We start from the raw sequence: 57671 nt of genomic DNA on the forward strand, positions 1-57671 counted from the left end.
CTGGAGTCCTTTTATCGCGGGGAAAGGCTCGATTTTAGAAAATCCCGCACTTAAAAGCATTGCACAAAAATACAACAAAACACCCGCACAAGTGGTTTTGCGATTTTTGATTGAACAAGGAATCTCTGTCATACCAAAAACTTCTAAAAGAGCAAGAATGCAAGAAAATCTTAATGTCTTTGATTTCTCTTTAAGTGCGCAGGATATGCAGATTCTTAAAGGGTTTGATACAAATAAAAGTGCATTTTCTTGGACGAATAATTAGGGGAAGTTTGGTATAAAGTAAAAATGAATAAATAAGCGTTTGCGGTATTCAAGCTTGAAAAATATCTATTTTAGCAATTTGCGATTCTACTCTTAAGCTTTTATGCAAAGTTTGTATTACGCGTGAAAAATGCGTGTGAAAGTTTGTGTGAATGTTGCGTGTGTCATTTGTTCTCTTTGTGATTTTAAAATACATTTGACATTATAAAGCCTGACACTTGGTGTTTGTCAAGGGGAAATTGCAAAATATGTTATAATGTGATTTACCTATCTGCTAAAATGTGTAAAAAACAAAGGGGGATTAAATGATAAGATTTGCACTAATATATTTAAGTATGTTGTTTGTCTCTGGTTGTGCAATGCTAAAACCTGTGGAAGTTAAGAGGCTTGGCGATGTAAATGCTTATCAATTTGTTTTTATCTCACAAACACAAACTCTAAATTCTGGCACAGGAGGTGGCTATATTGGATATGGTACAAGCGGAGGATTTTCCTATATAACATCTAAAAGTATCAATCCTTCAGATGTCATCTCTGGCATTTTAATGAAAAAAGGATTTGTTATTGTAGAGAGCATTACTAATCCAACTCAAACCCTTATAGTTAAATATGGACAAGGTGATAAAAGAGAGGTATTAGGGGGATTAGGAGGTTATACACTTGAAGTGTCTATTCAAATTTTAAAGGCTAAAACCCAAGAACCATTGTTCCTTTGCACTGCTGAAGGGCAAGGAGATACAGAAGCTGACGACATAAGAGAAGCCATTACAAGATGTTTGCAAGAATTATAAAACAAAAAAGCATTATAGAATCTTGCGTGATTTCATTGCATAATAGGAGTGAGATTTGGATTTTTTAGAACTTGCCAAAGAAAATCAACAAAAAGCCTTTGAAGTGATAGAGCAAACCAAAGTTTTGGAGTGTTGGCAAAGCATAGGTGCGGAGATTAACCTCATTGGCTCACTCAAAATGGGCTTACTTTGCAAACATCTTGATATTGATTTCCATATCTACACGCCCACACTTGAAGTTACCCGAAGCTTTGACGCAATGGCAAAACTCGCAAACAATCCTAAAATTATCCACATAGAGTATCGCAATCTTTTGGAGCAAGAGGATAAGTGTTTGGAGTGGCACGCATTCTATCAAGACGAGCAACTTTGGCAAATAGATATGATTCACATTGTGCAAGGCAGCAAGTATGCGGGGTATTTTGAGAGAGTGGCGGAGCGTATTTTACAAATAATGAGCGAAGCACAAAAAGAGCAGATTCTAAAGCTTAAGTTTGAAACGCCAGATAACCTTAAAATCGCAGGGATAGAATACTACCAAGCCGTGCTACAAGAAGGCATTACGGACTTTACAGAGTTTATGCAATGGCACAAATCTCGCCCGCAAAATGCTATTGTAGAATGGATTCCCTAATGAGCAAGTAGAATCAAAATTTTAAAATTCTTTTGAGTAGCACAAAACTTAAGGCAACACAAAGCAAATCACCTACAAAAGCAGCACACCAAATGCCATTAAGCCCAAAAAGATAAGTTAAAACAAAAAGGCACAAATAGCGAGGGTAAAAGCGTTACAAGATATGCTTTGCACTTAGGAGCGCAGAAAATCAACATTCATCAATCTTTTGGTGAGTTTAGCCCAAGTGCTTCTGCTTCTTGCGTGGGTGCGCTGGATTTTTGTCTTCTTGCAGAGGAGACATAGAACAGATTAAGCAAAATCTGCAAGCAAAGGGAGCAGAGATTTTGCTTGGTGTGGTAGAACGCACAGGCGCACACTCCAAGCTTAACTCAATCTATCTTAAAGACCCTGATGGAAATTTAGTAGAAATTGCAGTAGAAAAGTCCTGAAATATAGATGTATAGGTTTGATTTTCTAATACTGAATTGACTTTTTGAAATTTCTAAAATTTAAATAAGAAAAATCAAGAAGCTAATAGAGGCTTTGAGAGGCAAAAGACATTACCATTTGGCACAATTAGTTAAATTTTGCAATCTCTTTTGCAATGGAATCCTTATTTTTATTAATGCTTGAAGTCTCATCTCGCGGCTTTTCACCATTTTGAGATTCTCCACCAAAACTTAGCCAATTAAAGCTCCCTATAATCATAAATTCCCTATCACAAATGAGAATCTTTGAATGATTATTATCTCGTTTGAGCATAAAAAGTTTAGGATAATTCTTGCTCCATTGTGTGGTAATATTTTTTGAATCCTCATCTATGCCTATCTTATCAAATCGGTTTCTAGGTTTTAAGCCATATTTAATCTGCACTTTAACACCTCTTTTGAGTGCAGATTCTATATCACTTTGATACTCTCTAAGGATATTTACTCTTATCCAAGGGCTTTGGATATATACTGCTTCTTTTGCATTAGCTAAGGTATATTTCAAATATTTTTTATGCTCTTGCGTTTGCAAAGTCTTGCCCTCGCTTAAATCAGTGTTTAGTTGCTCCTCTATAACTTCGGAAGTGGATTCTTCAAATTTTTGTTTATTATCTTGATAGGCTTGATTTTTGCTGGGATTGAAATTGCTAGTATCTATGAGTTTATCAAGAAGCTTGGTCACTTCTTTATCAATTTCTAGCCTTTCATTTAAAGCCAAAAATTTTTCTTCCTCACTTTTGTTTTTATAAAACAGGCAAATGTATTCTTTGAAATATTTTTTAGATTCAGATATGGCACATATTTGCTCTATATCGTAGGATTCGCTTCCCTTTGGTCTTAGAATCTCCCTTAACATTTGCTCTAGGCTTAAAGTCTTATCTTCATCAAATAATTCATCTAAATTTCCAAATCTTAATCTTTTCTCGCCTTTTGGTTTAAGCTCTATAACATCTTCTTTATCTTTTGGTTTTGATAAATGAAAATCTTTACTTTTTTCTGCTTTGTCTAGCATTTCTCCACAAATGCCATCATTTAACACATAATCAAATCTTGTTTCTCTTATCTTCTCTTTTTCTTTCTGCAAGGCTTCTTTGCCACTATCACTAAGCTTTATAGAATCTGCTATCTTAATAAAGCCCTTTGTCTCTAAATCTGCTAAAATACTCCCGAGTATCTCGCTATCAAGCTGTGTGATGTCTCCCAAAGTTTGCCCTATATTTATATCTTGCAAACTCTCTAACTTTTTAATGCTTTTTAAAATACTAAGAATGATAGGGTGAATATCCCGATCTAGCACAATATCGTATGTTACCTTGCTGACATACATAGGATAAAATACCCATTTTGTATCATACCAATAATAGCTCGTGTCTTGTTGCTCTTGCATATCTATTTTTTGCACAAGTGCATTTTCATCATCATTTTGCGCATTTTTAGAATCTTGATAATAATCGCTATATTTATGCGTAATCAACTCTAAATCAATATCTTTTTCTTGTGCTTCTTGTGTATTTTGTGAGCGTAAAGTCTTTTTCTTTGCCATTTTTTATTCCTTAGATTTCACTTCATTAATAATTTCATAGGATTGCTTATGTTCTTGCATATACTCAATGATTTTTACAAAAGGATTCTCCCCCTCTGTTACACTTGCCTGATACAAAAACTCCATATCACCTACAATAAGCAAAAGTTTTTTTGCACGAGAAAGCGAAACATTCAGCCGCTTTTCATCGGCAATAAAATCAATCTTGCCACCTTTTCTTTGCCTTTGGCTTTGTTTGCTATTTTTGCCTTTAGAGGAGCGCACACAATCATAAATGATAATATCCCTATCACTGCCTTGAAAGCTATCCACCGTGCCAATATCTAGTCCAATATTAGAATCCTTAAAATTATTTCTTATGGATTTAAGCTTATTTTTAAGCAAATCAGCTTGTGCCTTATAGGGTGTGATAATGCCTATATCTTGAATGAAATCTGGATTTATTTTTTCTTTAAGTATCTTATTAAGTGTGCATTCTATAATCTTTACGTTGCAGTGATTAATTTTCCCCGTGCCTTGTTGTTTATCTTCTTTATCGCTCCTTTTGCTTGTATCAAGCCAAATTGCATTTTTTGAAAAACAAGTGAGATGATGTTGCTTTAACTCATCTTGCCCCTCTTTTGTTTGCAATTCCCCCTCATAAAAGCTCTGGCTATATAACTCGCAGATACTAGAATGGGCGCGGTAGTTAAAAGTTAAGCGATGCCTGAAATTCTTTAAATGCTCTACTTTGTCTTTTATCGCATTCTCCATTCTCCCATATAATCGCTCAAAAATAGAGGTGGCTACCTCTTGCTTTTTCACATCTCTTGGTAAATGCTCCACTACCTCATCATCTACTACTGGAGCTAATTGTTTGTGGTCACCCACTAAGATAATTTTCCTTGCCTTAATACAAGGCACTAAAAGCTCACTTAGCGTAGCTCTCCCAGCCTCATCAATAATTGCCACATCAAAGACAATCTCTCTAAAATCTTTCCAAGAAGAAATACCAAGCAAAGTGCCAAAAAAGAGGCGAATATTTTTTAAAAATAAATTTGCAGTTTCATAATCGTGGCTTTTGCCCTTATCTGCACCAATCTTTGCACTTAAGGTTTGTAGCTTTTTGTCAAATTCATCTTGCAAATTTTTCAGTTCCTCTTGAATGCTCTCATTTTGGTGCTTAATGGGATTATTTTTGATTCTCTCTCTTGTGTCTTTGATGATTTTATCAAGCACTTTTTGTGGCACAAACTTCTTTGCTTCCTCACTCATTTTCTTTTCGTCATTGCCAATGCGCAAAATCTTATCTTCCTCTTTTGCGATTTTTTCTAGCACATTATCCACAGCTTGATTACTCTGTGAGGAGACAAGAATCTTATAATGCCGATGTCTTTTCGTAAGCTGCCTTACTATCTCTGTAATAGTTGTCGTCTTACCTGTTCCGGGTGGTCCTTGAATAAGTAAGATTTCACTTTCATTATCTAAACTCAAAGCCTTTTGCACAGCTTCTTGTTGATTTTTATCAAGTGAAGAATCTATGAAAGATTTTATCTCTACAAGTTCGTTTGCTTCTAGCTCTTTGGGATTATTAATTTTCCTAAGCAAATTTGGAATGGGAGTATTTCCTTTTTTAAGCTCCTCTAATGCACGATTTTTCTTATTCCATAAAATTTCCTCTATTTGATAATCGTGAGAGATAGAATAAATTTTTGGATTGTTATTTATAGCAACAGAATCATATTTTTTAGGGAGTTTTATTGCAAGTTTTTGCGTAGCAGAATCACAACTTTGCACTTCGCCTTTAATTGGATCTTTTTTACCATTTTCCTTAATGATAACTTCATCTTTAGGTTTAAAGATATTTTGTGTTTTGTTTTCTTGTAATACTTTGGTATCGTTTATACCCTCTTGATTCTGTGAATCTTGTAAGTTTTTGCTATCTTGAGATTCTAGGTTGTCTTGCTCTTTATTGACAATTTCAAAGACAAGCGTATTATCTCCTCTTTTTACCTCCAACATTTTAGCTTTTTGTGTATGTTTCTTTGAAACTAGCCATTTTCTCTCCGCCTCTAACAAATCCTCCTCACTCTTTATAGCTTGCCTATCAATTTCTTGATATTTATTTTGTAGCTCTTGCCGTTTGAAATCTTCTTTTAACTCATCTTTTATATCTTGCACATTATCACAATCATTGCAATGGTTATTCTTAAATGTAATAACAAAGCTATCGTCTCTTGGAATTCCATTTTCTCTAACTCTTTCTAATAGTTGTGGATTATCCAAGATAGAGAAGCAAAATAAATAAAAAGAATCTTTTGTAGAGCAACAAAATATTAAATCTCCACAGGCTATTTTAATCTCCTCCTTGCCCTCCTTGTCTTTACCAAAAGTCCAATGCGATTTCCTGCCTTTTATCTTATCTGTTATGTGCTTTGTTACCTCATATATATTAACCCTATTACGCTCTTTATAGTTGGTCATTACCTTATCACTAAGATTAATCTCAAAATTAAAAGTCTGCTTTATGTTTCTATAAATTTCTCTAAGTTTTTTTCCAAAACCCTCTAAGTTTATACGATTTTGTGGCTCTTCTATTGTCATTTGTTGAATAAGTGCGAAAAGATCCTTTTCTTTATCTTCTAAATCAAATTGTTCTGTAACTGCTTCAAAAATCCCCTTTAGGTCTCTAGGATGGGCATAAAGGTTTTCAAACTTTATATCCTCATCTTGTAAGCTATCTAAAAATATCTTCAGCATACACAGCCCAAACGCATAAATATCACTTTTTGCATCCACATTGCTAACATCTTTAATCTGCTCTGGTGCATAAAATCGTTTATCAATGTTTTGGCTAGAATTGGTTTTTAGAGATTCATAAAAATAGCTTTTTCCAAAATCAAGCAAAAAAGCCTGATTGTTTTCATTAATAAGAATATTGCTAGGATTGATATTACCGTGATAAAAACCTTTATGGTGAATATGGCTTATGGCTTCAAAAATCTGTAAATAACATTCAAGCAACTTTTGGTATTGAAATTCCTCGTCATATTCTTCAAAAATGCTATTATCAATCTCATGAACTTCTTGAAGTATCTCTCTAATAAGATAGAAAGATGTTTCATCTTCATCAAGTTTTAAGTGTGAGATATTAGGATGATAAATATCGCTAAGATTTTGTGCAGTGTGTGAAAGTGTGCTTTGGGTTAATTCATTGATATTATCTTTTGATATGGTGGTGATTTGAAAATCTTTCCCTGCAGATTTCGTCTTAAAAATCCCATTATGCAAAGTATTGCATTCTTCTACAATTTCTATAATAGTGTATTTGCCTAAAATCTTTTCATTATATGTGTGTTGCATTGATTGTTTCCCCAATTTTCTTTTTGTGGAATTGTAGCTTAACAATACAAAATGCAAAATTATAGCGTAGAATCTTAAGCTTTACTTATAAAATTCTACGCTACTTAAAATTAGCTCATCGCCTTAAGCCCAATGACTGAAGTAATGGTGAGTGTGATAAAGAAGAGTTTTTAACATTAATTTTAAGCCCTTTTAAATTATAATGCCCTTACGATAGATTCAAAGGGTTTTTAGCCCACCCTTTGAGCCTAAGGATTAAATGCTATTGTAGAGTGGATTCCTTAGTTTTGGTAGATTGTGCAGGTAAGGATTATCCCTACTTAATATTTAGAATCCTTGAGATATTATCTATCTTTTGCACAAAAACCTATTTAAAAAATATCTTTTTTATCAAATGAAGAATCTGCAACACATCGTAATGATGATTCTTGCTTAAGATACCAAAAATCTTAAAACACTCAAGCACAAATGTCTTATGTCTAGCATCTAATGACAAAATCCCACATTCTTTAGTATTTGCCGCTTTTCCAAGAAAAGTTGTCTTGTTTTTAGGTTCTAATTCTGTGATAGGAAAGCACACATAAAGCATAGGTTGCACTCCTATGGCTCTTTGCTTTTCTTTGATTATGATTTCAACCAACACATCAAAATTGCCAAATTTATGAACTAAAAGCGGATATTTCACTTCGCTTACATAAAATTCTATGTCTAAAATTTGCTTTTGCTTTGGGTGGCTTCTAAAAATCTGCAAATCCTCTCTGCTGTCTATAAAATCCTCATTTTTAAGATTTTGTAAAAATGTGCAAAGATTTTCAATTTCTGTCTTGTTGATAATTCCCCACTGCACAAAATAATATAAATATTCACTTAACTCATAAAGTGCCTTATTTTTCTCATTTGCTCCTACAAAATGTGTCTCTTGCAGAGTGCTTAAAGCAAGTTTTTCTTTATCGCTCTTATCCACATCATAGCCAATTTGCCATTCAATATAATGTTTTTGCGAGAATGGAATTTGTTTTGTCGCCGTTGGGATTCCATATTCATAAAAGCTATTTCTTATCTTTACTCTAATCTTACCGCTTTGTGTTGTAAGCGGAATCTCTACACGAATTTTATTATCTCTTACACTTTCAATCCTCATATAATGCTCCCCTAGCAAATCTTTAAAATACTGCATTATATCCTCACTTAGAATCTTATTTTCACTTGCTTTGATAAATGCAGATTCTAATGCTTGAAATTTCTTAAAATCTATCAAAATATCACAATTTCCTAGATAATACGGAATATGCTTAATGATTTGTTTAAACACATCAACATAACAATAAAGGCTATATTTATCTTGTGTAACATACACCGCGTTTGCAGTATTTTTGCTTATAAATGTTTTAGAGCGGCGGAGGGCATTAATATCGCGCAGAGTATAAAACATTGCCACTTTGTGCCTTGAATCCACCCGCTTTTTATTTGGATATTTATCAATATATTTTGCTACAAAATCAAAATCATTGAGCCTAAAAGATTTGCCCTCACGAGTTTTAAAAGAAAAATTACAAATAAAATCAAAATCCATTCCTTGATTGTCTCTTTCATACAAGGCAATAACAATAGGAAAAAATCCCAAAGATTTAGGGCAAAAGATTTGTGAGCTAATAATTGTAGAATCTAATAAATGATAGTGTTTGATAAAGTTTTTTAGGGATTTAAAGTTTGATTCCTTAATCAAATAAGAAAGCGGGTGAAGCACACAGATATAATCAGCTTTTAATATATCAAATGAGCGCAAAAAGCTAATGCCTATATCTCGCGCTTTAAGTTGAGAATCCACAGGAGTAGAATCAATATTTTTAAGACAATTTTGCACGATAGAGGTTTTATCGTTATAAGGTGGATTACCTACGATAATGAGTTTAGAAGATTCTAAAATATTAAATTTTTCTCTTGAGACATTTTGCAAGGAGTTTGTATGGAGGAATAAAGGTGCAATGGCATAATCTTTAAAAATTTTTTGTGCCTCTTGCAAGGCTTGTTTATCAATATCTGCACCAATATTTTGCTTAAAACCCTCTAAATTTAAAAAACTCCCATAACCACAAGAGCTATCAAGCAAAACATAATCTTTTATATCAATTTTAGCATTTAAAAGCATTTGATACACAAGGCACACGATAGAATCCGGCGTGTAAAAACTCCCTTGATTAATTGTTTGGATTCTATCTAAATGTGCTTGGGCTGTCATTTATTCTGTTCTCGCTTTACTCTCAATGGTTGAATATCGGTTCTTCCTCATCATCAAAATTTGGGTCATAAAAAAACCGCTGCGCGTCATAATATTGTAGAAATTGTTTCAATTTGCTCAAATCATTTGCTTTGATAATCTCCCATAGCTCATTTTGCAAATCATCTTTATCTTTATGGCTAAGACTTTTTATCTCTTCTAATGGCATCATCTTTTAATCTCCGAGTCAAAAGTAACCTCACATTATAGCAAAAAAAGAGTCTATAAATGCTATTGTAGAGTGGATTCCCTAATTTTATACAAAGTGCAATCCTAGCCTTAAAACACAAGCTATTTAAATATATTTTGGTAAAATTTTCTTAAGTTTAAGGAGAGGCGCAATGAAGAGGTTAATGATGTTATGTTTTGTTAGCTTCGGCTTTATAGATGCTGCACAGAGGCTTGATATACAATGTGAAGTGGGATATAGAGAGAAAATATGTGGTGATGATTATTCTTGCGAAGCTTCAAAGTGTTGGATAAACAACACAGATATTCTCACTGCGTTTAGAAATGATTTAAGGTTTTGGATAGAAAGCGCACAAAGAAGAGAAAGGGCTAATGAACCACAAACACAACTTTATCAAAAAGCTTTGTTGCAAGATTTACCAAATATCCAAACTACAAAAAGAGTAGAAATAAAAAACAAGTATGGTCAAACTTGTTTTATGGATATAAAGCGTCCAAATCAAAACACTTTGGAAATAAGGTATAATGACTGCTCTGATGAATCAGATTTTAAGAATACATATCAACAAAATGGACAAAAAGTAGAAATTATAGAAGACGGGGATAACGGAGCTTAGGAGCAAAATCGTTTCATCATTACCTTTGATTATATGTGGAGTTTTAATGATTTATACGCAGCAATTCCACTCACCGCTTGGCACAATCGCACTTGCAAGTGATGAAAGCGCACTACTTGGCTTATGGTTTGAGGGGCAAAAGTATTTTACATTGCCAAAAGATTGTGTGCAGGAGCAAACGCCGATTTTAGCCCAAACGCAACAATGGCTAGAGATTTACTTCAGCGGAGAGATTCCACATTTCACTCCGCCTCTAGCTCCACTTCACACGCAAAGCACACCCTTTAGAGAATCTGTATGGACAATCTTACGCACAATCCCCTATGGACGCACGATAACTTACAAGGAGATTGCGCAAACTCTCGCTTGCCAAAGAGGCATAGCCAAAATGTCCGCTCAAGCTGTGGGCGGTGCAGTAGGAGCAAATCCTATCGCGCTACTTATCCCTTGCCACCGAGTGATTGGAAGTGATAAAAGCCTCACAGGTTATGCAGGAGGTTTGAAACGCAAAGAGTGGTTGTTGAAGTTTGAGAGTGGCGACAGGGCTTAAATATATCCATTGGGCTAGTTCAGTCGCAAATTTCATTAAATTGCATTTCAAAGATTTGCACACTCTGCCCTTACGCAAAAATGGCAAAGCAATATGTGAGGATTTTAAAAAGTTTTAAAGATTAAAAGCCTAGAAAATCCTAGAGATTTTACATTGAGAGATTTAGCTTTTAAACCTTACCCAACCCAAATAAGCTCATTGTCTGCATTTGCAAAAAGAAGATTCTATATTTTATGGGCTTTGGCTTGAGTTTGTATCCATTTGAAATTTTTGATAGAATATAGATTTTGTTGCGGAGAAAATAATGATACAAAGCTTAAGCTTCTATAAGCTCCATAATCAAATCTTTTACAAATCTAGCACCACAATGAACGAATTGCAAGATTGTAGTGTAGATTTAATCATCACTTCCCCGCCTTATTTTAATATCAAAGATTACTCTAAAAATGGCTATCAAAACACACAACATTCAGAATCTAAAAAAGAGGATTTGGGCGCAATCAATGATTATAAAGAATACCTCAATGGTTTATTGCAGGTTTGGAGGGAATGTTATAGGGTATTAAAGCCAAATGGCAAACTCTGTATTAATGTGCCTTTAATGCCTATGCTCAAAAAAGATTTGAACACGCATTACAATCGCCATATCTTTGACTTGCAAAGCGATATTCAACACAGCATTTTACACAATACTCCATTATTCCTGCTTGATTTATATATTTGGAATCGCACTAATACGACAAAATCGTTAATGTTTGGTAGCTATCCTTATCCACGCAATTTTTATGCACAAAACACAAGCGAATTTATAAGTGTTTATGTTAAAAATGGCAAACCAAACAATAAGATTCCACCAGAGATAAAAGAGCAAAGCAAACTTACACAAAAAGAATGGGTGGAATACACAAAGCAAATATGGGATATTCCTATTCCAAATAAAAGCGATAGTGCCTTTGGGAAGCATTCAGCTATTATGCCTGAAGCGATACCTTATCGTCTTATTAAACTTTATTCTTTTGTGGGAGATGTGGTGTTAGACCCTTTTGCAGGGAGTGGCACGACATTGAAAGTAGCTAAACAACTCAAAAGAAATTATGTGGGATATGAACTCTATGCACACTATAAGAGCGTGATAGAGGAAAAGCTACAATGAAAAAAACTTTAAAGTTAAACAAAATTTATATACAAGACTGCTTTAGTTTTTTAGAATCTTTAGAGGATAAGAGCATAGACTTAGCTATCATTGACCCGCCTTATAATCTAAAAGTGGCAGATTGGGACAAGTTTAAGAGTGAGAAAGAATTTTTAAAATTTAGTTTTGCTTGGATTGATTTGATGTTGCAAAAAATGAAGCCAAGTGCAAGTTTTTATATCTTTAATACGCCTTATCATTGCGCTTTGTTTTTGCATTATTTGCAAGGCAGGGCAGTTTTTCAAAATTTCATTACTTGGTATAAAAAAGATGGAATGTGTGCGAATAAAAAGAGATTTAATAACGCACAAGAATCTATTTTATTCTACACAATGGATTCTAAGGGTTATTACTTTGATTGTGATTCTGTGAGAACACCTTATGATTCTACTCAAAGAATAGCTCACGCAAGAGAAAAAGGAATCTTAAAGAATGGTAAGCGTTGGTTTCCTAATGAAAAAGGCAAACTTTGCCCTGATGTGTGGGAGATAGTAAGTGAGAGGCATAAGCAAAAGGTGAATGGCAAGGTGCAAAAGCTCAATCACCCCACACCAAAACCAAGAGAAATGATAGAGCGAATGATTAAGGCAAGTTCTAAAGAGGGAGATTTGGTGCTAGATTTGTTTGCAGGAAGTGGCACAACAAGTCTAGTAGCTAGAGAATTAGGTAGGAATAGTATAGGCTGTGAAGCATTTATAGAATATGTGGATTCTAGTTTGGAGATAAAGGAGAGTGAATGACGCAGATTTTACAAGATATTTTAAAGATAGATGAGAGCAAAGAGTGTATAAAATTTCTAGTCAAAAGAGTGCAGAGCGAGAATTATCGTGGGGTGCAAATTTCACAACACAATCGTTACGAACAAAAGGAAATCCTTATTATTTTGCAAGAAATTTATAATCTTTGTGGAGAGAATTATTTGCAAATTCGCACCACAGATTTAAGTAAGCGACCTCAAAATATCAATGGAGAGGAAATGTATGCAAAACTTACGCATAATATAGCTTCAAAAATTGGACGTTGCACACAAGATTCTTTGCGAAAAAATATTTTTGTAGATATGCACAGAATGGGCTTAATCAATAGATTTAACGCTAAGAAAAAAGCTTTAAGTCCTTTTGAAAATGGAATGAAAAAGTATATTGCTTTAACCCCACTCGCCATAGAACTATTATCGGCTAAAGATATTTTCACGCGAAATATTCTCTATACAAGAGCCTTAGAATCTTTAATGAATGGTTTTGGTGAAGAGATTTTACAAATTGTATTAGAGCTAAATAAGCCTTATCTTACCATCTATGAATTACTCTTTTTTGGCACTTTTGTTTATCAAACATCGGATTCTCATATTTATACGCGTGAAGAAATTATAGAATTTATTAAAGAGTTTCGCGCTTTAAGTAAATTTCCTCAAAAGCTTGTAATAGAAAAAATAAAAGCATATTGCAACCCCTCAAATTTTAGTGGCGATAAAACACACAAGAGAGATTTTCATAATTGGATAAACGAAACACAACAAATCTTAACCCTTTTAGCGCAAATGGCATATTTTGAGTGGAACAAAAAGGAAGAAAAGCTTTATATACGCATAGGCAAAGAAAGCATTTATGAAGATAATGCAAAACTTAAACGCTCTTTAGTGCAAAAACAATGTTATTTTACAGAGCACAAGATTACAAAAATAAAAGGTTTTGAGCTTCACCATATCGTGCCACTCTGCTTTGCAAAAAATCGTTTAGAGTTTCAAATCTTTGATAATTGGCAAAACCTTGTTTATATTGATGCCTACTCTCACGCACAAATCACACAAAATCAAAATGCAAATGTGCTTTTAAGTTTTAAGGATAATGATGCGATTTTTACAGACTTTCACAATAATTGTGTGTGCTGTAAAAATAATACAAATATTAAATATGACATAGACAAACAAAATCTTATGCTTACATACAATCAACAACTTTTATCTACAAAAGAAACCTAAATATTTAAAGGACTACCAATGCCCACAAGTGAGAGCTTTAAGGATTTTGTACTAGAGAATCTTAAAAGCGCATTAGAGGATACGCCTTATCACTTTAGTGCTAAAAAGATGTTTGGCGAATACTGCATTTATGTGATTGAGGCAAAAGAGAGTGTGCCTAAGCCTATTTTCTTGCTCTGTGATGAGATGCTCTATGTCAAGCAATTTGAAATTCTAAAGCCCCTTTTAGAATCCGCCCCGCTTGGATTTCCTTACGCGGGTGCAAAAGAATCTTATATCCTTGATGTGGATTCTTATACGACTTTAAGAGAAGTCGTGCTTACCCTCGCTCCCACTCTGCCTATGCCAAAGCCCAAAAAGCCAAAGAAAAATAAGGCTTAAGAGCAAAAGACAACCAACTTCCACCCCATAAATCAAGCTTTCCTAAACCCGCTCACAAATTGTGTAAGAGTGGCTAGAAGTTTCTTTTCTTGCTTCTTTTTGAAATTCGCACAAAATTGCAATGCTAGCTCATTGAGCGCACCAGAGAGCGCAAATGTCATCAACTGCGTATCTACTTCTTCACACAAATAGCCTTGTGCCTTTAGCTCCTCAATATGCGCTTGCAACACACTCATTGAATGCTTCGCATCAACGCTTCTCCACACTTCCCAACCAAGCACAGCGGGTGCATCAACTAATAATATCTGCCTATTTTCCTTTGCATTTGCTGCTTTGATAAACCCCACACAGCCTAATATCAGCTGCTCCCACGCCTCATCACTTTTCAAAGCCTGCTTTTCTATCTGCGCGGCAACCTCTTCTTGCACACTCTCTAGCACAGCGACAAAAAGCCCTTGCTTGTTTTTGAAATGATGATATACCGCCCCGCGCGTTACATTTGCTTCTTCTACGATTTTTTCTAGTGCGACATCAAAGTAGCCATATTCCGCAAAATGTGCTCTTGCAACGCTTAGCAAGGCGGAGGTAGTTTTGCGCGTAGCTTCTTTGTTTGTCATAATACACCGCTAGAATCATTGTTTAAAAACTCCGCACTTGGCGGCAAAACTTCAATAATATCAATCAACACATTATTTGGGTCTTTTATGATAAAATGTCGCCACCCCCAAACCTCATCTGCCAAATGCGCTACGATAATGCGTTCATCTTTGTTTTTGATAAAATCATACACTTGTGTGGCATTTGCTACCTCAAGATTAACGAGGATTCCATTCGCATTTGCGCGATAGAGTGCGGGTATGCTTTCGTGAGTTACATCAATCAAGGCTAACTCGCCACCATCAGGGTGAGATAAGTTAATATACCAATCACTAGAAAAGTTTTGCGCAAAGCCCAAATAAGTTTTGTAAAATAGGCTACTTTCTTGAAGTCTGTCTGTCATTAGGACGGGATAAATACTCTGTGCCATTTATTTTCCTCTCTTTCTTTTTTGTTGATTTTTATTTTGATTTCTCTCTCCGTGCTTGATAATCCACTCACACGCCTTGCTTGCCCCACTTTGTCGCCATTGTGCGATGAGAGTTTGCGCTTTTAGCGGTGCTTCTTTATACAAATCATTGAGATTATTCCCCACGCTTTTTTGCACAAACTTTTGCGAGTCATCTTTTAAGTTTGTCAAAATCATCGCATACTTTTCAAATTCATCAAGCGCAACAAGGAGCTTTGGCGACCAAGGCAGGTGGATTCTCACGCCCTCACTTGCAAGCCTGCGAATATGCACATTACTATCCTTGCTCCATAAAATGAGTTCGTCCATTACTTCCTTTGGGTGCTCTCTTAGAATCGGACGGATAGCGTATTCACCTGTAAATCGCTTGGTAAGTTCTTTGATAAAGCTTAGAGAAACTTGCCAATTTGTATTGCCATAGCGTTCCACATAGCGTGAAATAGGAAACAACCAATAGCCAAAGCTAAACATTCCCTCCGCTTTTTCTAGCTCCTCGCCAAGTAGATGAAAAAAGCTTTGAATGTTTTGAGTATAATCGCTCCCCATTGTCTTAACCATTGCATCAACGATACAATCTAATCTTGCAAAGAGTTCCTTATCCTCTAAATTACCCTGCAACATTACACAAAACTTTTGCGCTTCAAATTGTGGCATTACACTTAGAATCTTTTGGGATAATTCCACGATGTAGACGTCATTATAATGGTCTTTGTGTTTCACCTTTTCCCCCTAAATTTTATAATACTATAACATACATACATTCTGTATGTCAATATGAAAGCAAAACAAAATCTTATGCCCACATATAATCAACGACTTTTAAAGGACACAAAAGATAAACATCAACCCAAAGAGGCAAAAGCGGATTCTAAGGTTATAAAGTAGGGTTAAACATTATCACATCAAAGGCAGTTTTTGGAGCATATTTTGTAGCTTAATGAGTTCCTTTGGCATTAGCTCGGCGATACTTAAGCCCACGATTTCATAGTGTGCGCTCACAGATTCAATAATGTGTGCGACTTCCTTCATTTTGAGTTTGCCACTATTGCCCACAGCGACATAAATCTCGCTAAAATCTAGCACATCTAAATCAAGGTGTATTACAACCTTAGAGGCTTTAGTGCCTTGTAACCATTGCAAGACCTTTTTGCTGCTTACTTTCTTTGCTTTAAGGGCTTTTAGCCCTAGCTCCTTTTGACGCTTGGCATAAAATTTTGCCTCCTCACTATGCAATCCCACAAGCAGGGTATTTTGAGCTGGTATTTTTGCGGGGAGGACTTTAAGAATCTCTTTATCGCCAAGCCCTAGCAAATGCGTAACCGCCATTGCGTGATAAGCCTTATACTCATCATTTGGCAGCCCAATATCAGGGTGTGTGTCAATCCATAGCATTGCGACATCATCGCCATACTTACTTGCAAGATAGCTAAAAGGCGCGACAGACACGGAGCATTCACCCCCAAGTGTGAGAATCTTATCGGGTTTAGATTCTGTGATGAGTTTCATTGCGGCTTTGGTTTGCTTTAAAATATCGCTTTTATCTAGCACCCCGTCTTTTATCTCTCTTTTAAACTCTTGTGAAACAGGCACTTCAAGGGTTTGGTGAGAGGTGCTATGTGTAAGAAGTTCAAGGAGTTTTGCACCTAAAAAATAGCCTTTGGAAATCTCCTCTTTAGGCAGCCCTTTAAACCAATGCGCAATGTCTCCACCCTGCCATTGCGGATAGATAAGCCGAATGGTTTTTGAAGCATTTGTTTTCATCTTCTTTCCTTTTGCTGTGGTAATCAATTATAACATTCCTTTGATAAAATAGAGACCCTTTAAGCAAAAGCTTGATAGAATCCTTGAAACAATTACAAATAAGTGTAAAAGGATTTCAAATGCGATATTTGATGAAATCACTCTTAGCTAAAGCTTTGCTCTGCTTCGTTTTTACCTCTAGTGTATTAGGTGCAAATCCTTCAACAAAGATTCCAGAAGTAGATGAAAAGCTCATTGATACTATGCTCTCTCGCCTTATTTATGGAGCAAAATGCGATGAAATGGCGATGATTTCGCACTTTGACCCAAGTGTGCTGTGGGTAAAAGATAAAGATAAAATTGATATGCAAAAAATCCCAGCTAAAATCCGCTATCTCCGATTTGCGGGAAGGATTCTATCGGGTGGTATCTCAAGTGGAAATAGCACTTATACTAGTGCGGATAAAGAATTTCTCTACACACTAAATGGGGCTGATTTAGAGGTTATGAGTATTTGCGATAAACAGCAGCTTATCTTAAACAATTATGACAAAGAAAAAGAGGATTATAATCTCAAACTTCGCGCAAAACCAGCCAAAGAAATTGCTATTGTAATCAATGTCGCAAATTCAATGAAAGATTATGTCTTTGCATTTAAGGAAATTGCGCCCCTTATTGCCAAACATATACTTCAAGAAGAAAGCAGAGGTAGCTATGCCAAAATCACGCTTGTGAGCTTTAGTAATTATGATGTTAAGGATTTTGATGATGTGTTTAGCTCTAGCGAATTTGTGGAAAGTGCAAAAAATCTAAAAGTTGTAAATTCGCAAACAAAACTCATCAATTATGCACTCATTAAAGCGATGAGCCATTTTACAAAAGATAATGGGTTGAAGAAAGAAATTTTTCTCATCACTGATGGCAACCCAAATGATAGGGGAAGTGCGGAAAAAATGCTCTATCTTACGAAGAATCTTAATCGCAATATTGTGAAAAATAGCGGTGGCTCTAAGAAAAATTGGGTTACAATCCACACTTTAGCTTTAAATAAAAACCTTGATTCTTTAAAAGAGCTTACCCTTGCCACAGAAGGAAGTTTTTATGAGCCAAGCAGTGCGTATGAGTTTAAAAAGTTGCTTTTAAGGCTAAGCAATAACGGCAAAGATGTAGATCCTAGAGAAATAAATGTGATTGTTCCAAGCAAAACACATAAAATCTATGACCCTGATGATCCTAACCCTCCTAAGAAATAGTATCTAAAGCACTCTTTACTTCCTCAAAATATGCAAATACTCCAAAGTGCAATCTTGCTTTTGGATTCGTTTAGAATCTGCTTTGAAGCGCTGGTGTTTTTGTGTGGCAAAAGAGTATTTGCCATATTTTTCAAAAATAGCTTGAATTTGCTCTAAACTAAGCAATCCCTCATCATTATAGCTTAGAAAAATCCACTCAAAATGCGCATTTTTGATGAGGTTTTCTAGCTCATCTGCGACTTTTGCTTTTCTGCACCAAGGCGATTTTGCATATTCTCTTAATCCTGTCTTGCCCTTTGGGATAAAGTCATCATATAAGGCAATCGTGTTTAAAAGATGATAATTTGCACCATACTCTCGCGCATTATAAGGCGGGTCAAGGTAGAGAATATCTCCCTCAATCTTAGTAATAAGTGTATTTGCGTCCTCATTAAATACCAAATGCTCGTTTTCATTGCATTCAAACTCTGCAGGATTTAGAATAAAACCTTTGAGCGCACTTTTTTTAAGGTGCTTTAAAAACGCTCCATACACTGAAGCAGTGTTTGCAACCTTATCGGCGGATTCTAAAAGGGAGGCAAGGAGAAAATAATATTCTTTGTCCTCAATTAACTTTTCTTTTTTCCATTGCGCAATCTTAGAACGCACAGCATCAATTTTTTGTGCATTTTCATCGCTAAAATACTGCCTCCCACTCCCAGAGCCAAGCGCATAATGAGTGTAGATTTTACCCTTTTGTGGTGGCGTTTGAGTTGTGTCATTAAGAATGTGTAGCAGCTCATTAACGCGTGTTAATTTCTGATGATTGCCGATATAATTTTGCGCCAAAACAAAGCTATAATACTCCCTATCATTGCTAATAATCTGCTTGACTTGTGCCTTAAAAAGCCGCCCCACCGCCGCAGTTCCAGCAAACATATCGCAAAAGATAGAATCTTTTAAAGGCTTTGTGTGGGCTTTTTGAAGTGTAGATTCTATGCTTGTTTGCAAAAAATGAGAGAGTTTAAATTTGGAGCCAATGTAGTTCATATATTATTCTTTTTTGCTAAATTTCAAGCTTATAATTTTGCTATTTGGGTTATCATTTTCATGGATTTTCTCAACTTGATATTTATCACACAAATACCCTATTTTCTTTCCTTTTCGTGTTCTGTCTCTAAGCGGGGAATGTCCATTTCCAGCAGAATACCCCGGAACTTTTTCTTGAATTCCTCGTATTGGAATCTCAAAAGAAGTTCCATACTCATTAAGGTTTTTAAATTTTTTTGGAAATGCTTGTTCAATTTTTTGTCCTATTTTCTTACCAACTATTTTTGGTTTTTCTTGTTTCATACTAATCCTTTTATAACAATTTATTTCTATGCAATTATAGAATTAAAATACCTACTTTATATTCAAAAGCCTTTTCAAAAACTCTAAAAAATATTCCTTTGTATGAGTTGCATATCCTTAAAATCATTCAAAAATTATAGCACAACAGATTACGATTAAATGATTTAAAAACCTTTGTGATTTATCCAAAAATCACAAATTGCAATGACAAGTTAGAGTTAGATTTCACTTTAAAAACACAACCTTTTAACCAAAGCGATAAAAAATCTAGCAATGCCAAAGTCAAAGGAACTGATTAAACTACAAATATACCCCAAAATCCACCTTTGATGTGATAGAGCATTGCACGTTTGAAAATTAAGTCTTAGAATCTTATAATGCCTTGAGATTTGTTCAAAGGACACCTATGCCACGCCCTACCAACAAAAGCGATTTGCTTGCCTTAAGTCAGAAAAATTATGAATCTCTGCTTGCGTTGATAGAGCAAATCCCGCTTGAACAACAAAGCGCACCCTTTGAATATAATGAGCGAGATAAGGCTTTGCGCGATGTGCTTGTGCATTTGTATGAATGGCAGATACTTTTGCTTCGCTTTGTGCGCACAAACCTTGAGAGGACGAGTGATTTTGTGCCTTTTCTCCCTGCGCCTTATAATTTCAAAACCTATCCCGCGATGAATAGGGAGATTTGGCAAAAGCACCAAAGCACGCCATTAGAGAACGCAAAGGCAATGTTAGGAAAAAGCCACATAGAATGTATGGAGCTGATAGAGACTCTCCCACAAAAGGAACTTTTTGTCAAAAAGCATTATAAATGGTGTGGCAACACAAGTCTTGGGAGCTATTGTGTGAGTGCGACTTCAAGCCATTATGATTGGGCAAGTAAATGTATAAAAAAGCGTGTGAGGAGCCTAAAAAAGGTTTAGCTTTTCTTATAAGCCGTAATGATTGTATAGCTTGTGGAATGGATTGTTAACTTACAATGAGGCAAATGCACATAAAGGTTTTTGCCTCTTTTTTCCAAAGTAGCGTCCTTACTTAGAATCTGCTTTTTACACCAAGAGAGAATATCATCGCTTTCAAGTTCTAAATTCCTCTTTATCCGCACTACTCCTCTTTGCGTGGTGTGAAGTTTATCAATATTTTCAACCAAAGATTTCATCTCATACCTCCAATAACCTGCCTTGCAAATTATAGCCTATTGATAATAATCAAAGATTTTGTGCCTATTCTTCATTCAATGTTCTATTCATTGCCTTGCAATTTGTTTTTTTTTTTTTTGATAGAATGCGGGGTTTTAAATCAATAAAAAGGATTTGTAATGTTATATAATGATGATTTGGGCAAATTGATTGTGCGCTTATGCGTAGGTGGGCTTATGCTCTTTCACGGAGTCAATAAAATCACAAATGGCATAAGCGGTATAGAGGGTTTTATGGAATCTCACGGATTACCCACACTTTTTGCCTATGGCGCATATATCGGCGAGGTGCTTGCGCCACTGATGATAATTGTAGGCTATCAAGTGCGTATAGCTGCTGCCTTAGAGGCTTTTACAATGCTTGTGGCGATTTATGTTGCAACAGGATTTGAGATTTTTGCCCTTGATAATCACGGCGCGTGGGTAATTGAGCTGCATTTACTCTATATGCTCCCTTGTATTGCCTTGATATTTATGGGTGGAGGTAGATATGGCGTGAGGTTTAAGAAATGAAAAATAGAAAACAAAAGGATTCCATAATGCCACCAAATAATCCTGCGAGTGCAAAATTTGATTTTAAAAAGGTTTATAAAGACTGCTACGCGCCCAAACCTACACCCTTAAGGCTCTTTGTGCCAATGCTTTCTTTTATAAGTGTGCAAGGAGCGGGGAATCCAAATGAACCAAATGGCTCAATCAAGCAGCTTTAAAAACTCTCTTTACCCTCTCCTACACGCTCAAAATGAGCAAAACCACAAAGGCTTTGAAAAACTATGTAGAATATGTCGTGCCTCCGATAGAGAGCTTGTGGTGGGGTAATGAGGACTTGAGCAATAAGGCAAATTTCAAATGGCAAGCAGCCTGATTTTATCACGCAAGAACTCTTTGAATGGGCGCAAAAGGAAGTGCAAAACAAAAAGGATATAGACTGCTTTAATGCACGATTATTGCGCTTTGAAGAGGGGCTTTGCGTGCAGATACTACATATCGGCTCGTATGATGAGGAGCCACAAAGTCTCGCAAAAATAGAGGAATTTATCACTCGTAATGGCTTGCAAAATGACATCGGCAAAGATAATCTCACAAGAGCGCACCACGAAATCTATTTGAGTAATCCACACAAAACTCCCACGCATAAGCTTAAAACTATTTTACGCATTCCTGTGCGGGAAGTGTGAGAAAACACAAACGACACTTAAGCTAGATAAATACTATTTTTAGTTCAATTTATAAAAATCCCCTTGCGATTTTGTTTTTTTTGATAAAATATGGGTTTGGAAATAATCATTAAAAGGAGAGGGAATGACACCTAACAAAACAACAATTAAAAAATTTTTTGAGGGAGAAAAACAATACACAATCCCTGTTTATCAAAGGGCATATTCTTGGGAAAAAGAGCAATGGAATGACCTTTTAGATGATTTGGAGGAGGCGACAAAGGGAGAGAATCATTATTTTTTCGGCAATGTTTTACTTGAAGAAATAAATGGAGAAACAAATGATATTATTGATGGGCAACAACGCATTACCACAATTATTATTTTTGTAAGAGCAGCAATAAATATTTTAAAAGAAAAGGCAAAAAATGAACAGCTAGATAACGAAAAAAGCAATGAGGATTTTTTAAAATATATGGAAGAGGATTATTTGGTGAATCGCTCTAAAGCCAAGCTTCAGGCAGTAGAATACGATAGGGATTACTTCAAAGATGTAATTATCCATAATGATGATAAAAAACATAAACCACAAACTCCCTCACAAGAGCGTATTAAAGAAGCAAAAATATTTTTTGAAAAGAAATTAAAGGAAAAAGAAACTGAAGAAATTAAAGCCATTTTTCGAGCCTTACAAAAAGCTGAGATTTTAAGCATACCTTTTGCCAATAAAAAAGATTCTGTTTTGATGTTTGAGCTGCAAAATAATCGTGGTAAAAAGCTTACAAATATGGAAAAACTTAAATCTTATCTTGCCTATCAAATTTATACTTACTGCAATAAAGAAGTTTCAGAAGCAAAACTTAAAGAAATAACAAGTGTTTTTGAAACAATTTATCGTTTAATTAAGGACATAGAAATTACCGATGAAGATTCAATTCTAAATTATTTTAATATTTCTTATTCTAAATTTGGTTTTAATTACAGAGAAAATGATGATAGCTTGAATTACAAAAAAGAATATAAAGACTACACCGAAAATAAAGGCAATGATGAAAAAATTGCTTGGATTGAAAATTATATAAAAGAGCTTAAAAATGCTTTTGTAAATTTCAAAGAATTTGAAAAAACTGAGAGCGTATATAAAGATTATTTGTTAATGTTAGATTCTTCTGAAACTTACCCATTTGTATTAAAAGCTTATCGCTTATTTGTGAATGATAAAGAAAAGCTAGAAAAAGTTTATAAAGCTTTAGAAATTATGATTGTTCGCCATAAAATTGTAAAGACAGGTGCAAATCTTGCTGCAAGACTTGATAATGTATTGAAAAAATTTGATAGTCTTGAAAGCCTTATTGATGGACTAAAAGAAATATGTGTTAGCAATGACAGAAATTGGTATTGGAAAGATGAAGAAATAAAGAGGGGTTTATGTAATATTTATGAACAAAAGAAGCAAAAAATAAGGATAGCACCTTATGTGCTTATGCGATATGAAAATTATTTAAGGAGTGATGACATACACACTAAGGGCTATAAATTTTCATTAAAAGAGATACAAACTCCAGAGATAGAACATATTGCTCCACAAACAGAAAATGAAGAAGAACTAAGTAGTGGATATTGTGAATATGATGAGGATTTTTATGATAATTACTACTTGCATTGCATTGGTAATTTATTACTTATAGATAAATCACATAATATATCTATTGGCAATAAACCTTTTAAGGATAAACTTGCAAGTTATGAAAATTCTCCTTTAATACAACAAAAGGAAATAAAGGTTTTTGCAGTAAATAAAAAATGGGAGAAAGACTCCATAGATAAAAGACACGAAAAGTTAGAAAATTTTGTGCTTGAAACTTGGAGTTTTGAGAAAAATTTATAGGACACTCAATGCGCTACTTCATCGGCATAGCATCAAAAAATCATATTCAAATAGGACAAGCAGGGGGATTTTGCCAACTCACACACAAATTATCATAGGCAAAGCCGCACCGCTTAAAAGAATGAAGCAAAATGATAAAATCATCTATTATAGCCCAAAGCTAACTCAAGAATCTAAAGAGCCTTATCAAGCATTTACCGCACTAGGCGAAATCGCAGATGAAACTATTTTTGTGCTGCTTCAAGCTCGATTTTTACACTAACATTGTCACTTACCATTGCGTTTGCAGTATCCATACCTATGCCAAAATCCTTGCGATTAACCTTGCCTTCTAAAGTGAGGGCAATCAGGTCTTTGCCTGTTTGTGGGTGCTTGACTGGTCCGCTCAAATTAGTTTCAAAAGTTACTTTTTTTGTTACGCCACGTATAGTTACTTCAGCTTCAAGCTTCTTGCCACTATGCTTAACAAGCTTTAGCGTAGCTTTTGGAAATTTCTTTGAATCAAAGAAGTCTGCCGCATTCAAGTGTTTATCGCGTCCATCACTATTTGTGTTGATAGAAGAGATTTGCACTTCACCTTCAAGAGCCTTGATGTTTTTTCCCTCTACATCGAGTGTGCCACTGAATTTGTTGAAGTTTCCTTTCACATTGCTCACAGACATATGTTTTACGCCAAATTCCACAGATGAATGGCTCGCATCAACTACATATTCTGCTGCCATAAGTGAAGTGCCAAGTAGTGCTACTGCCGCACATAATGCAATTTTTCTCATAACCACTCCTTTAAGATTTTTCTAATGCGTTTTGATTTTAATCTTGCAAAATAAATTGAAAGTAAATAATAAAAGTGCAGTTCAAGGCGTGCTTTTGCCAATGATTTACCACAGGGAACCCATAAGATCATCAAGGCGCAGAATCTCCGCTACACGCGCAAAAAATAGAGGATAGATTCTATATCCTCATCGGGTAAAAAAGCGATAGAAAACTACCTTGTATCGACAGAGGATTAATGTATCAAGGGCTCTCTTTTTGTGGAATTTGCCTATGCAAGGCTTATTGCATTTGCGCCCATACACTTAAAAACGTTCCTAGAATGGGTTGAAACAAAGTTTAAATTTCTACATTTTATCAAAAACAGAATCTAAGAATATACCTTATGTGATGATATTGCCTTGCGATAATGCTTGTTGATACTCCTCCTCAATTTCTTTAAAAATAGTTAAATCAGTATGAAATCCGTGAAGCTTTCTTAATCTAAATTCACTTGATTTATCAATAAGCAGATATGCCATTAAGCACTCATCTAAGCTTTCAAATTCATCTAAATCATCAATTTTAATGATATTTTCAGCAATTGGTATTTGCGCTAAGGGGCTATTATAGATACTTAAAATAGGTGTGTGTAATGTGGCATTTTGATAATAATATATGCTACCAATAATAGGCATTCGCACAAAGTCATTGTTCTTTAAAAAATGTAAAAATACAAGATTATTGGCATAAAAACTCTCGCATTTAATGTTGTAAGAATCTTTTAGATATGTAACAACAAAGTCAAGATTCAAAGTAGAGCCAAAAGGTAATTTTTGATTTTTACCCTCTTGAATATGTGCCTTTAAAAGTGCGAACCAATCGATGTTATGACTCATAAAGCTAACGCCAAAAGACCAAAATTTACCCTTAAGTCGTGTGCTGTGCATATCTAAGGAAAATGCACTTAAATGATGGTTTTGTGCATAGTCAATGACATTTTGTAGCATTTGCGCCGCTCGTTTAGGAGAAGCACAAATCATCGTATCATCAGCATCAATATTCCAAAAATGCTTTATATTGTGCATTTTAGAATGATACAATGTGCTTAAATGTGCGTTTGCAGCAGGTATCCAATACGAATCAAGATGCTTGACAATCTTTTTAAAAGGCTTGGTGATACTTTTCATTATACATACATCTGTGGTGTGGAATATAATGTGCCTATAAATGCGTAGGCTTAAGAGTTGCTTATCACAGATGATAATAAAACGCGCATTCATAGCATCTATAATATCTATCCAATGTTGCAGACATTCAAAAGTAGCAGTGGTGCGCTGGTTATTATTTACCTTGAGATAAAACAAGACTTGAGAATCTTGAGTAGATTTCTCTTTCGGGGGGGGGGGGGGAAATACCTAATTGCTTAGGATTCACAAAATGTATTTTTTTAGCCATATCTCTATAAAACGCATAAATGGAAATGCCAAAAAGCTGTCCTAGTCTCACCACTTTGCCATTGTGATAGAGTTTGATTTGTCTAAAAATCATATTGAGAATCTCCTTAGCGTTGTTAAAATGCTTTAAAGCTTAATGAGGAACATCTGTCCGCTTAAGCCCATATATAGAGGCATAAAGCAAGAGGGATTTTCTTCTAAAAATTCTTCTACTGCTTTTTGTGCGCCAGTAAGTGATGGAGTATGTCCATAATCTTCAGCGATGATAATGCCATTTTTAACGACTTTGTCTTTTACCTTATAAAGTGCAGCTTTTACCGCCTCATACATATCTACATCAATATTTGCTAGGCAAATTTTAGATATAGATTCTGGCAAGTTATCAGTGATGATATTTGCTTTATGCAGAGTGAAATTGCTATATGCACTCAAATATTCTTGCACTCTTTGCAATGAGGTTTCTGTATGTGTGTTTGCCCATCTCAAATCTATAGAATCTTGAGCCTCCTCATAGGTGAAGCCCTCAAATGTATCGCAAAAATAGCATTTTTTATTAATAGCACTTCTATGGATAAAATTAAGCATTGCTCTAGCCGAAGAGCCTTGAAATGTGCCAATCTCAACAATATCTCCCTCTAAATGCTGTGTGATTGAAATAGCCTGCATAATATTTTCAAAGTCGCTTGAGTAAAAATGCGGCAATGGAGAGTGATTAAACTCATAAGTTAATGTATCCCACACATTTTTATGGAGGTGATAGTATCTTGCCACAGGTTGTCCCTGACACAGCGAATCATACTTAATATGATGAATAAAGGCTTCTTTGGCGGCTTCTCTAGCGAGATAATCCGCATTGTAGGCAAGGAGCAAAATGCTATCTTTTTCTACATTTTTAATATCATCAATATGAATCATTTTCACCTCTTTTATTATTTTTAACCATTTCGCCATTTGATACTTCGCACAGAGATTGTATTTACTTATCCCCCCCCCCCGCATAATTTACATCACTTAATAGATAAAGGGGTGCGTTGCATTGTGTTTGAAGATGTTTTATGTAATACGCAAGGGTGGCGATGTTGATTCTATATATGTAGCAATCCTCCATTGTCCTTGCGAAGTCGTTTATGGCTTGCCATTTTATAGATGCTCTATCGTAGCAAATGAGCCTCTTTAATGCTCTTTTGCATAGCCTTAAAAACGAAAAAATAGGGGAAAATACACTCTTCATAGTTGCTCCTTTGGTAAGAATTGTATATCTCTTAGGATTTGTGTCAAAATGTGCTCCATACGAGATATATCATATATGATTTCTATAATTTGTGAATCTGCTATGTGCCACAATGCAGGATATTGTGCTATGCTATAAGCTTTGAGCGCAGATTCTGCGTTATAGGTGGCAGTAGGAGTGCGATTATAGAGGATACTCATAGGTGTTTGCGTTTGGGTAAGAAACTCTAGCAGTCCGCACCTTAAGCCAACAATGCGTTTGGCTTTTTTTGCTAATGTAAAAATCTCTAAGAAGTCTAAATCACAAGTTTTATACACTGCCCCCCCCCCGCTTAATAGATTCTCACTTGCTTGATTCACAAATACATCATAACCTTTTTGTGTGAGTTGAGTTATAAGTTTAAGCCAAAATTCATCGTCTATGAGCTGTATAGAATTTGCTTTTGGGATAAGTAAAATAAAATTTTTAAGATTGAGATTAATCTTAGCACATTTTTGCAGGACACTCTTTTCACTTTGTGGAGGAATACACACTTTGCGCGGACAAATGTCATTGAGTGGAATTTTTAATTGAGAAATGATAAAGCAAAAATGATTGATAGGATTGTGTGGGTGTTGCTTATTAAAACCAAGAAGTTTGCCAAAAAATGCAGTGCCTGGTAATATGGTAAAGATTCTAAAAGAATGAGTGCGAAAAGAGTAATGAAAATCTGGTATTTTATGCTCTGGTATATTCACAAAAATATGAGGAATCTCTGGGCAAAGAGCTTGTATTAATTGTAAATGATAAGGTTTTGTCGCAAGTAAAAGTGGATTTTTGCTTTTATTGTTTTTAACATATCTATCAAAGCAAAAAGCAAGAAAAAAATAAACTTCTCCGCTATTTGTGCGAAACATATAAATATCATCATATTGTTTGTCAATATGTGCGAGATAGGTATATTCAAATCACTTTACTCTTGGGTCAATGAAAGATTTTTTAATGATTGTATGCAGGAGTGCAAGTTTGATTGTAATGATTTGGTATCGGTGAATCTTGGAGATAATAAGAAAATTTTGAAAAAGTTTTATTTCTGCTTTGATTACAATATCCCACTTATTTTTATAGGTTATTTTTTGCAAGATAGGATAATTAAGTAAGAGTATAGCCTTTTGTGTTTGAGTATTTGTCGTTTGTTGAATACATTGATAAAGCTTCATTACTCTTTTTACTTGCCTTTATAAATTTTCATCGATTTGGTATGCAATTTTAAAGGCTTCATCGCGTTCTTTGTTGATAGCAAAGGCGGTTTTTAGCCCACTTGGCTTTTTGTCATTGACTAAGATTCTCTCACCTAATGGCATATCACACAAAATATGATGATAAATAATGCCCTCTTTGGCTAAAAATGATTGCAAAGATTCTAATTCCTCTTGCTTTCTTGCTGTGAGCAATATCACCTTATCACCCTTAGGCAATTTCTCAAAAAAATCTTTTACGCCTTCGAGCAAAACATCGTTTCCTTGCAGGTAACCATTATGCTTGAGTATCGTGCCATCAATATCTAATATCCAAGTTTTGTGTAGAGTTGAGAGAGTAAGCATTACAACACCTCGCCTAGCTTGACTATGCCATTATAGAATGCCCCACATATTGAATCATAATCTTCCCACGCATATGTAGTGAGCGAGAGCCAAATAACAGCGTGAAGCAATTTGATTTTACGCTTATTGACAAGCGGGAGGTTATCAAAGAAAAACTCCTCCATATCCGCCCAATTATTAGGCTTTATAGCAAACTCTACTTCATTATCTTGAATATCAAGCGTGAATTTTTTTAAATTAAATTGGTCATAATCGCCTTTAAGAGAATAATAGAGTTTCGCCCAGTCATAATCCTCATCACCAAATATTTTTGTATCGCCAAAATATCCGCGTGGGTCGATAAAAGCTACTTTCATATGAAAGGTATCAAACATAAGATTGCTAAAGGTGCAATCCCCGTGGATAAGGCAGAAATATTGAGGAAAGACATTTTTGAGGGCATTTATCAAGGCTTCTTTATTGAAAAATACATTTTTGTAATAATGCCCATTGATTTTGATAAATTCTTTATCTGCAAAGGGAATAAGTGGCTGCACGAGGGAAAGTCTTTCAAAAGTCTTTGTGATATAAGTTTGCTCCGTGTCCTTATCATTTGCACTTTGTTTGGGCTGAAGATTATGCAATTCATTAAGGGCATTTATCGTGGCAAGTAAAATTTCTTTTTTTTGAGAAAAGGTAAGGCAGTCGTATTCGTAGATATTTTTGCCTTGCACGCGTTTCATTGTGAGAGGTTGATATGCGTAAATATGCGGAATAAAATCAAAATTAAGATTTTTTACATATTCATACCAAGCAATTTCATTGATAGCTATTTGCCTACCCTGCTCATTAATACCACATTTTGTTACCATATCATCATTGAATGTAATAGCATTAAATGGGCGGCATTTTGGGGCAGATTCATTATTATCCGCATAAGAAAGGAGTGTGCCAATTTCTTTTGAACCATTTAGATTTAGTCGTTTAAATGGGATATTTTGATATTTTAGCCAAGTTACAAATGCGCCCTCTTGCTTAATATCTGCTAAATATTTCTTGTTTTCAAAGATAAAGAGCCCAGCTACGCCATTTTCTTTGGAGGGTTCGTTTATAAATTGATTGTCAATATATGACCAGCGACATTCAAAATCTTTAGAAATCCCTATATAATTTCCTTTTTCACAAGGGATTGTAAAATTGTGAGAGAGAATTAAATCACACCATAGAATCATAAAGGGTTCGTTATCACCCTGTGATTCTAACGCGTCTTTAATTCCTGATATTGTCCCCCCCCCCCGCAGCTTTTATAATCTTATAATCTACTTTAGAGGCAAAACATTTGAGATATTTTTCAAGCACATCGGCTTTGTAATCTGCAATAATTGTGAATCTGTCGTTGCAGAATTTTTGAAAGATATGAAAAATAATTGGGAGATTATCCACAGGCACAAGGCATTTGGGTTTGTTTTTGGTTAAGCCCTCTAGCCTCGTGCCTTTACCACCAGCTTGAATAATAATATGCATAGAATCTCACTTGTATAGGGGGTAAATTTGTTGGCATTATAGCTTAAAATTTATTGAATTTGTTAATATCTATAATTCTTTCAAGTATCTTTGTGATTATTTCTCTTGGCATCATCAGCTTTTGTAACACCTTGTCCTTCAGCGGCACAAAAGGATAGTGCTTTTGGGTTTTATTAAGACGATTCTTAACGCCAACACTACCTTTTTGTTTAGTGATATTAAATCTCATATAGTATCGCAGCTTTTATTCTTTATATAAATACAAGATTCTATTTTTAGTAATCTTTACAGAATCTTACAAGGTTTTATTTTTAGCAATTTCCTTATATGTCTCAAAGACATCACCTATTTTTATGTCGTTATAGTTTTCGAGCATAATCCCACATTCATAACCCTTTGAGACTTCTTTGACATCGTCTTTAAATCTTTTAAGTGAGGTGATAGCACCTGTATGCACCACTACACCATCGCGTATAAGGCGCACCTTGATACCTCTTTGAATGCTGCCATCAACCACCATACAGCCTGCGACTGTGCCGACTTTTGGGATATTAAAGGTTTCACGCACTTCAGCCTGTCCTGTATTTTCTTCCTCAATTACAGGTGACATAAGTCCGCCAAGCAATGCTTTAATATCATCAAATAAATTATAAATCACAGAATAAGTTTTAATCTCCACACCAAGCTCTTTAGCCTTTGCCTTTACGCTTCCTGTTGGGCGGACATTGAATCCTAAAATGACACTATTATCGCTCGTAGCGCATAGGCTTATGTCGCTTTCGCTAATACCGCCCACGCCAAAGCCAATCACATTTACGCGCACCTCGTCATTGCTCATCTTTTCCACATTTACCTTAATCGCCTCAAGACTTCCTTGTGTATCTGCCTTGATGATGAGTGGCAAGGTTTTCAAATTGCCCTGTGCCACCATTTCACCTAGCTCGTCAAAGGTAGCTTTCGTACTTTTACTCAATTCTTTTTGACGCAGATATAATGCTCGTTTTTGTGCGTATTCCCTCGCCACAGCGTCATTTTCCACGCTTAGAAGCATCGCACCAGCTTGTGGCACGAGCGACAGCCCGGTAACCACAGCTACACCAGAGGGATAAAGCTCCTTAATGTTCTGTCCCCTATCATCAAGTAATGCCCTCACTCGCCCAAAAGCAGTATCCGCAACAACCGAATCCCCAAGCTTAAGCACACCATTTTGCACGATGATAGTTGCCACAGGTCCGCGCCCCTTTTCCAAACTTGCTTCAAGTACAATTGCCTTTGCTTGTCCTTGTTGTGTGGCTTTGAGTTCAAGCACTTCGGCTTGAATAAGGATTGTTTCAAGCAGATTCTCAACGCCCTTACCTGTTTTGGCAGAAATAGGGATAAATTCATATTCTCCACCCCATTCATTTGGTGTGAATCCAAGCTCGGCGCACTCGGCTTTGAGCTTATCGGGATTGGCATTTTCTTTATCCATTTTATTCATCGCGATGATGATTTGCACATTAGCGGCTTTGGCGTGATTAAGTGCTTCAATAGTTTGCTGTTTTACGCCATCATCGGCAGCAATTACAATAATGGCAATGTCTGTTACTTGTGCGCCTCTGCTTCGCATTTGTGTGAAAGCTTCGTGTCCGGGCGTATCGATAAAACTAATTTTTTTGTTATTTTTTTCCACCATATACGCGCCGATATGCTGGGTAATACCCCCTGCTTCACCGCTTGCCACGCGTGAATTACGAATATAGTCAAGCAATGAAGTTTTCCCGTGATCTACGTGTCCCATAATCGTAACAACAGGAGGGCGTTCAAATTCTGGTGTGTCGCCTTGACTAGAAGATTCTAATCCCTCGTGTGGATTCACATCTTGGATTGAAATCTCAAGCTCAAATTCCTCACTTAGAATCTCAATCGCGTCTCTATCCAAAAAGTCATTTTTTGTCGCCATTACACCGAGATTAAATAGCACCTTTATCACATCTTTGAGTTCGGCATTGATGAGTTCGGCAAACTCATATACGCGTATTTCCTCGGGAATAGAAATAGGACCTTTTACCTTGTCCGTATTTTTCACAATCTTAGGTGGTTTGCGCCTCTTACCCCCACGCTTAATGCTCCCCTCGTTCATCCACGGATTCTTACGATGTATCTGCACCCGCTCGGTAATTGCTTGGCGGATTTGGTTTCTCTCCTCCTCATCACGCACTTGTGTTTCATTCAGGTCAAAAAGCACAATCTCATCTTGCTCATCATCGTAGCTAGATGCAATATCTCTATTATCGAGAATGTGAATCTTTTGATCCGTGTGTTTATGGGCGACTTTGGGCTTTAGCTTGTCTTTTTTCTGTCGTTTTTGCTCCCCATTGGCACTATCGGCTAGAAGTTCCTTATAGCTTAGCGTGGGCTTTTTGACTTCCTCTTTTTTAGATTCTGTTTGTGGCTCCTCCACTTTGTTTCTACGCACAATGCGTAAACCCTTTTTGGGTTCCATAGGCTTAATACTTGTATCTAGCTCTATGTTAGGGGCTTGTTGCTCTGGTGTAGTGTCCTCATTGTGGGGTTGTGTTTTTGTTTCTATTTCTATTCTTTTCTCTGCCTGTTCTTTGGTTTGTTTGGTGCTTTTACTACTTGTTTTTTTAGTAGTCTTTGTTACCTTATTCTTGCTCTCTTTGCTTTCTTTTGATTCTTTAGAGTCTTTGTTCCCCTTAGTCGCACTCTCTTTGCTTTCTTTTTGCTCCGACTCTTGTGTGGGGATTGGATTCACACCTGTGGTCATATATTCAAGCAGCCAACCTGCTTCTTCCATTGTGATAGAGCTTGAGGCTGTTTTGACTTTCAAGCCCATTTCTTTAGCTATTTTAAAAGCATCACCTGCTTTTTTACCAACCTCACTTGCTACATCGGCTAACCTTACTTTTTCCATAGATTCCATATCTCCTTTATATGTTCTATCTGTTCTTCATTGACTTGTAGTTTATTCATCTTGATGACTATTTGAAATGTTTTGGGTTGCGCTAGGCACTCCTCACACACATAAAAACTTCGCCCCTTCCCACTAAATTCACATAGGGAGTAATTAATATTTTGCAGTCTTAAAAGCTCCTTTTGCTGAAATCTCCCGCGACATTTTATGCACATACGCGTTTGTTTTGGCATTCTCACGCTATTATACCCAAAGATTCTATGATTGCACCAAGTTAGCGCCTATATTGTCAAATTCGCACTCAAGCACGCGGAATTGCGGGAAGCGTCCTCGCAGAATCTGCATTAAATTTGCGCTATCATCGCGGTAGCAGATATTCAAAAATGACGAGCCAGAGCCCGAGAGCGTGGAAAGGAGCGCACCATTGTGTAATGCAAGTTTTTGCACACTAAAGAGTGCAGGGCAGTTTTTCATACGCGCCTTTTGGTGGAATCTATCTCTGCTTGCTTCCCTCAAAAGCTCCCATTTATGCGTGATAAACGCCGCACTTAGCATACACGAGCGCGAGAGATTAAACACCGCGTCTTTTGTCGTATATTTTTTAGGTAGATTGCGGCGAGACATTTTTGTAGAAATGGATATGTTTGGAATCACTATCACTGCTTTTATATCCGCGGGCAGTTCCGCCTGAAAGCTCACCACTTCATTGGTTTTGTCATTTAGCATAGCGATATTGAATCCCCCATAGAGTGCGGGAGTGATGTTATCAGGGTGATTTTCGTATTTGAGGGCGAGTTGCAAAATTTCGGACTTATTTATAGGCTTTTGCATTATATGATACGCACTTACAATCGCGCCAATAATTACCGCCGAGCTCGAGCCAAGCCCGCGCGATATGGGTATGGCATTGTCAAAACTAAACTTGAAATGCCCCTGCGGATAGTCATATAGGCTTAGAATCTCATTGAAAATCCTTACAAATACATTATCTACGCGCAATTTTGGGTGCTCCTCGCCTTCCCCCGAGATATGAATACTGCTAAGACGCGAGGGCGTGATGCTAAAGCTATTGTGTAGCTTCAACGCCAAGCCCAAAGTATCAAAACCCGGTCCAAGATTTGCGCTTGTCGCAGGGACAGAGATAATCACACGCACTCCTTATGCTAAAAATTGCGTGATTATAATGTGTTTTTGGTTGTATTTTCTTTAGATTATCATATTTTGGGCGAAAAAGTGGAAAACAATGCAAGTTATCTTGAAAAGATTCAAAAAACCTATCAATCTTTAGAATCTTTGCATTATTTCAGCGCACCCTGTATCGCAAAATCGTCTTAAAATTGCAAGGTGCAGTGCGGTGGGGATTGCTTAAATAAATCTCTGTATGTATCGTGTCTATGCGTGTAAGATGATGTGCTAGACAATAGCTATCCATTATCGCAAAAGTTTTAGGTTCATCATCAAATGCGCCCTTGTGTAGCATTTGCACACATTTGCCCTCCTGCATAGTCTCAAAGTCAATGTCAGTAAGATAGTCAAGTTTTTTCTTTTTTATCAGGCTTTCTTTGGTAGATTCTATATGTTCTCGCCCGATAAAATGAGGTTGGCATATCATTATTTTGTAATGGAGCTCATCTTTATCTAGCTTTGCCTGTTCGTGTCCTGCTGCTTGCTTTTTGCCCCATATGCCCTCTAATGGATACACAGCATAATCGTCAATATTTTCACCCGTGTTTTTGTCTTTTTGTAAAAGTTGGGATTTTTTATATGCCATTTTGAGCGCATAAGCAAGAGAAAAAAGCGCAGAAACTTTGTGTGAAAAAATCTCTTCATTTGGATTTCCTATGCCTGTAAGCGTAATGAAATTTTGTGCTGGTATTTCAAGCACACAGGGTGTTGTCTTTGCCCCATAGAGTGTCTTTTCTTGCTTTTTGTAGTCGTATTTCATAGGGATTCCTTGTGAAAATTTGGCTTTAGAATCTTGCACGACATTATAGCCAAATTAAACACGAGCTTACGGGGTATTATATCAATTTTGATAATGGTTTGCAATACATTTTCATTGATTCTGTAAAATCCGCAGAATTTATATTTAAAGGAACTTTTATGAAACTCCTACCTCACATTGTTCTTTGTAGTGTTTTGTGTATAGGCTGCTCTTCCGGGTCAAAAGCGCCAAATATACCACAACACACATACATAAAACAAAAAAATTTAGGCATAGGGGATAGCCCTACACCACCTAAAAATTTAAAGATACCGGGCAAAAAATCGCGCAAAATTTTAAAGCAGCAAGAAAACAAAAGACTACCCTTTAGAGATTTAAAATCTAATGCGCCAAAAGTGCCTAAAAATGAATCCGACCCCGTATCGATTATGTCCTCAAGTGGGGGCGTTTTGACGCTTTGGGCTTTGAAGGAGGGGAATTGGGTGTGGGGTTATCCTCCGCTTGATGCGCACGAGTTTGGGGAGGCTTTATTTTGGCGCGTGGTGAGCTTTGAAAATCATCAAGTGATGATTAAAAATATCGCTAAAGGCACTTGTCTAGAGGCATATAGAAATGGCGTGATTCACAGCCAATGCAATCAAAAGGCATCAACGCAGTTTTGGACTTTTAACTTTTTTGATAATCAAGCTGTGCAGATTCAAAATGTCGCTACAAAAACTTGTCTGCAAACACCCACTTTCCGCCATACGACCTATTATAGTATCTTTCTTACGCAATGTGCTATCAATATGCCCAATCTTGACCAGCAGTGGTATATGGTACCGATCATAAACCCTGCGCCAGTGATTTTTTCAACAAATTAAGGAGTAAATAATGAAAATATTTTTATTTCTTTTTATAAGTTTTAACCTTGCTTTTGCAAATCTTGAAGAATTTAGAGTAAGCACTTGGAATCTGCAAGGCTCATCAGCAAATACCGAAAGTAAATGGAATATAAGTGTGCGACAGCTTGTAACCGGTGCTAATCCTGCAAATATTCTTATGGTGCAAGAGGCGGGTGCAGTTCCTTCTTCAGCGGTTAGGACAGAGCGGAGAGTGCAGCCCGGTGGCACACCGGTAGAGGAATTCACTTGGAATCTTGGCTCATCGTCTCGCCCACGCAATGTATTTATCTATTACGCGCCACTTGATGTCGGAGCACGGAGAGTGAATCTCGCCATAGTAAGCGATAGGAGAGCTGATGAGGTGTTTGTGATTTCTCAAAGCACAATTGCTCCGCAAACCTCGCGCCCAGTGCTTGGTATTCGCATTGGCAATGATGTATTTTTCAATATCCACGCATTAGCAAGTGGTGGTGGGGATGCTGCTGCATTGGTTACAGCAGTGCATGATAATTTTATCAATATGCCGCAGTATAATTGGCTTATTGCGGGGGATTTTAATCGAGACCCGGCAAATTTACAAGCGGGGCTTGATACCAGAATCACAAATCATATTAGAATCGCCGCCCCAAATTCTGCCACGCATTTTGGTGCAAGGGGTGCAAACAGGACGCTTGATTACGCTGTGATTGGTCGCTCAAGCGAAAGCCGCTCTGCTTTGTCTTTGCCACCCATTGTTGCGCTCATTATGGTGGCAAATATCCGCGCACACCTTGCATCCGACCATACTCCGGTGCATTTTGGACGCTTTTAGGAGGTAACTATGAAAAAATTTTTATTGATTTTTGCTTTTTTTGCCTTTTTGTATGCAGATGATCCAGAGGATTTACCTGATTTTACTTCACCATTTTCGTTAAGGAGTGTTATGCTAGGCGATGCGCTAGCTCCAGACCCAGATAATCCAAATTGGAATCTCAAAGAAATTGCGCTTACTCCACAAATGCGCAAGGGTGATCCATTTGATAAATTTAATTTGGGCGCAGTGCAATTTGTTAATACAAACAAGCCGGATATGTGTTTGGGGATTGAAGAGAGTGGATTTTTTGGGCTTAAGTCTTGCGAGGAGGATTTGCGTAGTCAAAAGTTTCAAACCCTCTTTACGATTATACCAACTGCTATAGATGCGGTGCAGATTCGCTCTTTTGTTTTGAATAAAGATGAATGTATCGCTGCGTTTTTGAATCCGAGACTACCCTCAGGCGTGGGCATAGGCATCAAGAATTGTGTTGTCGATAAATTCTCTAATGTGCCTGTTAGCCATCTTATTTTGATAACGCCCGAGCTAAGAGAGGCAAAGACGATTAATCCGTAGGGGGCAGGGGGAGTTTGTGAATTTAGAATCTAAGCTGTATTTAAGGTAAAACAAAGAGTTATTTTTGCTTGCTAGATTTTAAATTTCCAAAGTTTCTGTGTAATTATATCTCTCGTTGATAAAGTCTCAACGCATAAAATCAAAGGTATTTTGTGTTTGGGCGAAAAACATAATGCTATGTTTGTGAAATTTAAGTAGCTTAGGCAAAAAGATATTGAGAATCTCAAAAAAGAGATTCACGATAGCAAAGCCAAAATTGATGAGCTACAAACACAGCAAAGCATCTTGCAAACACTTCAAAAAGGAGACACAAAATGAGTACAACAACAGCGGCAGCAGCAAATATTGGGGGGGGGCAATTCGCATATCTCGTTGATTGCGATGGGCAGAATCTCAAGCTCTATCTAGGCATTTCCAACAATCTTCCACACACTCCACACAGGCGCATGACATAGACAATGCCGCATTTTTGCGCGACACCTTTGCGGGAATTTATGCAGGCTCGCATTGTGAGGCTTGCGCACAAAATCCGCTTCAAACCCTACTTGCCTATGCGCAGGCTATGCTCGGAATCCCATCGCTCAAGAAACCACACAAACAAAGCAAGAAATACTGCATTTCGCTTGTTGGGGGAAATGCATGATGAATCCATCACATCTTAGGGAAATCTACCATAACGTTAAAGCCAAACTTCATGAAATCAATGCATGCCTCGCCAATCAAGAAGGGGAATATTTTAAAAAACAAGTTCTGTCTCTCGAAAATGTTCAAAAAGACCTTGATTCCAAGTTAGATTCCTTAAACCAAGATGCTGAATGGGATATTTTTACCATTGCATTCTATGGTGAAACCAATGCAGGAAAATCTACTCTCATTGAAGCCCTGCGGATTTATTTTGGAGAAAAAACAAAAATGGATTCATGGAATGAATTTAAAAATATCTATGAGCCATTTATAAAACAAAAAGAAAACTTGGAACAAAATATACATGAACAAGAACAAGCTATTGACGAATTATCTAAATATATTTTAGAACAAATGCTATTAGAACAACATAAGCGAAAATCTCTTTGGTATCGCTTTTTCTCATTTTTTAGCACCCATTCTCTAGCAAAACAAATTAAAAATCTTGAAAAAGAGCTTGATAATAAGAAATCACTCTACAATCAAACTCAAGAATCCTTACAGACCTTATTGAATAGATTGCTTCGCTTGAGTGATGGCAACATAATTGGCGATGGACGTTCGGATTTCACGCGTGAGGTAACTTCTTATATCTTTAGTATCAACAATCAAAACTTCCAAATCCTTGATGTGCCCGGCATTGAAGGCGATGAAATACAAGTGAACAATTCCATACTTTCCGCAACAAGGAAGGCGCATTGTGTGTTCTATATTACACGCGTGCCCACTCCTCCACAAAAGGGCGATGATAACAAAAAAGGCACGCTCGAAAAAATTAAAGAGCATTTAGGTGCACAAACAGAAGTATATAGTATCTTCAATAAATCCATCACCAATACTCAACGACTAGAACAAGCTTTGGTCAATGAGGGCGAAAAGCAAAGCCTACAAGTGCTCGATGAAAAAATGCAAGAAGCTTTGGGCGAACATTATGTTGGCAGAAAAGAGCTTTCTGCAAAAGTAGCCTTTCTGGCTCTTGCTGAATGTTTGTTTGCTGAAAGCAAGAAACGTGAGAGGGAAAAATTTTTAAGTAAATATGACTCGATAACCTTACTTCAGAAAAGTGGTTTTGGGGAATTTGCAGATTTTATTGTAAGGGATTTGGTCAAAGACACACAAGGCAAAATCAAAAAATCCCATTACAATAGAGCCAATGCAATACTTTGTGGACTTCAAGGATTACTTACAAAGATTTCTGCGACATACGAAAAACTTTTAAGCGATGCCAAAAATGAAGTAGATGATACAAAAAATAATCTTGAACACATCAAAACTCAAAACCTAAAAGCAATCTCAAATAAGATTGATGAATGTATCGAAGAATTTAAAATAAATATAAGGAAGTATACTTATAAACTCATTGATTCCGATGTGAGTGATAAAGAGTTTGAAAGACTACAAAAAGACATACAAGAAGAACTAGATAATCTCAAGAGACGCATTTCGTATATGATTCAAGACTTTAATTACAATCTTCAAATAGACTTTGGACATGATATATCTATGGACATGAAAAGTGGCATTGACACTGTGGGAATCTTTGCTTCGCTACTTGGTGCTGTGGGAATTCCTTTTACCCTGGCAAACTCTTGGAATCCCGTAGGCTGGACGGCTGCTGCACTAATGGGGATAGCGATGTTGATAGGTCTTGGTAAGTCTATATATAAATTTTTCAGCTCCGATTATAAAAAATCGGAGCAAAAAAGAGTAGCTAACAAAAATCTCGAAAGAATATCAGAAAATATCAAAGAAAACACAGAAAAAGAGCTGGAGAAGCTTCGCAGAAACGTAAATGAGTATATGCAAACGCTCCAACAAGAATGCGAAACAGTAACTGAACACATACGAGAGCCTTATATTTTTATTTGTCGAACACAAAAAGAAGTCAAGCAACTCACATACCAAATCCAACGCGAAGGAGAACTTCCATGACAAACACTATTCAGAGTTTCAAAGAACAACAAAGTAAAGCCCTAGAGACCTGTAAAAATCTTTTGGCTTTCTTGGAAAAAGGAAAGGAGATAGAAGTATTCATTGATGAAAATCTAATCAATAAGCTCTTGAGGACAATAAGTGAGATAGATTCCAAAAAGCTCAAAGTGGCTCTCGTTGGTGGATTTTCAGAAGGAAAAACGTCTATTGCGGCGGCATGGCTTGAAAGACTTGATAAATCAAGCATGAAAATTAGCCATGAAGAATCGTCAGACATGCTAGCAATATATGAACTAGGAGATGACATTGAGCTCATCGACACACCTGGCTTGTTTGGCTTTAAGGAAAAACATAGCGGCGCAAATGTTGAAAAATACAAAGACATCACGCGTAAATATATCAGCGAAGCACATTTGCTTTTGTATGTTATGAATGCGGCAAATCCTATTAAAGAAAGTCATAAAGATGATTTAAACTGGCTATTTAGGACGTTAAATCTATTGCCAAGAACCATTTTTGTTTTAAGTAAATTCGATGAAGTCGTTGACATCGAAGAACAAGATTCTTACCAAGAAGCCTTAAAAATTAAAAAGGAAAGCATAACCAAAAGATTGAGCGACTTGATTGAACTATCCAACAAGGAATGTGAAACTCTTTCAATTGTAGCCGTTGCGGCAAATCCTCTTGATAAGGGCTTTGAACATTGGCAACAAAACATGCAAGAATTTAAAGCACTATCACATATAGAAAGCCTACAAAACGCTACACAAGAAAAAATCATAACTAATGGCGGTTTTGAACTTATTGTGCTTGAAAGCATAAAAAGCATAATTGCAGATGTAATACACAAACAATTACCACTAATTACAGATGAAAATGAAAATATAAGTCAAGCCAAAATAAGATTTATTGAAGGCACAAAGCACTTGCAGTCAGACATGAAAAGACTAGAAGAAAATATTTCAGAATCAAGAAGAAGTTTGCGCAATTTTGCGACAAATTATTTTACAGACCTGATTCTACAACTACAAGGCACAAGCCTAAAAACTTTTGGAGAATTTTTTGAACGCGAGATAGAAGTGAGGGCATTATTCTAAATACAAGAATCCAGAATGAATTTGACAAACAAACTGAATATGTGCATCTCGAATTTCAAAAAATTGCTACACATTTTGAAGCAAAAATCGACACTTTTTCTAAGTTTATAAATACTGCAGGGAAAGAGGGATTGGGCTATATTCAAAAATCTGGAGTCATTAATGCTAATAATGTAAAAATAGTACGAGATAGCATGGTAAATTTTGGAAAAATAGTGGGCGTAGATTTGACTCAAGCCTTAAAATTTCAACCTTGGGGTGCCGTCAAGCTTGCAAAAGGGGCAAATGTTGCCGTTGCCGTAGCGGGCATAGCATTTGAGCTATGGGATAGCTACAAACAATACGAGAAAGAGCAGGAATTTCAAAAAGTAAAAGATGGCATTAAAGAAAATCTTGAGGGACAAAGAAAAGAAATCTTAGAGCTTGTTAATGGTGAAAGTTTTATAGAAACATTTTTTAAAAACTATATGCAGTTAAAAGATAAATATACAGAGATAAACAATGAAATGAAGGCTATCGAATCCAAACAACAAACATTTGAACAATGGGCAAATGAGGCTAAAAAGATTGAAGAACAATCTAAACAACTACTCATGGGACAAAATCAATAGAGGAGAGAGAATGAAAGCAACAACAGAAAAGGAATTGGCAGAAGCAATTGAAAGTGGTGCAAGCAGCATCGAAATATATGGCGACTTAGCAAGGCATACTATTGGCATTAAGGCAACGGGACAAGTGGCATGGTTGGTTGCCATTGGTGCGATTGGAGTCGCGGTGGCTTCCCTCATGGTTTCGCCCGCAACCGCTGGAATCACTTCAGGATTTGCTGCAGCATCTGCCGCGGGAGCTGTGGGCATTCTTGGTGCTGCCACAACCGCAACAGCAATCAGCATTGCGGTGGCAGCAGGAGGTGTTGGTATTTTGAACAGCTTGAGAGATTATAATATGGAAAAAATCTCTGACACACATGTGAAGCTGACTAAATCATAAAACCAAATTGTGATTCTATTTGTTGTCTTTTGCGGCTTCAGATGTGCCTATTTTGGCATAGAAGATTTTAGATTAATTTTTATCATTATGATGTCATTGCAACACAGAAAGGAACGAGATGATACAACCAGCGGCTGTAAAATATACATGCAAGTGTGGCTTTAGAGAATCTACCAACCCCAAAGTGATGCGCTCAACCCATTGCACGCGCAATACGCATGCGCCTGCCCCAGATGTGGCGAGATGATGTCGGGCGAGGCATTGCCACCCAAAAAACGTTATGGCTTCACTTTTTCGGACGGCATGCCAGACGAAGAATTGCTCAAAAAGACATTGGAAAACTACTTTCGTAAACTAGGACAGCGGAATAGAGATGAATAATGAAATCACCCGCAAAAATCCAAAAGAATGCACCACGAATCGATAAGAGAATCGAGACTATATTTTGCATTTGCGGGGCTTGTTGAGGGCAAAGAAAAGATGCGAATCTCTCGCGTAAATTTGAGGGCGAGAGACTGTGTTGGGGTAAGGATTTTATAATGCAGACAAGCCTGAATCTTTAGTGGAAAGGCTAGATTCTTGCAATATTGCTGAAAGAGCGTTGTTGCCTTTGTGCCATTGAGAAAAATGGCTCGAATTTCGCTTGAAGTGAGTAAGGAAAAAATATCATTGAACGCAATGTTTTTCAGGCTCGAATCGCTCGAGCCCGTAATGTCGCATGAGTACACAATATCCCAAAGAACGATAGAGTGGGATTGTAAAAATGCTTTTTGCATTTTAATATGTTGCTGTCGCTCCTCTTTGTTGAGCTTCGTGAATTTTGCATATATCGTTTCATCACCAAACAATGCCCCCAACACCTTCCAAAAACGATTCTGTAGGTGCGCATAATAGAATCCCATTTCTCTTGAAGCAACAGAGGGAAAAGAGCCGAGAATGAGGATTTTAGAATCTTTATCGATATTGCTAGGCGCGAAAGGGTGGAGGAGCATTCGGGCATTCCTAATATTATTATATAAACAATTCCGCAATAGTAGATTTGATATGATTTTGCATATTTTGAATTTGATAATTTTGTTTATTATAATAAAATAAAAATACTTCAATAGGGAGATTATCAAAATAAAGCGAATTTCCCCGAAAAATATCTTTAAAGCCACGCAGCTTATAGCGCGCATTTGCCTCAAGCCCCAATCCTTTTGGGTCGATAAAAAAGATTTTATATGCCCCGCTTTGCTTATGCCTTAGCCAAAAGATAAAATCGGGATAGAATTTTCTAAACTCTTGTTTCTCCTCATCAAAATAAGGGATATAAATCGAATCCACATTTTCAACAATCCGACTGAAACACCAATCGTATTGCTTTAAGACATTACTATTGTCTTGCAAGTATTTCTGCAAATCTTGCAAAAATTCTATTTCACTTGGTTCTCTAATTGCATAAATAATCCTGCTATCATTTTTCTTGTCTATGACTAAAGGATTATAATAATGCTCTTGCAAACTAGAATCTAAAATATATCCATAGACTTCAGCATTTTTCTTGTTGTGTTGTGATTGTAGAATCGTGTCTATATACTCTTTTGGCACTCCCTTAGATTCTAAAACCTCCCTTGTCTCCATAGTTTTTGCCTCTACAATCTCTTTTATCTTTGCATTCATCTCTTCTACAATAATAGAATCAAGCGTGGAGCTAAACTTCTTAAAATGGCAAATTTCATTGTCAATTTCTGCAAACCTTTCAAATTCCTTGCTCTTGGCATTAAAGAAACCCTCCAAAACGCTCAAAGCATTCTCCGCTTTGAGCGTTTGTATATCCCCATCTATTTTAATCGCTTGTGTTTCGCCCCCATTTGCCATTTTTTCTTTCACTTTGCATAATGTGTTATAGCCTAAATCTTTCGCTCTTATGTTCTCGCTCAAAAGCAGCACATCTTCATCAAACGATTCTATATAACTTTTAAGTTCCTCAAAATCGCAATGTGAGAGGATATAAGGCTTATTTTGTAAGCTTGTGGAATCTTTATATTTTGGCACAAGCAGGGGCTTAAAGGCTTTGCTTTTTCTAAATCCACTTAAGGGGTGGCTTTGGATAAATTCCTCTAATCCCTCTAAAATCCCCTTTATCGCCTCTGTTTGGGTTGCCATTATAAAAAGCGTCTCAATACCTAAAGCTTTATTGCGAAATCTCTCCCGCAGATTGTAATCAAGATTCTCACATTGCCCAAGCCTTTTTCTCACTCCCTTAAAAGGCTCAATCCGCACACCTCGTCCAATAGTTTGCAAAACATATTTTTTGGCATTTTTACTGCCTATGTTAATAAAGCTAATCAGATTCACGCGATTACTATCCCAGCCCTCACTAAAGACTTTGCTTCCCATCATAATTTGTATCGGCGAGTCGCTATGATTAATATCTTGAAAATATCCATTGGTAATATCTTCTCCACTCTCAATACCCAAGTTACTTAGATATTGCTTCTCCCATTCTCGAATACTTCCAATATTTAAAAGCAAGAAGGGTTCTTTAGCGTTTTTGGATTTAAAGACAATCTCTTTGGTATTGCCCTTTATCCTACACGCTTCAATCATAGAACTTTGCGAGGCATAAAACATTTCTTTTCTTAAAGTCTTAGAATCCATTGTTTGAATAAGCTCTAAAAATTCCTCATCTAAGCTTAGATTTTTATCAAAATACAAGTTTTGATTTTGTGAAAGATTCTCATAGAGATTTTGTGCTAAAGGCATAATATCTCTATCCTCTTTTAAAATCTGCAAAATCGCCTCAAAGTAAAGCTTTATCCCCGCATCTGTGGTATTGACTTTATCCGCAACAGCAATAATTAGCGGTTGATGATAGGCAAGTTTTAAGCTCTTGCTAAATTTTTGCATTATGTTTTCTCTATGCTTTTTTATCGCACAAAAGAGTATAAAACTCTCTAAGATTTTTACGATTTGCTCCTCATTTTTTTCTTTATCCCTAAAGGATTTTAAATCAGAATCCAACACCGCGATATTTTTGCCATAGCCTTGAAGATTGAATCGTTCTAAATTATAATTAAACGCACAAGTTTGCAAATCAAAATTATCACTAAAGGTTGCAGAGAAATTAAAAATAAAGCCCTTGTTAGATTCACCATTACCCTCTGCAAGCTCTCTTATATAGCCTTTGCGCACAGAATCTTTACTATCGCCCTTATGCGCCTCATCAAGTAGCACAATCCAACCCTCATCTCCTAAAAAGTTCTTATAATTTAATCTCTTCGCCCTAGAATCCTTGCCGACATTTTCACTCGTATCAAGTAAATCACTGCGTCCAATAAAGACGATATTCTCATCAAAGAGTGAAGTGCCATAACTCACGCTTTCATAGTCTTTTAAATCTTTTAATGTAATTGTTTTGCTTTGATAGGTGTTATATTCTTTGATATGCGCCTTAAACTGCTCTAAAATCTTATCGTTTGGCACAAGCAACATTATGGGTTTGGCAGGCAAAGTTTTCAGTCCAAACAAATCGTGCAAAAGGGCAATTAGCTTTATCATCACGATACTTTTGCCGCTCCCCGTTGCCATCCAAAAACTTGCAGAGTTCATTTGCTCTTTTGTTATGCCCTCTAATCCACACTCTAAATAATTTTGGTAAAGAGAATCAGGGCTTTGTGTATAGAGGCTTAAAGCAGCAATCGCGCTTTTAAGGGCTGCGATTTGATATTCTTGCAAAGAAATGCTATGAGAAAAGCTACCAAATTCAAGGGAGGCAAAAAGGGATTCAAAGTCCTGAATCTTTGGTGCAAGGATTTCTTTAAGAATCAATTTTTTCTCTAAAGTTGCTTTTTGTGCGGATTTTGTTTTACTCATTTACTTTTCCTTTACGCAAAGCTTTGTAGGTAGATTCTAAAATTTCTTTATCCTCTTTCTCTGCTTTAAGCAAATGTTCCTCTTTGCGTTTTTGATTAAATTTTTCATACTGCTCATAGGCGACTTGCTCCATTTGCACATTAGAAACACTGCCATTATCTTTTAAAATTTCCTTGCCTTGAAAGGTAAGCAAAGAATCCACATTCTGCCTCCAAAAGTCCATAGTCAAGGTTTGTTTATCTTTCACTCTAAGCTCTGCGGATTCTAAAAATACATTCACCAAGCGATTCAGGCTATCTAGCTCCTCTTTATGTAGATAATTTTTCGCCACAATCACATCGCCTTTGCGCACAATATTACCTTTCCAGCTTGTTAACCCCATATTAAGCTCCTTTGCATTTGCTCTCTCACAAATCAGCTCCGCAGCGGTTTTATGCGTAATCGCATATAAAAGCTTATTTTGCGTTTGAGCAAAAAACATTTGCGTTGCTTTATCGCTTGGGTCATAATCCACACTCAAAGCAAAAAGTTCGCGCACTTTTTGATAAAACCTTTTTTCACTTGCTCTTATATCACGAATCTGCTCTAAGAGTTCATCAAAATAATCCGTCCTGCCATTTGGATTTTTTAATCGCTCACTATCAATCACAAAACCTTTTTGCAGGTAGCTAGCCAAATGCTCATTTGCCCAGATTCTAAACTGCACCCCTCTTTTGCTTCGCACACGAAAGCCCACAGCTAAAATCATCTCTAAGGAATAAAATTTCACCTTGTATTGCTTGCCATCATTGGCAGTTGTTCGGATTTCCCGAATAACTGAATCTGCTTGCAATTCCCCCTCTTTGAGGATATTTGTGATATGTTCGCTTATGCTAGATTTGGAGGTGTCAAAAAGTTTTGCCATAGAATCTTGGGCTAAAAATACACTTTCGCCAAGTTCATAGAGTTCAACCTTGACTTTTTTATCTTGTGTGGTGTAGAGGAGGAGGTTTGGCATATTGGTCATCATAAATATTTTCCTCTTAAAATATCCAAAAATAACTGATTTCTATTTTCCGCATCACAAATCAAAGAGTCATAATCCATAAAATGTATTATTATATTGTTTGCTTGATTGTATTTATAACAAATTGGAAAATTACTATTTGTATATATTTGATTATAATCGTCTCTAATGATACTTTGCAAAACCGCATCATTAAATTTTAAAAATCCATAAGCCCAAATTCTTACTTTTTTTTGAGAATAAACTTCATTAATCATTGCAGCATAGCTAAGAATTTGTTGGTGTGCTAATGCAAAATATTCTTTCTTTGCTTCAGGTTTTTTAAATTCTATAAGCAAAATATCAGTTATCTTATCTTTTTCATAAGTATTAGAAATAATGCTTAACAAATCAGGTCTTTCTATATTCTTGTGTAACTCTGGAAAAATATCCTTAATCTGCATATCGCTAAAAATTTTATCATAGCACATAAACCTATCATCAAATAGCCAAACATTATTGTTCCTATAATCTTGCTTATCATCGGATGTTTTCTTAGGCATAAACAAATTATGAATTTCAGCTTCTATACTCCCTTTAGTAATAGAGTTTTTTAATTTCTGGATTAATTTGTCTCTATCGAATACATATTCGGCTAATTCTGTTTGCGTTACTTTCACTAATTTGGATTCATAATTTCCTTTTGCTTTATTGCTATCATCTCTTAAAAAATCTTTATCATCATTAAATTCTTTTTTTGCATTTTCTAACATATCATTCACATTTAATTCATTTCTATTTTCAAAATATACTCCAAGATAAGGCAATTCTTTAATTGATTTTTTTCTATTTTCTTTAATTGTATTTTCTACATCAAAATTATGCTCTCTATAAATTTCTTTAAGCTGATTCTCTAATTCATCATATATATCATTCCAATTTAAATCTTCAAACTCAAGCGAGTTTTTTCGTTTAGGATAGATCTGCAATTCGTTTCTTTCATCATTAACATTTTTATCAAAATAATCAGATTCTAAAATATAAAATATTCTTAAATCTTTTTCTTTTGGCAAATTATATTTACTTTCTTGGTCTAAATCTGAATTTTTTATCACAACCCTATTGTTCGCGACATAAAACCCTTCATTTTTAAAATCATTTTCCCCAAAAAGATATGATATTCCAAAAGAATAATTTTTAATTTTAAATTCTTTCTTTTTAAAATGTGGTATTTCATTACTTTTAACATTGTCTACACACTTATCATTTTTATAAATATCTATTTTAATATCTTTATTTTCTGTTTTAAAATAAGCCAAAAAATGTTCTTTAATTTGCTTTTTAATCTTAGAAAAATCAATTGAAAAATTATCTTTTGGATTTAATAAAATTATTTTAGTTTTGTCATAAAAGTCTTGTTCTTTAGGCTCTGTCATACCATTATAAGTAAAGTCAAATTCTTTATCTTTGCTTATAACCTTTACGCTTTTAAAAAGTTTGAGATATATAAATCTTCCTATACCCTTGCAGCCTAATGATTTTTTATAATTACTACGATATTCCCCAAAAGATTTTATATTGCCCTCATTAAAACCATCACCATTATCAATCACTTCAATTTTATCTATATAGGGAGTTTTATTTTTATCATCTAAACTAGAGGCTATAATTTTAAGTTCAATCAATGTAGCATTTGCCTGTATTGCATTCATTATTAATTCAAATATTACATTCTCAACCTTGACATTTTTTAATTGTTCTACAACCTCTGGTATATTCACATTTATTTTCATCACAATTTCCTACCACCATATTAGATTTTTTAGTTTTGGGTATTTGGCTAAGTCTAACGAATCTAAGTTAAGAATCTCGCCATTATCAAACTCGCAAGATTCTATGCCCTTAGAATCTAAAAACAATCTTTTGATTTTCCACCCCATTAGATTTGCCATAGAGTGAAAAATATCAAAATCTTGCCTATACTCTGTGTGCATATCTAGGCACACACTCTCACCTTTATTAAGCCTATCAATGAGTTTGCGGGATTTGCGGTAGTCTAGTATCGCCTTAGCTTTAGCATAGTCTTTGCCTTTGTAGATTTCATTGTCATATTGAGGCGAAGCCGAAATGTCTCTTTTATTGCCTTGTTGAGATACTTCAGCTAACGCTTCAGTATGACAAAGAGAGGATTTAGAATGACAAAAACTTAGCACATATTCGCAATTAGCTAATGCCTCCTCATAAGATTCTAACTCATAGTATCTAAAAGTAATGCTTGAAGGCTTTACTTGTTTATCATCTTTTAATTTTCCATTTTTCCATTCGCTACTAAAGGCTACTTTTTTAATGCGTGGGAGTATCACATTATAGAAATGCTCTCCTTGCTCTACTAGCACAAATTTACGATTTGCACCCTCACGATTAAGCTCTAAAACTGCGTGAGCGGTCGTGCCACTTCCACCGAAAAAATCTAAAATTACAGAATCTTCCTTACTTGCCAAATAAATAGAATCTTTTACGGTATGAATGGATTTTGGGTAGTCAAATTCGTTGTTTGGGAGTATATTATTCAAAATTTGCACTCCGTAATTATTTGCAGAATATTTACTATCAAACCAAGTTGTTTTAGGGTTGAATGTATCCTTACCCCTTTTTATATCCCAAACATTTCGTGTCTTTAGAAAAGTGGCAAATAATTCATTTTTAATACTTTCAATAGTTTGTTTTGCAAATCTCCATTTTCTTTCTATTCCTTGTGGGTCTATTGGATAAACTTCAACTATTCCATCGTCTCTAATGACATTTGCAGTTGGGTGAAAATCATCTTTGCATACCTCACCAAAACCAATGATTTGAGAATCTTTTACATAGATAGGATAAAAACAATTTTTTGCGGCAGTTCTTAAAGACTCTGCACCTGTAACATCTCTAAAGTTTCTTACATCTTTTTCATCTCTAGCTATCCCTTGAATAATATTTTTAATATTTGGATACATAAAATAAGCAAATTCGTTACTATAAGAAAAATTATCGCCTTGTGTGCCACTAGGATTATGCACCACACTTACGCAAGTTTTTTCATACTCATAAAAAATATTACTTAAAAGTAATCCTAAATTTTCTTGCTCATTTTCGTCAATCGCACAAGTAAGAATCCCTCTTTGACTTAAAAATTCCTTACCTAATCTTAAGCGATTTTCCATCATACTAAGCCAAGTAGAATCTTTAAAATTATTTTTATAAATAATTTCACTTGCAGGAGCATTATAAGGTGGGTCAATATAGATTAAATCCACTTTGCCTTGATATTTGGGCATTAGGGAATTCAAAGCTTGAAAATTATCCGCTTTGATCAGTTCGCCATTCAGCATAGATTCCAAATTTTCAAAACTGCTTAGAATCTTGTATTTTGTCTCTTTGGTAAAGTGCTTTGTATCAAGGGGGAGATAGCGGTATTTGTCATTACTCAATAAATCCTCTTTGTTAAAATCCTCATCAACGAGATTTAATTCTTGCCATTCTTTGATTTGGGATTTAAAGCCTTTGTCGTTTGTTATGGAATCCATAAGATTTGGATTAAGCTTATCAAGACTAAAAACATACTCCACTTTCTTTGCAAATTTTGGCTTTAGCCACACTGCCTTTAGCTCATTTTCAAAATCACCAATAAGCTTAATCACCTCATAAGCGATATTTTTAATGCGTTGCAAATGCGCGATAATCTCTGGATTCCATTCTTGAATCGCGCTTTCTTTATAAAGATAGCCAAACATCCACAAGTCAAACTGCTCTTTTAAAAAGGCAGTCGCATTTTTGTGGATAAAGAAGTCTATTTCAGCTTGTTTTTTGTAGCTTCTAAAGATTTTCTTTAACTCTTCTTCGTTAATTTTGATTTTAGAATCTTTAATAATTGGATTTTGCTTTAAATCTTTTAAGAACTCCTCGCTAAACTCATTAGAATTTTGTTTAAAGACATTGTTAAGCTCGGGGAAGAAGTCTTTTTGGTTACTCACTTTGATGAGGATTTGTGCTTTGCTTTCATCATTCGTTTCAACATTTACAAACTTAAAAATAATTTTGTTTTTATTATTGTCGGCATTTTGCTTGTATTCACTCGCATCAAAAAAGACTTCATAGGTTTGCTTCTCATCGCTTAAAGTAAGGCTTTGGTAGAGTGTGTCGGATTTCACATAATAGAGGTTTTGCGTTTTGTAAAAGAGGCTCGTATCTTTGGAGTTGCTATACACTTTGGCATAGATGTTTTTATAGGCGGGAGTATCGTTAAAAAATGGCGTGCCACTCTCATTCAAATAGCTATCAAAGAAAGTAAAAAGCTTGTTATAAATATCGTGGGATTGCGGTTCTCCCTCAATTTGTGAATCTAAGTAGGTTTTGATATGGGCAAAGTATTGCTCTTTGATTTTAAGCAGATTGCTAAAGCCGCTCTTGGCGGTGTTGCCTTGATGAAAGTCTTTGATTTTCACACCTAAGTAGCAATCCTCTAGCTTAGAATAAAACGCTTTTTTGTAATCCATACGCAACACTCCCTTATGCCTTTACTTTGCTGTATTTTAGCGATATTGGGCTTAATTTCTTATTGGATTGTTTTTTGAATTTGAGTGCAAGTTTTACGCAAAATAAGGAATAATCTTATACTCCATATCGTTTTCTTCCAAAAATTTTTTTACCCCATAATCCACATTTTCACAACTCGTTACAAACACTCGGCGAACACTTCTTTTAGCAAAAATCTTTTGATTTTGCTCTAAGTATGCGGTGCAATCGCCTAAAAAGATTCTCAAATGCTCCTGCTTCACTTGCGAACGCTCCCAATTCTTGCACTGAATCAAAAGTGCCTCTTTACCTTTATATGCAATGATGTCAATGCCTTTATCGCGCCGACCCTCCTTAAGTCCTTTAGGATATACCTTGTAACCCTGCTGTTTATAATGCCTAACAATTTGCAATTCGTATTTATCGCCTTTTTGCTTGTTTTTTCGTGCATTATTAAAATCTTTATGCCCTCTATTCTCTCTGTAAGCATAAATCGTGCGCTTTTTAGAAAAGAACACATAACGTAATAATTTAAACAATACACCCACAAATGTCTCCTTATTCCTCTAAATACTCAAATGCCACAAACACCATTAAGTAAGTTTCACCCTCTCCCATCTTCTAGCACTTTAGATTCTCCATCTGTGCCACTAATAAATTTTCAATAAAAAAACATTTTGTATTGTAACTTAATGTTTTAGTTCTTTTCAATATTTTTATTCAACCTTTAAATAACCCTTGAAATCCTTGCCTACAAGCTCTACAAGATTTTTAATAATTTTTTGTTGATATTTGTCATAATCCCTAATATTAGCACCCACATATCCAAACCATACTTGAGTTTTTTTACCTCTGTTATCCTTACAAATGATACTCACTGCAATTTTTTTTGTTACTATTGGGATAGTATATATATTTGTATTTGGCGTGGTTATGCTAGTATATTTACCTGATATATATGCCGTGCTTGTATTATATGTGGTGTAGCTCCCAGTGTATTGAGAAGAAGAAGTATCTAAAGAAAAAACAAGATAGCAGTTTGTTGATTTGGTTTCTAAATTAAATCCATTAATTTGAAAACCATATTCAACCATTGTTTCAGCCAGTGATAGTGCAAACTTTTTATCTGTGATGCTTGGCATTTCATCTGTGTAGATGGTAAGTGGTTCTTGCTTATTAAAGGTAATTTGAGGGTCTATTTGCGTTGAATAATAAGCTTTAGCAGAACAGCCATTAATAAATAGACCAGAGAGCAATATGCTTATGATAATCCAAAATCTTTTAGTGGAATCTAACATTTTTCTCTCCCATCTTCTAGCACTTTTGCTTCTCCATTAGATTCTATTTCCAACACGACATAAGGAAGCCCTTGCTTGTTTAGCTCACTCATAAAGAAGTCGGGGTCGTTTTGTTCCATATTCCACACACCACTGCCATTTTTAGAATCCACGCCTTGCGCCTCACCTCCCTGTGGCATATCTTTATTAAGCTCCAAACGCTCGGCATTGTAAGATTTCACATTAGAATCTAAAGAATGTGTATCTTGCTTAAGATTTGCAGGTTGCGCCGAAAAATCCGATTGAGATAAGGCTGTGCGCCTATCGATTGAGGATTTTTCAAGCTCCTGCGAAGATTGAGTAAGAGACACATTCTTGCTTGCCCCAACGCCCCATTTACCCTCGCATATTAGCTTCGCCCCAATCATCGCAGGCACACCTGTCGTATAGCTCACACCTTGCGCATTTACCTCCGCATAGCATTTCTCGTGCTCACATACATTATAGATATAAATCGTGCGCTCCTTGCCCTCTTTCACGCCCTTAATGTAGCAGCCGATATTTGTCTTGCCCTTTGTGCGTGAAGCTAGACTTGCAGGGTCGGGCAAAAGCGTCTTTAACACTTCTATTGGCACGATTTTTTGCCCCTTATGTTCCACGCAATCCACGCGCAAAAGCCCGACATTCTCCAAGCACTTCATATGCGTGAGGTAACTCTCGCCAAAAGTCATAAAAAAGCGGATTCTTTTTAAACCTTTAATGTTGCGCACAAGCGATTCTAGCTCCTCGTGATAAAGCAAATAGCTGTTTTTCACGCCCACTTCGGGATAATCCCACTCTTTCATTAGCGCAAGGGGTGGAATATCGCGCCACTCACCATTAAAATATGGCTCATTTTTCAAATCCTGCGTGTTAGATTCCAATTTAAAATGCTTCTCTTTAGCCTCAAATTTGCGATAAATGCTATCGTGCGAGAGGTCAAAATTATGCGCATATTGACTTTTTGAATCTTTTACCCAAAACCTCGCCTTAGAGCTGACTTCACGCAAGTTTATCTCGGGATTAAAATTTGTCGCAAAGGCGTATCCGTGGTCTCCTGCGTTGCAATCCAAAATATCAATGCTTTCTATTGTATCAAAATAATGCTTCTGCGCATACGCACAAAAGACATTTGTAACGCCCGGGTCAAAGCCACTGCCAAGCAGTGCGTAAATCCCCGCTTCTTTGTAGTGCGTGTCATACGCCCACTGCTCTTTATACTCAAAATGTGCAGAATCGGGGTGTTCATAGTTTGCAGTGTCTAAATAATGCGTCTTTGTGCGCAAACACGCCTCCATAATGCTCAAGTCCTGATAGGGAAGCGCGACATTCACCACGACTTTTGGGCGGTATTTATTAATCAAAGCCACAAGGGATTCCACATTATCTGCATCAACTTCATCAATCTCAATTTCGCCTAAACCCTTAGCGCGGATAGAATCCGCGATTGCCTTGCATTTACTCAATGTGCGTGAAGCCAAAATAATGCGTGAAAACACTTCGCGATTTTGCGCCATTTTGTGCGCGACAACACCGCCTACACCGCCTGCTCCGATTTGTAAAACAACTGCCATAATTAACTCCTAGATAACCCCACGCTCCTAGCCCAAGCGCGAAAGCTTCAAGCTAGATAGGTAGGCAAAATAAGCACCATTATAACATTTATCTTAAGATTTGTGGTATCGCTGATTGTCTTAAGCCACAAATGCTAAGCGCGTTTAGATTCTACAAAATGCATTCAAAAAGCCGAGTAGATAGAAACACAAATACACGCCACACACCCATTGGCTAGAGCTTGTCACATAGATTCTATAAATTTCGCAAAATTTATAGAATCTAAAGTCCCTCAAGCACTTTTTGGGCGTGTCCTTTGGCGCGGACATTATAAAAGCTTTGCGCTATAAGTCCATTTTCATCAATCACAAATGTGCTGCGAATAATGCCCTGCACCTCCTTGCCATACATCATTTTTGTGCCATACGCACCATAGGCACTTGCCACGCTTTTATCGCTATCGCTTAGGAGTAGAATCTTAAGATTTTGCTTACTGATAAAATTTTGGTGGCATTTGGGGCTATCAGGGCTTATGCCAACCACCACTGCACCCTTGGCACCAAACTCATCAAGCAACGCACTAAACTCTTGCGCCTCAATCGTGCAGCCGGGCGTATTGTCCTTAGGGTAGAAATACACAATCACCTTTTTACCCAGCAAATCGCATAAAGCTATTTCTGTCTCATCAGCACCTTTTAGCCTAAATTGTGGTGCTTTATCGCCTTTTTGTAGTTGCATTATCACTCCTTAAATTTATGATGAAATTGCGCTTAGATTCTAGCATTATGAAATCCATTTTAAGAATCTTAAGGGCGATTTTGGATTAAAATCAAATCCTTTACAAATGCGAGATTTTATAGAATCTGCCCTCGAGTCTTTTTCTCATCAGCATTGCTCTTAAAGTCGCGCACATAGCTTTTTATACGCTCCATAATATCCTCTGCAATCACGAGCCTTAGCCTCATCACGCTTAGGTTGAAGCCAGATTCTAAAAGTTTTACCTCATCTTTGCTCGTTACAAGTAAAGAAGTGGCATTGTATTTCTCTATCATTTGTGATAAAAATGCCTTATCAAAAGTTGAATGATCCCTCAATGTGATTTTACCCACGACAGAGGGCAAAAATTCATCAAGCCTTGCGGGATTGGCAATAGCTGTCAAAAGGAGCATTCTCTCGCTTGGATTTTCTATATGCACCTCACGCGTGTAGTCTATTCCCTCACGCACAAGTAAATCCGCCTCTTTGTAGGCACTAGGTAGCTCACGATACATACCGCTTGGCAGACAGAGCTTAAAATAGGGCTGCAAAAGTGGCACGAGCGCAATATTGAGCTTACTAAACTTAAAACGGAATCCATCGTCTAAAAACACCACTTTCGCACCCATTGCTATGGCTTTCTCTATGGCTTCGCGCCTATCTTTACTCACAATCACACTCGCGTTTTTAAGCTCCCGCGCTAAAAGATAGGGTTCATCGCCAGATTCTGTTTGTGAGGCGCGTATTTCGCCCCATTCACTCACTACGACAAGCCCCTTTGAATCGCGTTTATAGCCTCTTGAGACAATCGCCACCTTTTCAAAATGCCTCGCCACCTCGATGATAAAGGGCGTCTTGCCACTGCCACCTACGATGAGATTCCCAACGCTCACTATTGGCAAAGGGAAGTGATGAAATCGGGCAAATTTTCTTCTCGCATATGCCCCTATACCATAGAGCAAAGAAATGGGTAAAAGCAGTATCGCTAGGGTTTTTTGCCATATATTTGGCTGATAAAAATACACATCAATCCACCGCATTGTTTTTCCTTGTTTTAGATTCTATATTTGCGCTTTAGAATCTACTTCAAAATCGCCGCTAAAGATAAGAGGCATAGCGCGTTTAAAGGCATTGTTCCATACACGCGCACTTAAAGCTTCTACCATTTCTTTTTCAAAACCCTCTTCACAAAGTCTATTTTTCACGCGCTCTTGCGCCTCTTTGTCTCCTGCTGCCTCTAGCCCACCGCGACTCACAAATGCACGCAAAAAGCTATCTATGCGCTCATAGCTGTATCCTAAATCCCCCTCATCACTTTGGTTAGAGTAAAGGTCGGCACTTGGCTTCTTGCATATGATATGCTCTGGCACATTAAGGAAACGCGAGAGGGCAAAAACCTGCGTCTTGTAGAGATTCCCAATGGGATTTATGGCGGAGGCTAAATCGCCAAATATCGTGCCATAGCCTAGTAAAATCTCGCTTTTATTGCTCGTGCCAAGCACGAGGGCATTATCCGCACTCGCGCAATCATAAAGCAATGCCATACGCATTCGAGCGCAAAAATTTCCCATTCTTTGTTTTTGTGTGTTGTTAAGATTTATTGAATCTGCGCCTAAGTCCATACCCTCCTGCTTTGCAAAGTCTTTTTGAAAGGGTGCGAGGCGGCAGATTCTATATTCTATATCTAAATGTCGGGTGAGTAAAAGTGCATCGTCAAAATGTGTTTGGCTTGAGCTAAGAGAGGGCATAAGCAAGGCACGGACATTATCCTTACCCAAAGCTAAAACGCCCAAAGTCGCCACAAGAGCAGAATCTAATCCACCGCTTAAGCCTAAAACTGCTCTTTTGAAACCGCGTTTGTCAAACTCATCTTTCAAAAAATACGAGCACTTACGTACAAATTTATCCATTTTCACTCCTAAGTTATTGCCAAATCTCAATGTAAGAAAGGTTCATAGTGATGTTTTCTATCGTAGCGTTACAAATGTCGCACATTATAACACACTATAAAAATAAACAAAAAAAGCTTCATAAAATAAACAATATTTAAGGCTTTTTTGCATAGGATATTTGGTTTTATATTTCAAGGACAAAAAAGAAAGGAGAAAAGATGCAAGACACAAAAAGACGCGATTTTCTAGGAATGGCTCTAGGTGGTGTCGCTGCTGTGGGTGGTATCGCTTCGCTCTATGCAATGAAGCGTTCTTGGGACCCGCTGCCTAGCGTTGTTTCGGCTGGTTTTACAACATTTGATTTAAGTGCGTTGCAAGAAGGAGTGCTTCAAACGGTGGAATGGAGGGGGAAACCCGTGTATATCCTCAAAAAGTTACCTAATAGCAAGAAAATAGAGGGACGAGATTTTGAACTCAATGGTGCGCTTTATACGGTTGGGATTCAAATCTGCACACACTTGGGTTGTATCCCTAGCTTCAACCAAG

General features: G+C 36.4%; 61 protein-coding genes and 3 pseudogenes (1 of these 64 running past the window's edge). 27 read left to right on the forward strand and 37 right to left on the reverse strand.

Going from position 1 to position 57671, the window contains the following annotated elements:
• The 4 genes from LS67_RS05920 to LS67_RS09620 form a co-directional block, all read left to right on the forward strand.
• Nucleotides 1–265 (forward strand): aldo/keto reductase (locus LS67_RS05920; protein ID WP_138109638.1); only part of this gene is annotated, 265 nt, incomplete at its 5' end.
• 304 nt (nucleotides 266–569) lie between these two features.
• Complete coding sequence (locus LS67_RS05925) at nucleotides 570–1055, forward strand: hypothetical protein (RefSeq protein ID WP_034327520.1); 486 nt, start codon at nucleotides 570–572, stop codon at nucleotides 1053–1055.
• A 55-nt stretch (nucleotides 1056–1110) separates the two neighbouring features.
• Complete coding sequence (locus LS67_RS05930) at nucleotides 1111–1689, forward strand: hypothetical protein (RefSeq protein ID WP_034327522.1); 579 nt, start codon at nucleotides 1111–1113, stop codon at nucleotides 1687–1689.
• Nucleotides 1690–1949: 260 nt separating this feature from the next.
• The gene (locus LS67_RS09620) at nucleotides 1950–2120 is read left to right on the forward strand and encodes a hypothetical protein (RefSeq protein WP_161594480.1); all 171 of its coding nucleotides are present in this window, start codon (nucleotides 1950–1952) and stop codon (nucleotides 2118–2120) included.
• Between the two features lie 127 nt (nucleotides 2121–2247).
• Here LS67_RS09620 and LS67_RS09965 read toward each other — a convergent pair whose 3' ends face one another.
• The 5 genes and pseudogenes from LS67_RS09965 to LS67_RS05955 form a co-directional block, all read right to left on the reverse strand.
• Nucleotides 2248–3702, reverse strand: a complete 1455-nt coding sequence (locus LS67_RS09965) for a phospholipase D-like domain-containing protein (RefSeq protein WP_236096360.1) — start codon at nucleotides 3700–3702, stop codon at nucleotides 2248–2250.
• A 3-nt stretch (nucleotides 3703–3705) separates the two neighbouring features.
• Nucleotides 3706–7044: an AAA domain-containing protein gene (locus LS67_RS05940; protein WP_034327524.1), complete on the reverse strand. Its 3339-nt coding sequence runs from the start codon at nucleotides 7042–7044 to the stop codon at nucleotides 3706–3708.
• A gap of 367 nt (nucleotides 7045–7411) precedes the next feature.
• The gene (locus LS67_RS10245) at nucleotides 7412–8185 is read right to left on the reverse strand and encodes a R.Pab1 family restriction endonuclease (protein WP_034327544.1); all 774 of its coding nucleotides are present in this window, start codon (nucleotides 8183–8185) and stop codon (nucleotides 7412–7414) included.
• Between the two features lie 3 nt (nucleotides 8186–8188).
• Nucleotides 8189–9283, reverse strand: a pseudogene (locus LS67_RS10250) (Eco57I restriction-modification methylase domain-containing protein); the annotation flags it as partial.
• A 22-nt stretch (nucleotides 9284–9305) separates the two neighbouring features.
• Nucleotides 9306–9494 (reverse strand): hypothetical protein, encoded by a 189-nt coding sequence (locus LS67_RS05955; RefSeq protein ID WP_034327525.1) that lies wholly within the window; start codon nucleotides 9492–9494, stop codon nucleotides 9306–9308.
• Between the two features lie 169 nt (nucleotides 9495–9663).
• On the opposite strand from LS67_RS05955, the gene LS67_RS05960 reads away from it, so the two are divergent.
• The 6 genes from LS67_RS05960 (at nucleotide 9664) to LS67_RS05985 (ending at nucleotide 14232) form a co-directional block, all read left to right on the forward strand.
• On the forward strand, nucleotides 9664–10128 hold the full coding sequence (locus LS67_RS05960; protein WP_034327526.1) for a hypothetical protein: 465 nt from the start codon (nucleotides 9664–9666) through the stop codon (nucleotides 10126–10128).
• Nucleotides 10129–10174: 46 nt separating this feature from the next.
• Complete coding sequence (locus LS67_RS05965) at nucleotides 10175–10678, forward strand: methylated-DNA--[protein]-cysteine S-methyltransferase (RefSeq protein WP_034327527.1); 504 nt, start codon at nucleotides 10175–10177, stop codon at nucleotides 10676–10678.
• Between the two features lie 367 nt (nucleotides 10679–11045).
• On the forward strand, nucleotides 11046–11831 hold the full coding sequence (locus LS67_RS05970) for a DNA-methyltransferase (RefSeq protein ID WP_052099887.1): 786 nt from the start codon (nucleotides 11046–11048) through the stop codon (nucleotides 11829–11831).
• The gene (locus tag LS67_RS05975) at nucleotides 11828–12610 is read left to right on the forward strand and encodes a DNA-methyltransferase (RefSeq protein ID WP_034327530.1); all 783 of its coding nucleotides are present in this window, start codon (nucleotides 11828–11830) and stop codon (nucleotides 12608–12610) included. The genes LS67_RS05970 and LS67_RS05975 overlap by 4 nt, the downstream gene beginning before the upstream one ends.
• Nucleotides 12607–13851, forward strand: coding sequence for a hypothetical protein (locus LS67_RS05980; RefSeq protein WP_034327531.1), 1245 nt, complete (start codon nucleotides 12607–12609; stop codon nucleotides 13849–13851). Before LS67_RS05975 ends, LS67_RS05980 begins: the two co-directional genes overlap by 4 nt.
• An 18-nt stretch (nucleotides 13852–13869) precedes the next feature.
• The gene (locus tag LS67_RS05985) at nucleotides 13870–14232 is read left to right on the forward strand and encodes a transcriptional regulator (protein ID WP_034327532.1); all 363 of its coding nucleotides are present in this window, start codon (nucleotides 13870–13872) and stop codon (nucleotides 14230–14232) included.
• 32 nt (nucleotides 14233–14264) lie between these two features.
• Here LS67_RS05985 and LS67_RS05990 read toward each other — a convergent pair whose 3' ends face one another.
• The 4 genes from LS67_RS05990 to LS67_RS06005 all read right to left on the reverse strand — a co-directional run bounded on the left by LS67_RS05990 (nucleotide 14265) and on the right by LS67_RS06005 (nucleotide 17059).
• A complete protein-coding gene (locus LS67_RS05990; RefSeq protein WP_034327533.1) occupies nucleotides 14265–14849 on the reverse strand; it encodes a TetR/AcrR family transcriptional regulator in 585 nt (194 codons plus the stop codon).
• Entirely contained in the window at nucleotides 14846–15259 is a 414-nt protein-coding gene (locus tag LS67_RS05995; RefSeq protein WP_034327534.1) for a hypothetical protein, read from the reverse strand. Before LS67_RS05995 ends, LS67_RS05990 begins: the two co-directional genes overlap by 4 nt.
• Complete coding sequence (locus LS67_RS06000) at nucleotides 15260–16018, reverse strand: DNA alkylation repair protein (protein WP_034327535.1); 759 nt, start codon at nucleotides 16016–16018, stop codon at nucleotides 15260–15262.
• 177 nt (nucleotides 16019–16195) lie between these two features.
• Nucleotides 16196–17059 (reverse strand): arginase family protein, encoded by an 864-nt coding sequence (locus tag LS67_RS06005; RefSeq protein ID WP_034327536.1) that lies wholly within the window; start codon nucleotides 17057–17059, stop codon nucleotides 16196–16198.
• Between the two features lie 119 nt (nucleotides 17060–17178).
• On the opposite strand from LS67_RS06005, the gene LS67_RS06010 reads away from it, so the two are divergent.
• Complete coding sequence (locus LS67_RS06010; RefSeq protein ID WP_011115889.1) at nucleotides 17179–18291, forward strand: vWA domain-containing protein; 1113 nt, start codon at nucleotides 17179–17181, stop codon at nucleotides 18289–18291.
• Nucleotides 18292–18306: 15 nt separating this feature from the next.
• On the opposite strand, the gene LS67_RS06015 is transcribed toward LS67_RS06010, so the two are convergent.
• Nucleotides 18307–19320, reverse strand: coding sequence for a DNA adenine methylase (locus LS67_RS06015; RefSeq protein WP_034327537.1), 1014 nt, complete (start codon nucleotides 19318–19320; stop codon nucleotides 18307–18309).
• Nucleotides 19321–19323: 3 nt separating this feature from the next.
• Nucleotides 19324–19623, reverse strand: coding sequence for a hypothetical protein (locus LS67_RS06020; RefSeq protein ID WP_034327538.1), 300 nt, complete (start codon nucleotides 19621–19623; stop codon nucleotides 19324–19326).
• A gap of 406 nt (nucleotides 19624–20029) precedes the next feature.
• On the opposite strand from LS67_RS06020, the gene LS67_RS06025 reads away from it, so the two are divergent.
• Complete coding sequence (locus LS67_RS06025) at nucleotides 20030–20548, forward strand: ClbS/DfsB family four-helix bundle protein (protein ID WP_034327539.1); 519 nt, start codon at nucleotides 20030–20032, stop codon at nucleotides 20546–20548.
• Here LS67_RS06025 and LS67_RS06030 read toward each other — a convergent pair.
• Complete coding sequence (locus LS67_RS06030) at nucleotides 20545–20784, reverse strand: DUF3781 domain-containing protein (RefSeq protein ID WP_034327540.1); 240 nt, start codon at nucleotides 20782–20784, stop codon at nucleotides 20545–20547. The genes LS67_RS06025 and LS67_RS06030 overlap by 4 nt on opposite strands.
• A gap of 159 nt (nucleotides 20785–20943) precedes the next feature.
• On the opposite strand from LS67_RS06030, the gene LS67_RS06035 reads away from it, so the two are divergent.
• The 5 genes from LS67_RS06035 to LS67_RS06050 all read left to right on the forward strand — a co-directional run bounded on the left by LS67_RS06035 (nucleotide 20944) and on the right by LS67_RS06050 (nucleotide 24130).
• Nucleotides 20944–21336: a DoxX family protein gene (locus LS67_RS06035; RefSeq protein WP_034328387.1), complete on the forward strand. Its 393-nt coding sequence runs from the start codon at nucleotides 20944–20946 to the stop codon at nucleotides 21334–21336.
• Nucleotides 21333–21533, forward strand: coding sequence for a hypothetical protein (locus LS67_RS09975; RefSeq protein WP_236096362.1), 201 nt, complete (start codon nucleotides 21333–21335; stop codon nucleotides 21531–21533). The genes LS67_RS06035 and LS67_RS09975 overlap by 4 nt, the downstream gene beginning before the upstream one ends.
• A 195-nt stretch (nucleotides 21534–21728) precedes the next feature.
• Nucleotides 21729–22001, forward strand: coding sequence for a GyrI-like domain-containing protein (locus LS67_RS09980; RefSeq protein WP_052099918.1), 273 nt, complete (start codon nucleotides 21729–21731; stop codon nucleotides 21999–22001).
• 124 nt (nucleotides 22002–22125) lie between these two features.
• The gene (locus tag LS67_RS06045; protein ID WP_034328389.1) at nucleotides 22126–23868 is read left to right on the forward strand and encodes a DUF262 domain-containing protein; all 1743 of its coding nucleotides are present in this window, start codon (nucleotides 22126–22128) and stop codon (nucleotides 23866–23868) included.
• A complete protein-coding gene (locus tag LS67_RS06050) occupies nucleotides 23852–24130 on the forward strand; it encodes an EVE domain-containing protein (protein ID WP_052099919.1) in 279 nt (92 codons plus the stop codon). The genes LS67_RS06045 and LS67_RS06050 overlap by 17 nt, the downstream gene beginning before the upstream one ends.
• Here LS67_RS06050 and LS67_RS06055 read toward each other — a convergent pair.
• The 13 genes from LS67_RS06055 to thrB form a co-directional block, all read right to left on the reverse strand.
• On the reverse strand, nucleotides 24093–24641 hold the full coding sequence (locus LS67_RS06055; RefSeq protein WP_034328391.1) for a YceI family protein: 549 nt from the start codon (nucleotides 24639–24641) through the stop codon (nucleotides 24093–24095). The two genes, LS67_RS06050 and LS67_RS06055, sit on opposite strands and share 38 nt — an antisense overlap.
• Nucleotides 24642–25022: 381 nt before the next feature.
• Entirely contained in the window at nucleotides 25023–25985 is a 963-nt protein-coding gene (locus LS67_RS06060) for a hypothetical protein (protein WP_161594481.1), read from the reverse strand.
• The gene (locus LS67_RS06065; protein ID WP_138109642.1) at nucleotides 25963–26169 is read right to left on the reverse strand and encodes a hypothetical protein; all 207 of its coding nucleotides are present in this window, start codon (nucleotides 26167–26169) and stop codon (nucleotides 25963–25965) included. The genes LS67_RS06060 and LS67_RS06065 overlap by 23 nt, the downstream gene beginning before the upstream one ends.
• A 32-nt stretch (nucleotides 26170–26201) precedes the next feature.
• On the reverse strand, nucleotides 26202–26990 hold the full coding sequence (locus LS67_RS06070; RefSeq protein ID WP_034325838.1) for a TylF/MycF/NovP-related O-methyltransferase: 789 nt from the start codon (nucleotides 26988–26990) through the stop codon (nucleotides 26202–26204).
• A gap of 61 nt (nucleotides 26991–27051) precedes the next feature.
• Nucleotides 27052–27306, reverse strand: a complete 255-nt coding sequence (locus LS67_RS06075; RefSeq protein ID WP_034325839.1) for a hypothetical protein — start codon at nucleotides 27304–27306, stop codon at nucleotides 27052–27054.
• Complete coding sequence (locus LS67_RS06080) at nucleotides 27303–28202, reverse strand: hypothetical protein (protein WP_034325841.1); 900 nt, start codon at nucleotides 28200–28202, stop codon at nucleotides 27303–27305. Before LS67_RS06080 ends, LS67_RS06075 begins: the two co-directional genes overlap by 4 nt.
• Nucleotides 28203–28253: 51 nt before the next feature.
• Nucleotides 28254–28505, reverse strand: a complete 252-nt coding sequence (locus LS67_RS06085) for a hypothetical protein (RefSeq protein WP_034325842.1) — start codon at nucleotides 28503–28505, stop codon at nucleotides 28254–28256.
• Between the two features lie 18 nt (nucleotides 28506–28523).
• Entirely contained in the window at nucleotides 28524–28889 is a 366-nt protein-coding gene (locus LS67_RS06090) for a hypothetical protein (protein ID WP_034325844.1), read from the reverse strand.
• Nucleotides 28889–30100, reverse strand: a complete 1212-nt coding sequence (locus tag LS67_RS06095) for a phosphotransferase (RefSeq protein WP_201274023.1) — start codon at nucleotides 30098–30100, stop codon at nucleotides 28889–28891. Before LS67_RS06095 ends, LS67_RS06090 begins: the two co-directional genes overlap by 1 nt.
• Nucleotides 30101–30137: 37 nt before the next feature.
• Nucleotides 30138–30392, reverse strand: a complete 255-nt coding sequence (locus tag LS67_RS09795; RefSeq protein WP_201274024.1) for a sugar phosphate nucleotidyltransferase — start codon at nucleotides 30390–30392, stop codon at nucleotides 30138–30140.
• Between the two features lie 295 nt (nucleotides 30393–30687).
• A complete protein-coding gene (infB, locus tag LS67_RS06100) occupies nucleotides 30688–33309 on the reverse strand; it encodes a translation initiation factor IF-2 (protein ID WP_034325891.1) in 2622 nt (873 codons plus the stop codon).
• A complete protein-coding gene (locus tag LS67_RS06105) occupies nucleotides 33297–33542 on the reverse strand; it encodes a DUF448 domain-containing protein (protein WP_231944797.1) in 246 nt (81 codons plus the stop codon). Before LS67_RS06105 ends, infB begins: the two co-directional genes overlap by 13 nt.
• A 25-nt stretch (nucleotides 33543–33567) precedes the next feature.
• Nucleotides 33568–34458 carry a homoserine kinase gene (gene thrB, locus LS67_RS06110; protein ID WP_034325851.1) on the reverse strand — a complete coding sequence of 297 codons (891 nt, stop codon included), beginning with the start codon at nucleotides 34456–34458 and terminating at the stop codon, nucleotides 33568–33570.
• Between the two features lie 21 nt (nucleotides 34459–34479).
• On the opposite strand from thrB, the gene LS67_RS09625 reads away from it, so the two are divergent.
• On the forward strand, nucleotides 34480–34644 hold the full coding sequence (locus LS67_RS09625; protein ID WP_156407262.1) for a hypothetical protein: 165 nt from the start codon (nucleotides 34480–34482) through the stop codon (nucleotides 34642–34644).
• Here LS67_RS09625 and LS67_RS06115 read toward each other — a convergent pair.
• Complete coding sequence (locus tag LS67_RS06115; protein ID WP_034325853.1) at nucleotides 34613–35254, reverse strand: GyrI-like domain-containing protein; 642 nt, start codon at nucleotides 35252–35254, stop codon at nucleotides 34613–34615. The two genes, LS67_RS09625 and LS67_RS06115, sit on opposite strands and share 32 nt — an antisense overlap.
• Before the next feature lie 158 nt (nucleotides 35255–35412).
• Between LS67_RS06115 and LS67_RS06120 the strand changes: the two genes are divergently transcribed.
• The 8 genes and pseudogenes from LS67_RS06120 (at nucleotide 35413) to LS67_RS06145 (ending at nucleotide 42210) form a co-directional block, all read left to right on the forward strand.
• Entirely contained in the window at nucleotides 35413–36117 is a 705-nt protein-coding gene (locus LS67_RS06120) for an RICIN domain-containing protein (RefSeq protein WP_034325855.1), read from the forward strand.
• A gap of 10 nt (nucleotides 36118–36127) precedes the next feature.
• Nucleotides 36128–36949, forward strand: coding sequence for a cytolethal distending toxin subunit B family protein (locus LS67_RS06125; RefSeq protein ID WP_034325857.1), 822 nt, complete (start codon nucleotides 36128–36130; stop codon nucleotides 36947–36949).
• A gap of 9 nt (nucleotides 36950–36958) precedes the next feature.
• Nucleotides 36959–37507: a hypothetical protein gene (locus LS67_RS06130; RefSeq protein ID WP_034325859.1), complete on the forward strand. Its 549-nt coding sequence runs from the start codon at nucleotides 36959–36961 to the stop codon at nucleotides 37505–37507.
• Between the two features lie 314 nt (nucleotides 37508–37821).
• Nucleotides 37822–37962: a hypothetical protein gene (locus LS67_RS09630; protein WP_161594482.1), complete on the forward strand. Its 141-nt coding sequence runs from the start codon at nucleotides 37822–37824 to the stop codon at nucleotides 37960–37962.
• A 14-nt stretch (nucleotides 37963–37976) separates the two neighbouring features.
• Nucleotides 37977–38150, forward strand: a complete 174-nt coding sequence (locus LS67_RS09635) for a hypothetical protein (RefSeq protein WP_156407264.1) — start codon at nucleotides 37977–37979, stop codon at nucleotides 38148–38150.
• Nucleotides 38150–40123, forward strand: coding sequence for a GTPase (locus LS67_RS06135; protein ID WP_161594483.1), 1974 nt, complete (start codon nucleotides 38150–38152; stop codon nucleotides 40121–40123). The genes LS67_RS09635 and LS67_RS06135 overlap by 1 nt, the downstream gene beginning before the upstream one ends.
• Nucleotides 40120–41831 (forward strand): annotated as a pseudogene (locus LS67_RS10255) (LeoA/HP0731 family dynamin-like GTPase). Before LS67_RS06135 ends, LS67_RS10255 begins: the two are co-directional and overlap by 4 nt.
• A 10-nt stretch (nucleotides 41832–41841) precedes the next feature.
• Nucleotides 41842–42210, forward strand: a complete 369-nt coding sequence (locus LS67_RS06145; protein WP_034325862.1) for a hypothetical protein — start codon at nucleotides 41842–41844, stop codon at nucleotides 42208–42210.
• A gap of 386 nt (nucleotides 42211–42596) precedes the next feature.
• Here the strand turns inward: LS67_RS06145 and LS67_RS06150 are convergent, their stop codons facing one another.
• From LS67_RS06150 to LS67_RS06200, 11 genes and pseudogenes are all read right to left on the reverse strand, one after another.
• The gene (locus LS67_RS06150) at nucleotides 42597–43202 is read right to left on the reverse strand and encodes a DNA-deoxyinosine glycosylase (RefSeq protein ID WP_034325863.1); all 606 of its coding nucleotides are present in this window, start codon (nucleotides 43200–43202) and stop codon (nucleotides 42597–42599) included.
• A 19-nt stretch (nucleotides 43203–43221) separates the two neighbouring features.
• Entirely contained in the window at nucleotides 43222–46068 is a 2847-nt protein-coding gene (locus tag LS67_RS06155; protein ID WP_034325864.1) for a DEAD/DEAH box helicase family protein, read from the reverse strand.
• Entirely contained in the window at nucleotides 46061–47065 is a 1005-nt protein-coding gene (locus LS67_RS06160; protein WP_081953901.1) for a virulence RhuM family protein, read from the reverse strand. The genes LS67_RS06155 and LS67_RS06160 overlap by 8 nt, the downstream gene beginning before the upstream one ends.
• Before the next feature lie 8 nt (nucleotides 47066–47073).
• Nucleotides 47074–48846 (reverse strand): ATP-binding protein, encoded by a 1773-nt coding sequence (locus LS67_RS06165; protein WP_236096363.1) that lies wholly within the window; start codon nucleotides 48844–48846, stop codon nucleotides 47074–47076.
• Nucleotides 48847–48855: 9 nt separating this feature from the next.
• Nucleotides 48856–51588: a site-specific DNA-methyltransferase gene (locus LS67_RS06170; protein WP_034325865.1), complete on the reverse strand. Its 2733-nt coding sequence runs from the start codon at nucleotides 51586–51588 to the stop codon at nucleotides 48856–48858.
• 93 nt (nucleotides 51589–51681) lie between these two features.
• On the reverse strand, nucleotides 51682–52155 hold the full coding sequence (locus LS67_RS06175; RefSeq protein ID WP_034325866.1) for a restriction endonuclease: 474 nt from the start codon (nucleotides 52153–52155) through the stop codon (nucleotides 51682–51684).
• Nucleotides 52156–52323: 168 nt separating this feature from the next.
• On the reverse strand, nucleotides 52324–52905 hold the full coding sequence (locus LS67_RS06180) for a hypothetical protein (protein ID WP_011115937.1): 582 nt from the start codon (nucleotides 52903–52905) through the stop codon (nucleotides 52324–52326).
• A gap of 365 nt (nucleotides 52906–53270) precedes the next feature.
• Nucleotides 53271–54497: pseudogene (locus LS67_RS06185) on the reverse strand (saccharopine dehydrogenase family protein); the annotation flags it as partial.
• Nucleotides 54498–54759: 262 nt separating this feature from the next.
• Nucleotides 54760–55215 (reverse strand): thioredoxin-dependent thiol peroxidase, encoded by a 456-nt coding sequence (gene bcp / locus LS67_RS06190; RefSeq protein ID WP_034325868.1) that lies wholly within the window; start codon nucleotides 55213–55215, stop codon nucleotides 54760–54762.
• A 116-nt stretch (nucleotides 55216–55331) separates the two neighbouring features.
• Complete coding sequence (locus LS67_RS06195) at nucleotides 55332–56273, reverse strand: tetraacyldisaccharide 4'-kinase (RefSeq protein ID WP_052082027.1); 942 nt, start codon at nucleotides 56271–56273, stop codon at nucleotides 55332–55334.
• 21 nt (nucleotides 56274–56294) lie between these two features.
• Nucleotides 56295–57143: an NAD+ synthase gene (locus LS67_RS06200; protein ID WP_034325869.1), complete on the reverse strand. Its 849-nt coding sequence runs from the start codon at nucleotides 57141–57143 to the stop codon at nucleotides 56295–56297.
• A 200-nt stretch (nucleotides 57144–57343) separates the two neighbouring features.
• Here LS67_RS06200 and petA point away from each other — a divergent pair, with 200 nt between their 5' ends.
• Nucleotides 57344–57671: the 5' portion of a ubiquinol-cytochrome c reductase iron-sulfur subunit gene (gene petA / locus LS67_RS06205; protein WP_034325870.1), read on the forward strand. The gene runs 179 nt beyond the window's last position; only the first 328 of its 507 coding nucleotides appear in the window; it begins with the start codon at nucleotides 57344–57346; its stop codon lies off the right edge, out of view.

The organism is Helicobacter sp. MIT 03-1616 (genome assembly GCF_000765685.2).
GTDB lineage: Bacteria > Campylobacterota > Campylobacteria > Campylobacterales > Helicobacteraceae > Helicobacter_C > Helicobacter_C typhlonius.

Bases quoted from the DNA above. Each gene is read 5' to 3' on its own strand.
- LS67_RS06085 (WP_034325842.1), bottom strand. From the start codon at position 28,505: ATGAAGCTTTATCAATGTATTCAACAAACGACAAATACTCAAACACAA.
- LS67_RS06135 (WP_161594483.1), top strand. From the start codon at position 38,150: ATGAATCCATCACATCTTAGGGAAATCTACCATAACGTTAAAGCCAAA.
- LS67_RS06090 (WP_034325844.1), bottom strand. From the start codon at position 28,889: ATGCTTACTCTCTCAACTCTACACAAAACTTGGATATTAGATATTGAT.
- LS67_RS06180 (WP_011115937.1), bottom strand. From the start codon at position 52,905: ATGTTAGATTCCACTAAAAGATTTTGGATTATCATAAGCATATTGCTC.
- LS67_RS05970 (WP_052099887.1), top strand. From the start codon at position 11,046: ATGAACGAATTGCAAGATTGTAGTGTAGATTTAATCATCACTTCCCCG.
- LS67_RS06025 (WP_034327539.1), top strand. From the start codon at position 20,030: ATGCCACGCCCTACCAACAAAAGCGATTTGCTTGCCTTAAGTCAGAAA.
- LS67_RS05940 (WP_034327524.1), bottom strand. From the start codon at position 7,044: ATGCAACACACATATAATGAAAAGATTTTAGGCAAATACACTATTATA.
- LS67_RS06020 (WP_034327538.1), bottom strand. From the start codon at position 19,623: ATGAAACAAGAAAAACCAAAAATAGTTGGTAAGAAAATAGGACAAAAA.
- LS67_RS05960 (WP_034327526.1), top strand. From the start codon at position 9,664: ATGAAGAGGTTAATGATGTTATGTTTTGTTAGCTTCGGCTTTATAGAT.
- LS67_RS06005 (WP_034327536.1), bottom strand. From the start codon at position 17,059: ATGAAAACAAATGCTTCAAAAACCATTCGGCTTATCTATCCGCAATGG.
- LS67_RS06155 (WP_034325864.1), bottom strand. From the start codon at position 46,068: ATGAGTAAAACAAAATCCGCACAAAAAGCAACTTTAGAGAAAAAATTG.
- LS67_RS06125 (WP_034325857.1), top strand. From the start codon at position 36,128: ATGAAAATATTTTTATTTCTTTTTATAAGTTTTAACCTTGCTTTTGCA.
- LS67_RS06195 (WP_052082027.1), bottom strand. From the start codon at position 56,273: ATGCGGTGGATTGATGTGTATTTTTATCAGCCAAATATATGGCAAAAA.
- LS67_RS06160 (WP_081953901.1), bottom strand. From the start codon at position 47,065: ATGCCAAACCTCCTCCTCTACACCACACAAGATAAAAAAGTCAAGGTT.
- LS67_RS06165 (WP_236096363.1), bottom strand. From the start codon at position 48,846: ATGAAAATAAATGTGAATATACCAGAGGTTGTAGAACAATTAAAAAAT.
- LS67_RS05995 (WP_034327534.1), bottom strand. From the start codon at position 15,259: ATGGCACAGAGTATTTATCCCGTCCTAATGACAGACAGACTTCAAGAA.
- LS67_RS06015 (WP_034327537.1), bottom strand. From the start codon at position 19,320: ATGAACTACATTGGCTCCAAATTTAAACTCTCTCATTTTTTGCAAACA.
- LS67_RS06170 (WP_034325865.1), bottom strand. From the start codon at position 51,588: ATGGATTACAAAAAAGCGTTTTATTCTAAGCTAGAGGATTGCTACTTA.
- LS67_RS06105 (WP_231944797.1), bottom strand. From the start codon at position 33,542: ATGCCAAAACAAACGCGTATGTGCATAAAATGTCGCGGGAGATTTCAG.
- bcp (WP_034325868.1), bottom strand. From the start codon at position 55,215: ATGCAACTACAAAAAGGCGATAAAGCACCACAATTTAGGCTAAAAGGT.
- infB (WP_034325891.1), bottom strand. From the start codon at position 33,309: ATGGAAAAAGTAAGGTTAGCCGATGTAGCAAGTGAGGTTGGTAAAAAA.
- LS67_RS06065 (WP_138109642.1), bottom strand. From the start codon at position 26,169: ATGATTTTTAGACAAATCAAACTCTATCACAATGGCAAAGTGGTGAGA.
- LS67_RS05975 (WP_034327530.1), top strand. From the start codon at position 11,828: ATGAAAAAAACTTTAAAGTTAAACAAAATTTATATACAAGACTGCTTT.
- LS67_RS06120 (WP_034325855.1), top strand. From the start codon at position 35,413: ATGAAACTCCTACCTCACATTGTTCTTTGTAGTGTTTTGTGTATAGGC.
- LS67_RS06055 (WP_034328391.1), bottom strand. From the start codon at position 24,641: ATGAGAAAAATTGCATTATGTGCGGCAGTAGCACTACTTGGCACTTCA.
- LS67_RS06070 (WP_034325838.1), bottom strand. From the start codon at position 26,990: ATGATTCATATTGATGATATTAAAAATGTAGAAAAAGATAGCATTTTG.
- LS67_RS05955 (WP_034327525.1), bottom strand. From the start codon at position 9,494: ATGATGCCATTAGAAGAGATAAAAAGTCTTAGCCATAAAGATAAAGAT.
- LS67_RS06095 (WP_201274023.1), bottom strand. From the start codon at position 30,100: ATGATTCTATGGTGTGATTTAATTCTCTCTCACAATTTTACAATCCCT.
- LS67_RS06035 (WP_034328387.1), top strand. From the start codon at position 20,944: ATGTTATATAATGATGATTTGGGCAAATTGATTGTGCGCTTATGCGTA.
- LS67_RS05990 (WP_034327533.1), bottom strand. From the start codon at position 14,849: ATGACAAACAAAGAAGCTACGCGCAAAACTACCTCCGCCTTGCTAAGC.
- LS67_RS05985 (WP_034327532.1), top strand. From the start codon at position 13,870: ATGCCCACAAGTGAGAGCTTTAAGGATTTTGTACTAGAGAATCTTAAA.
- LS67_RS06075 (WP_034325839.1), bottom strand. From the start codon at position 27,306: ATGAAGAGTGTATTTTCCCCTATTTTTTCGTTTTTAAGGCTATGCAAA.
- LS67_RS06030 (WP_034327540.1), bottom strand. From the start codon at position 20,784: ATGAAATCTTTGGTTGAAAATATTGATAAACTTCACACCACGCAAAGA.
- LS67_RS05980 (WP_034327531.1), top strand. From the start codon at position 12,607: ATGACGCAGATTTTACAAGATATTTTAAAGATAGATGAGAGCAAAGAG.
- LS67_RS09975 (WP_236096362.1), top strand. From the start codon at position 21,333: ATGAAAAATAGAAAACAAAAGGATTCCATAATGCCACCAAATAATCCT.
- LS67_RS06115 (WP_034325853.1), bottom strand. From the start codon at position 35,254: ATGAAATACGACTACAAAAAGCAAGAAAAGACACTCTATGGGGCAAAG.
- LS67_RS06200 (WP_034325869.1), bottom strand. From the start codon at position 57,143: ATGGATAAATTTGTACGTAAGTGCTCGTATTTTTTGAAAGATGAGTTT.
- LS67_RS06045 (WP_034328389.1), top strand. From the start codon at position 22,126: ATGACACCTAACAAAACAACAATTAAAAAATTTTTTGAGGGAGAAAAA.
- LS67_RS05965 (WP_034327527.1), top strand. From the start codon at position 10,175: ATGATTTATACGCAGCAATTCCACTCACCGCTTGGCACAATCGCACTT.
- LS67_RS09630 (WP_161594482.1), top strand. From the start codon at position 37,822: ATGAGTACAACAACAGCGGCAGCAGCAAATATTGGGGGGGGGCAATTC.
- LS67_RS06010 (WP_011115889.1), top strand. From the start codon at position 17,179: ATGCGATATTTGATGAAATCACTCTTAGCTAAAGCTTTGCTCTGCTTC.
- LS67_RS06150 (WP_034325863.1), bottom strand. From the start codon at position 43,202: ATGCTCCTCCACCCTTTCGCGCCTAGCAATATCGATAAAGATTCTAAA.
- LS67_RS09795 (WP_201274024.1), bottom strand. From the start codon at position 30,392: ATGCATATTATTATTCAAGCTGGTGGTAAAGGCACGAGGCTAGAGGGC.
- LS67_RS06130 (WP_034325859.1), top strand. From the start codon at position 36,959: ATGAAAAAATTTTTATTGATTTTTGCTTTTTTTGCCTTTTTGTATGCA.
- LS67_RS10245 (WP_034327544.1), bottom strand. From the start codon at position 8,185: ATGAGGATTGAAAGTGTAAGAGATAATAAAATTCGTGTAGAGATTCCG.
- LS67_RS06145 (WP_034325862.1), top strand. From the start codon at position 41,842: ATGAAAGCAACAACAGAAAAGGAATTGGCAGAAGCAATTGAAAGTGGT.
- LS67_RS09965 (WP_236096360.1), bottom strand. From the start codon at position 3,702: ATGGCAAAGAAAAAGACTTTACGCTCACAAAATACACAAGAAGCACAA.
- LS67_RS06080 (WP_034325841.1), bottom strand. From the start codon at position 28,202: ATGTTTCGCACAAATAGCGGAGAAGTTTATTTTTTTCTTGCTTTTTGC.
- LS67_RS05925 (WP_034327520.1), top strand. From the start codon at position 570: ATGATAAGATTTGCACTAATATATTTAAGTATGTTGTTTGTCTCTGGT.